Origin of the sequence: Nostoc sp., assembly GCF_041747015.1 — a bacterium.
In the GTDB taxonomy this organism is placed as follows: domain Bacteria; phylum Cyanobacteriota; class Cyanobacteriia; order Cyanobacteriales; family Nostocaceae; genus Nostoc.
The window spans coordinates 1-40,839 of sequence record NZ_JBGTFY010000029.1 but is presented as its reverse complement, the minus strand read 5'-3'; the positions used below and the strand labels follow the sequence as shown (position 1 = coordinate 40,839).

The 40,839-nt window shown below is 41.6% G+C and carries 42 protein-coding genes, 2 tRNA genes and 2 pseudogenes; 27 read left to right on the top strand and 19 right to left on the bottom strand.

Features of this window, described 5'->3' with window-relative positions; translation table 11 throughout:
- Window positions 1–307 precede the first annotated feature (307 nt).
- The 9 genes from ACEW80_RS02370 to ACEW80_RS02330 form a co-directional block, all read right to left on the bottom strand.
- The gene (locus ACEW80_RS02370; protein WP_373525056.1) at window positions 308–673 is read right to left on the bottom strand and encodes a hypothetical protein; all 366 of its coding nucleotides are present in this window, start codon (window positions 671–673) and stop codon (window positions 308–310) included.
- 496 nt (window positions 674–1,169) lie between these two features.
- Entirely contained in the window at window positions 1,170–1,763 is a 594-nt protein-coding gene (locus ACEW80_RS02365) for a hypothetical protein (protein ID WP_373525055.1), read from the bottom strand.
- Between the two features lie 2 nt (window positions 1,764–1,765).
- Window positions 1,766–1,984, bottom strand: coding sequence for a restriction endonuclease subunit S (locus tag ACEW80_RS02360; protein ID WP_373525054.1), 219 nt, complete (start codon window positions 1,982–1,984; stop codon window positions 1,766–1,768).
- 3 nt (window positions 1,985–1,987) lie between these two features.
- The gene (locus ACEW80_RS02355) at window positions 1,988–2,380 is read right to left on the bottom strand and encodes a hypothetical protein (protein WP_373525053.1); all 393 of its coding nucleotides are present in this window, start codon (window positions 2,378–2,380) and stop codon (window positions 1,988–1,990) included.
- A 709-nt stretch (window positions 2,381–3,089) separates the two neighbouring features.
- The gene (locus ACEW80_RS02350) at window positions 3,090–3,287 is read right to left on the bottom strand and encodes a hypothetical protein (RefSeq protein WP_373525052.1); all 198 of its coding nucleotides are present in this window, start codon (window positions 3,285–3,287) and stop codon (window positions 3,090–3,092) included.
- Window positions 3,288–3,314: 27 nt separating this feature from the next.
- Window positions 3,315–3,656, bottom strand: coding sequence for a class I SAM-dependent DNA methyltransferase (locus ACEW80_RS02345; protein ID WP_373525051.1), 342 nt, complete (start codon window positions 3,654–3,656; stop codon window positions 3,315–3,317).
- Window positions 3,637–3,789 (bottom strand): hypothetical protein, encoded by a 153-nt coding sequence (locus ACEW80_RS02340; protein ID WP_373525050.1) that lies wholly within the window; start codon window positions 3,787–3,789, stop codon window positions 3,637–3,639. The genes ACEW80_RS02345 and ACEW80_RS02340 overlap by 20 nt, the downstream gene beginning before the upstream one ends.
- Window positions 3,790–3,899: 110 nt before the next feature.
- Window positions 3,900–5,603, bottom strand: a complete 1,704-nt coding sequence (gene mutL / locus ACEW80_RS02335; protein WP_373525049.1) for a DNA mismatch repair endonuclease MutL — start codon at window positions 5,601–5,603, stop codon at window positions 3,900–3,902.
- A 366-nt stretch (window positions 5,604–5,969) separates the two neighbouring features.
- Window positions 5,970–7,019, bottom strand: coding sequence for an adenosine deaminase (locus ACEW80_RS02330; protein ID WP_373525048.1), 1,050 nt, complete (start codon window positions 7,017–7,019; stop codon window positions 5,970–5,972).
- A gap of 397 nt (window positions 7,020–7,416) precedes the next feature.
- Here ACEW80_RS02330 and ACEW80_RS02325 point away from each other — a divergent pair, with 397 nt between their 5' ends.
- Window positions 7,417–7,626 carry a hypothetical protein gene (locus tag ACEW80_RS02325; protein ID WP_373525047.1) on the top strand — a complete coding sequence of 70 codons (210 nt, stop codon included), beginning with the start codon at window positions 7,417–7,419 and terminating at the stop codon, window positions 7,624–7,626.
- A 238-nt stretch (window positions 7,627–7,864) separates the two neighbouring features.
- On the opposite strand, the pseudogene ACEW80_RS02320 reads toward ACEW80_RS02325, so the two are convergent.
- Window positions 7,865–8,210: pseudogene (locus ACEW80_RS02320) on the bottom strand (PAS domain S-box protein); the annotation flags it as partial.
- A 132-nt stretch (window positions 8,211–8,342) separates the two neighbouring features.
- Here ACEW80_RS02320 and ACEW80_RS02315 point away from each other — a divergent pair.
- The 6 genes from ACEW80_RS02315 to ACEW80_RS02290 all read left to right on the top strand — a co-directional run bounded on the left by ACEW80_RS02315 (window position 8,343) and on the right by ACEW80_RS02290 (window position 13,862).
- Window positions 8,343–9,686: an adenylosuccinate synthase gene (locus ACEW80_RS02315; RefSeq protein ID WP_373525046.1), complete on the top strand. Its 1,344-nt coding sequence runs from the start codon at window positions 8,343–8,345 to the stop codon at window positions 9,684–9,686.
- A gap of 76 nt (window positions 9,687–9,762) precedes the next feature.
- Window positions 9,763–10,362, top strand: coding sequence for a 50S ribosomal protein L25/general stress protein Ctc (locus ACEW80_RS02310; RefSeq protein WP_373525045.1), 600 nt, complete (start codon window positions 9,763–9,765; stop codon window positions 10,360–10,362).
- 82 nt (window positions 10,363–10,444) lie between these two features.
- Entirely contained in the window at window positions 10,445–11,974 is a 1,530-nt protein-coding gene (locus ACEW80_RS02305) for an AAA family ATPase (RefSeq protein ID WP_373525044.1), read from the top strand.
- A gap of 147 nt (window positions 11,975–12,121) precedes the next feature.
- The gene (locus tag ACEW80_RS02300; protein ID WP_373525043.1) at window positions 12,122–12,628 is read left to right on the top strand and encodes a hypothetical protein; all 507 of its coding nucleotides are present in this window, start codon (window positions 12,122–12,124) and stop codon (window positions 12,626–12,628) included.
- A gap of 110 nt (window positions 12,629–12,738) precedes the next feature.
- Entirely contained in the window at window positions 12,739–13,530 is a 792-nt protein-coding gene (locus ACEW80_RS02295; RefSeq protein ID WP_373525042.1) for a YdcF family protein, read from the top strand.
- Window positions 13,531–13,640: 110 nt separating this feature from the next.
- The gene (locus tag ACEW80_RS02290; protein WP_373525041.1) at window positions 13,641–13,862 is read left to right on the top strand and encodes a hypothetical protein; all 222 of its coding nucleotides are present in this window, start codon (window positions 13,641–13,643) and stop codon (window positions 13,860–13,862) included.
- Between the two features lie 216 nt (window positions 13,863–14,078).
- Here the strand turns inward: ACEW80_RS02290 and ACEW80_RS02285 are convergent, their stop codons facing one another.
- Together ACEW80_RS02285 and ACEW80_RS02280 are read right to left on the bottom strand one after the other, a co-directional pair.
- A complete protein-coding gene (locus ACEW80_RS02285; protein ID WP_373525040.1) occupies window positions 14,079–14,300 on the bottom strand; it encodes a ferredoxin-thioredoxin reductase variable chain in 222 nt (73 codons plus the stop codon).
- Between the two features lie 492 nt (window positions 14,301–14,792).
- Window positions 14,793–14,864, bottom strand: a tRNA-Thr gene (locus ACEW80_RS02280).
- A gap of 258 nt (window positions 14,865–15,122) precedes the next feature.
- Here ACEW80_RS02280 and argF point away from each other — a divergent pair.
- The 8 genes from argF (at window position 15,123) to ACEW80_RS02240 (ending at window position 22,792) form a co-directional block, all read left to right on the top strand.
- Window positions 15,123–16,043 carry an ornithine carbamoyltransferase gene (gene argF, locus ACEW80_RS02275; protein WP_373525039.1) on the top strand — a complete coding sequence of 307 codons (921 nt, stop codon included), beginning with the start codon at window positions 15,123–15,125 and terminating at the stop codon, window positions 16,041–16,043.
- 196 nt (window positions 16,044–16,239) lie between these two features.
- Window positions 16,240–16,845, top strand: a complete 606-nt coding sequence (gene lexA / locus ACEW80_RS02270; RefSeq protein WP_373525038.1) for a transcriptional repressor LexA — start codon at window positions 16,240–16,242, stop codon at window positions 16,843–16,845.
- Window positions 16,846–16,970: 125 nt separating this feature from the next.
- Complete coding sequence (locus tag ACEW80_RS02265; RefSeq protein WP_373525057.1) at window positions 16,971–18,485, top strand: DNA phosphorothioation system restriction enzyme; 1,515 nt, start codon at window positions 16,971–16,973, stop codon at window positions 18,483–18,485.
- A 324-nt stretch (window positions 18,486–18,809) separates the two neighbouring features.
- Entirely contained in the window at window positions 18,810–18,983 is a 174-nt protein-coding gene (locus ACEW80_RS02260; protein WP_373525037.1) for a hypothetical protein, read from the top strand.
- Complete coding sequence (locus tag ACEW80_RS02255; RefSeq protein ID WP_373525036.1) at window positions 18,980–21,052, top strand: AAA family ATPase; 2,073 nt, start codon at window positions 18,980–18,982, stop codon at window positions 21,050–21,052. The genes ACEW80_RS02260 and ACEW80_RS02255 overlap by 4 nt, the downstream gene beginning before the upstream one ends.
- A gap of 11 nt (window positions 21,053–21,063) precedes the next feature.
- Entirely contained in the window at window positions 21,064–21,633 is a 570-nt protein-coding gene (locus tag ACEW80_RS02250) for a Uma2 family endonuclease (protein ID WP_373525035.1), read from the top strand.
- Between the two features lie 41 nt (window positions 21,634–21,674).
- Window positions 21,675–22,226: a Uma2 family endonuclease gene (locus tag ACEW80_RS02245; RefSeq protein WP_373525034.1), complete on the top strand. Its 552-nt coding sequence runs from the start codon at window positions 21,675–21,677 to the stop codon at window positions 22,224–22,226.
- Between the two features lie 104 nt (window positions 22,227–22,330).
- Window positions 22,331–22,792: a DNA phosphorothioation-associated protein 4 gene (locus ACEW80_RS02240; protein WP_373525033.1), complete on the top strand. Its 462-nt coding sequence runs from the start codon at window positions 22,331–22,333 to the stop codon at window positions 22,790–22,792.
- 29 nt (window positions 22,793–22,821) lie between these two features.
- Here the strand turns inward: ACEW80_RS02240 and ACEW80_RS02235 are convergent, their stop codons facing one another.
- Both ACEW80_RS02235 and ACEW80_RS02230 read right to left on the bottom strand, forming a co-directional pair.
- Complete coding sequence (locus ACEW80_RS02235; RefSeq protein WP_373525032.1) at window positions 22,822–24,012, bottom strand: DNA sulfur modification protein DndB; 1,191 nt, start codon at window positions 24,010–24,012, stop codon at window positions 22,822–22,824.
- A gap of 90 nt (window positions 24,013–24,102) precedes the next feature.
- A complete protein-coding gene (locus ACEW80_RS02230; RefSeq protein ID WP_373525031.1) occupies window positions 24,103–25,701 on the bottom strand; it encodes a DGQHR domain-containing protein in 1,599 nt (532 codons plus the stop codon).
- 173 nt (window positions 25,702–25,874) lie between these two features.
- Here ACEW80_RS02230 and dndC point away from each other — a divergent pair, with 173 nt between their 5' ends.
- The 12 genes and pseudogenes from dndC to ACEW80_RS02170 all read left to right on the top strand — a co-directional run bounded on the left by dndC (window position 25,875) and on the right by ACEW80_RS02170 (window position 36,847).
- Window positions 25,875–27,494: a DNA phosphorothioation system sulfurtransferase DndC gene (dndC, locus tag ACEW80_RS02225; protein WP_373525030.1), complete on the top strand. Its 1,620-nt coding sequence runs from the start codon at window positions 25,875–25,877 to the stop codon at window positions 27,492–27,494.
- 88 nt (window positions 27,495–27,582) lie between these two features.
- A pseudogene (locus ACEW80_RS02220) lies at window positions 27,583–28,054 on the top strand (Uma2 family endonuclease); the annotation flags it as partial.
- Window positions 28,055–28,295: 241 nt separating this feature from the next.
- Window positions 28,296–30,284 (top strand): DNA sulfur modification protein DndD, encoded by a 1,989-nt coding sequence (gene dndD / locus ACEW80_RS02215; protein WP_373525029.1) that lies wholly within the window; start codon window positions 28,296–28,298, stop codon window positions 30,282–30,284.
- 62 nt (window positions 30,285–30,346) lie between these two features.
- A complete protein-coding gene (locus tag ACEW80_RS02210; protein ID WP_373525028.1) occupies window positions 30,347–30,601 on the top strand; it encodes a hypothetical protein in 255 nt (84 codons plus the stop codon).
- Window positions 30,598–30,945 (top strand): type II toxin-antitoxin system PemK/MazF family toxin, encoded by a 348-nt coding sequence (locus tag ACEW80_RS02205; RefSeq protein ID WP_373525027.1) that lies wholly within the window; start codon window positions 30,598–30,600, stop codon window positions 30,943–30,945. Before ACEW80_RS02210 ends, ACEW80_RS02205 begins: the two co-directional genes overlap by 4 nt.
- A 48-nt stretch (window positions 30,946–30,993) precedes the next feature.
- Window positions 30,994–31,380, top strand: coding sequence for a DNA sulfur modification protein DndE (dndE, locus tag ACEW80_RS02200; protein WP_373525026.1), 387 nt, complete (start codon window positions 30,994–30,996; stop codon window positions 31,378–31,380).
- A gap of 41 nt (window positions 31,381–31,421) precedes the next feature.
- Window positions 31,422–32,870 (top strand): DNA phosphorothioation-associated putative methyltransferase, encoded by a 1,449-nt coding sequence (locus ACEW80_RS02195; RefSeq protein ID WP_373525025.1) that lies wholly within the window; start codon window positions 31,422–31,424, stop codon window positions 32,868–32,870.
- 149 nt (window positions 32,871–33,019) lie between these two features.
- Entirely contained in the window at window positions 33,020–34,534 is a 1,515-nt protein-coding gene (locus tag ACEW80_RS02190) for an AmpG family muropeptide MFS transporter (protein WP_373525024.1), read from the top strand.
- A complete protein-coding gene (locus ACEW80_RS02185) occupies window positions 34,519–34,941 on the top strand; it encodes an ABC transporter permease (RefSeq protein ID WP_373525023.1) in 423 nt (140 codons plus the stop codon). Before ACEW80_RS02190 ends, ACEW80_RS02185 begins: the two co-directional genes overlap by 16 nt.
- A gap of 179 nt (window positions 34,942–35,120) precedes the next feature.
- The gene (locus ACEW80_RS02180) at window positions 35,121–35,312 is read left to right on the top strand and encodes a hypothetical protein (RefSeq protein WP_373525022.1); all 192 of its coding nucleotides are present in this window, start codon (window positions 35,121–35,123) and stop codon (window positions 35,310–35,312) included.
- Between the two features lie 17 nt (window positions 35,313–35,329).
- The gene (locus ACEW80_RS02175; RefSeq protein ID WP_373525021.1) at window positions 35,330–35,914 is read left to right on the top strand and encodes a GNAT family N-acetyltransferase; all 585 of its coding nucleotides are present in this window, start codon (window positions 35,330–35,332) and stop codon (window positions 35,912–35,914) included.
- Window positions 35,915–36,088: 174 nt separating this feature from the next.
- Window positions 36,089–36,847: a HEAT repeat domain-containing protein gene (locus tag ACEW80_RS02170; protein ID WP_373525020.1), complete on the top strand. Its 759-nt coding sequence runs from the start codon at window positions 36,089–36,091 to the stop codon at window positions 36,845–36,847.
- A 42-nt stretch (window positions 36,848–36,889) separates the two neighbouring features.
- Here ACEW80_RS02170 and ACEW80_RS02165 read toward each other — a convergent pair whose 3' ends face one another.
- The 5 genes from ACEW80_RS02165 to pdhA all read right to left on the bottom strand — a co-directional run.
- Complete coding sequence (locus ACEW80_RS02165) at window positions 36,890–37,312, bottom strand: phosphomannose isomerase type II C-terminal cupin domain (protein ID WP_373525019.1); 423 nt, start codon at window positions 37,310–37,312, stop codon at window positions 36,890–36,892.
- A gap of 80 nt (window positions 37,313–37,392) precedes the next feature.
- Entirely contained in the window at window positions 37,393–38,742 is a 1,350-nt protein-coding gene (locus ACEW80_RS02160) for a sorbosone dehydrogenase family protein (protein ID WP_373525018.1), read from the bottom strand.
- Between the two features lie 135 nt (window positions 38,743–38,877).
- Window positions 38,878–38,949 (bottom strand) — tRNA-Lys (locus ACEW80_RS02155).
- Window positions 38,950–39,010: 61 nt separating this feature from the next.
- The gene (locus ACEW80_RS02150; protein ID WP_373525017.1) at window positions 39,011–39,880 is read right to left on the bottom strand and encodes an aldose epimerase; all 870 of its coding nucleotides are present in this window, start codon (window positions 39,878–39,880) and stop codon (window positions 39,011–39,013) included.
- Between the two features lie 155 nt (window positions 39,881–40,035).
- The coding region (pdhA, locus tag ACEW80_RS02145) for a pyruvate dehydrogenase (acetyl-transferring) E1 component subunit alpha (protein WP_373525016.1) at window positions 40,036–40,839 on the bottom strand (804 nt) is incomplete at its 5' end.

The following is a 40,839-nucleotide window of genomic DNA, read 5'->3' as shown; positions in this document are numbered from 1 at the left end:
CGTTTGATAATTGAATTTACCTAAGAATTAAGCCCACTTTTGACAAAATTATTCTCTCGTTACAATACCTTTTCATATCCTATTTAAGTGGTCAAAGACCTTAAAGATAATGATAATCAAATCGAGGGGAGGAGGCAAGCGACGCTGGCCTCCTCCCCTCTCCCCAGACACGATTATTATTCTTATTAAGACTATTTTGGGTATTTTAACTGATTGACAAAATGCTCTTTATCTTAACCTCTCACCGATGGTAATGGGTTACTACTTTTACGCAATTACCCATTACTATTGAAAAATTATCAAAAGATTAATCTTGTGACTTACCTGTAACTTTTCTCAACAAATTCTTTACATTTTCTTCCACTGAGGTTGAACTTTGTGAATTTTCAGGACGCTTCTGCTTGTCAATATCAGCAGCTCCTTGAACCTCATTCAGTCCTTCGTTGGACTCCTTTTGAACCTTTCTCATTCCAAGTGGAGGTGCTTTAGCAGCTTCGTCAGTTTTGCGCTGAATGTCAAGCAGTTGTGTAGTAGCTTCGGTAGGGTCACTTTGGTAGCTATCGATCGCAAAAGCAGGAAAAGCACTAGATAACAATAGCAAGGCACAAGTAAAAGCCACAACCAGAAAACGTACTGGACTTAGGATAGATAGAACAGAAGCAATAATCTTCATTGGAAATCCTCGATAACAGCCTTAACAACGCAGAACTTTTATTCAAATAGCGAAGCTTATACCTTTATTTGGCAAATTGGAGCAATAAAATTACAAGCTACACTTCCGTAAGTTCTTCAAAAATGAACATTACAAAGAAATTGTTTTTGCATTTGTACATTAACTCAAGAATAGTTAATGAGCAAATACTTTTAACGAGTTCTTTGTTCAAAGCTGAACTAATTCAGTTTTACTTTGCTGATTATACAGTGTACATCAATCTGTAGAATGAAATTCCTGTTATCTATAGCTATAAAAAAAATCACTCTCTAGATGTATCGACTTAATGTAATTTTGGCAGGTTAATGGCTCTACTACTTATGTTTAGTCCTGTTAGGGAGTTTAACAAAAAAATAATCCCAAGTTAAGATGCAACCATAGCTCGACTTTAATGTAAAGAATTGATTCTTTGGGTATCTAAAATCGTCAGAGTAATTGTACATTAACTAATTATTTGTCAATTTAACAAAATATTGCCTTCGGCTTGGTTGATATCAAGGCGATGGACTGCTTGCTTGATCACAGTGTAAATCGCAAAGGTGTTTTCATCAACCTTGAGCCGTTGCCGTTCTGACTCTGCTTCTACGCATTCATTGGCAATCTCATCTAGTCTAGCTAAAGCAACGCGAGCCTCTATTTGGCGGTTTTCAAAGCTGGCGCGGATAATTTCGGCACGTTCGCCAATGGAAATCAAAAAAGGCGATCGCTGACTTTGCTCGTGTACATCTCTAAACAGTGCCTTACTCAAGTTTAGAAATTTTACTATAGATTGTTTGCCTTGCAACCAGTTTAAAGCTTCGCGGTTGCCTTCGATGGTGTTGTCAATGTTTCGCAGGCGGCGAAGAATTTCATCTATATTGTTGGAGGTGACAACGCCAGGATTTAGTTTAATTAGTTGACTGCGAAGAACATCGCCAAAGTAACGTTCTTTGAGCTTTTCCTCTCCCTTTCCTTCCCGCCGTTGTAATGCCTCTTTTGCAGTTAGGTATTCCCAGCCAATTTGATAGGCATATTTCAACATCGGTCTTTGCACGGCGGAAGTTTCGCTCATACTTAAGTCTCGGTTAAGGGTTGGGTGGAAATTTTACCTGTCATCAGTTGTTCTAGCATGGCGTGAAAGAGTTCGTCGATAAGGGTGATTTCTTTTTCTAGGGCTTGAATTTTGCGATCGCACGCTTTTAGAATATTGGCTATTTCATGCTGTTCTAAAATATAAGGTAGAGGAATTTTTAATTTTTTAACAACATATCTTCTAAAATTACAACCTCCCAACTCTCAGGAATCTCGCCTATTTCCGTCTGCTTCCGGGGTTCGTTGTGATTGCCATGAGTAAAAAGATACTGCATCAGTGCTGCTTTGTAGATACTTTTTATTAGTCGCCAAATCTCCGGGACCTCCATCAACACATCCAATAAACTCCTTAGCAGCTTCTAAAAATGAAACTTGTTTTTTGCGATCGCCAGGATCTCCACCAACGCAGCCAGCAAACTCTTTGGCTGCTTCATAGGCGGAAATAGGTTCTTTCTCTTCTTTATGTTCTAAATCCTGCTTTTTCTTCTCCTGATATTGCAAAGACTGAATAAAATCAATTACCTCGTCCAGCTTATCAGGAGGTAACTTTTTAACTTCATCAATAATTATTTGTTCTTTATCAATTGCTTGAGTCATTGCTGTATCCTCGATGAAATAAAAATGAGACTTGTAGCTGATTTAATTTTACCTAAAAGGGCGGTTAGAAACCAATACACTTGGGTTAAGGCTTTTAGCATGAGGTAAAAGAACCCCAACCTAAGCGAGGCTACGCTGTGAATTACCCCCCTTAATCCCCCCTTGTAAAGGGGGGAAATAAGAATAGATCTTGTTCCCTCCCCTTTACAAGGGGAGGGTTAGGGAGGGGTAATAACATTTGATACATCAATCATGACTTTTCAAACATCCTCTAAGGCTACGGTGTACACACAAGTATGACCAGCATAGGTTTCAACTCTTTTAGTAATTTCGTGGGGTACTTTATGGACACGCCGAAATAACAAATGAGTACCCCGAAATAACAAATGAGTACCCCGAAATAACAAATAAGTATGCCGAAATAACAAATGAGTATGCCGAAATAACAAATGGGTATGCCGAAATAACAAATGGGTATGCCGAAATAACAAATGAGTATGCCGAAATAACAAATGAGTAGGCCGAAATAACAAATGAGTAGGCGTAGCCCAACCCAGGCATCGCTATGATTGCAACAATTTAGCTTTGTCACGCCAGCTTAACGCACTGCAAATCTTAGGTGGATGTAGTTTTTCCAACTTGTGTGTACACAGTAGCCTTACTAAGGAGAGGGATTGAGGGTGAGGTTTGATCTTATATTTAATTACGCCTACCTACTACTCATTGCAGACAAACTTAAATGCTCAAGAATCAGCAAGCGTAAATAGTCTAACATCTCAAGATAAGCCTTCATGCTTTGATATTCTCCATTACTACCAAAGTAAAATTGAGCAACAGCCGGAATATCAAAAACTGCCAAGTGATTTAAGTTCTCAATTTGAGTATCAGTAAAATCCTGCAAGAACATATTCATTTTAGCGATGCCTGCGGCGGGCTACGCCAACGCAAAAGTTGTCGGGTTCAACTCTTGCCCAAATAACCGAGGTGCTTTACTCTCCTCCCCTGGATGTTTGCGGTTGAACACCAGACGCGGCTTAGTCAACAACCTTCCCGATCCACAAGTGGGGTCATAAATCTTCGTGTAGGGTTCAGGGTCAATAATTTCCGCAATCAACCAACCCACCTCTGATGGTGTCAGAAACTCCCCCGCACTTTGCCCCTGTCCTTCGGCAAACTTCCGCAGCAGATACTCATAGGCTTCCCCCAAAACATCGGCATTGGTATTCTTTAACCCCAACCGATGCCGACTGATGACTTCAATCAAGTCCTTTAACATCCCACAGCCATTGTTCCATTGCGGGAATCTCCAAGCGCTCATCAGCTTGGTTTGCTAACTCTAAAAGTGGTAAATCTCCAGAACCGTTTTGATCTGCTGGCTTTTTACTGTTTTTCCTTATTCCAGGCGGCACTTTATTTAACTCCTGCGTTAGCGATCGCGCAGCATTCCGAAGGAAAGCTCGCCGAAGACATCGCTTCTATCTTATGAAAGAGAATCCCTATTTTCCCAGTTTCTCGGCTATCAAATTCCGTGACTTTTACCAATAACCCAATTACGTCGGAAAAACCGGGCTAAAGCTGACTCTTCCAGAGACAAATAAATGGGGCGTCCGTGAGGACAGGTGCGGGGGTTGCGAGTGCGTTGCCAATCATCTAAAAGTTTCTGCATTTCTTGTAAGTTCATGGGTGTACCGTTACGAATGGCACTGCGACAGGCAACGGCTACTTGGGCTGTTTGTAAGTCACCTCCCCAACTAAGTTCTAAAATTGCTTCTGCACAGTCGTCTCGCTGCTGCAAAGGTGCGGGTAAGTTACGGACTGCCCAAAGTTGTTCGCCAAAGGGTTCTATATCTAAACCAATGCGTTGCAGTTGCAATACTTGCGCTGGCGACAATTGATAAAGAATAATTGGCGGTTCGATCGGCACAAGTTGCCAATTATCGCATAATAGCTCATACAAAACTCGCTCATGGGCAATGTGCTGTTCTACTAACCACATACCACCCGGATGTTCCGCCACAATATAGGTGTTGCTAACTTGAGCGATCGCCTTTAAGGAGTTAAGATTTGAGAGTGAGGTGTTGGGAGTCTTGTGATCTTCATTGGGATTTTGAGGATTGAAATTGTAACCGCCTTTAGCTTCTGCGGCTTTGAGTAATTTACTAACTCGTGTTGTGTGGACAGCTTCTTTGAGATTGCTAGAAGATATGCTGAGTGCTTGGTTAATTGCTTGGGTAATTTGCTCTTGCCAATAAATGATTTCGTTGAGGTAAATTTCTGTTTTTGCTGGATTGCGATTCCAGTTAATTTGATCGGGGGAAATGGCAAGATGTAAAAAACAAATTGGATAGCGATCGCGTGGTAATGTTCTATAAAATGCTGATAAAATGGTCTGCTCTAGTTCCGGTGTCTTAACCATTCGTCCATTGATTGCTACACGCACCCAATCTGGACGATGACGATGAGTGCGATCGGGTAATCCTACCACTAAGTTTAGTGCTGAGTGCTGAGTGCTGAGTGGAGAGTTTGAAGGATTGGGTATTTCGAGTTTCACTTCTTGCAAGTCACCCTGTCGCACCTGTGGTAAAATCTGCGGTAACAATTTTCCCATTGTGGCAGCTGGACAAATGGTGAACCATTGACGGTCATTTTGACAAACCTGCCAGGTGACGTGAGGATGACACAGCGCAATTTGGTGAATTGTCGCTTGCACAGCTTTCATTTGCTGTGCTGCTGTAGGTAATCCCTGGCGGCGAGATGAGCAATTACCGAAAAGATGAGAAACTGTAATAACTGTACCAGGTGCGATCGCAGTTACTTCAACTTGCACAACTTCCCCACCAGCACCATAAATTATCCGCCATCCTAATTTTCCATCCACAGGACGACTCAAAATCTCCAAATCTGCCAGAGTCGTCAAACTATGCAACGCTTCACCACGAAACCCCAAACTATTAATTTTCCACAAATCGGCACTAGAGCGAATTTTACTAGTGCTGTGAGCTGTAGCTGCTTGTTGCAAGTCCTCTAAATTCATTCCACAACCATTGTCTGCGACACGAATTCGCCATTGTTGTGGCCATAGAGAAACCACAATTCGCGTTGCACCTGCGTCTAGGGAATTTTCTACCAATTCCCGCACCACAGACGCTAAAGAGTCGATTACCTCACCAGCTGTAATGAGATATACGACTTCTGTTGGTAGAGCTTGAATAGTAGATGCCATAAATTCTAGTTTATAGCTTTTGCCAACAAGGCGAGTGGGCGAGATCAGGAAGTTGAGGAAGCGAATTTACAATAAATTTTGATTAATTGTCAAAAAAACTCAATTAAAAGACAATTTTTGATATATTACTAGTCGTTTTTGGATTGCACATTAGACTTCTAGGAAAAATCAGAATAACCGAAAAAGCAACCACAGATAAATACCAATGAATTATCTGTGTGCATCTGTCGTTTAATCTCTAAAACACTGACTCTTACAATATACCTTTTGTGGATTACAGCTTTTTTTATGGCAATAGGAAAAAGCACCGTCTGCAACATTAATTAAGATTAAATTACCTTACTTTCTGCTTACCTTTAGTAGTTGTTAATTAGTATCCCTCATTGCCAAAACTTTAGGTGGTTCAGGTTTCAGCAATCCATTCAGCAGAGATGCGGGACGTTGAGTGTAAGGCCAAGCAAAAGCATGACGGAAAGCTGCATCCTGACAAGCCTGCAACTGTTCAAAGCTAATAATGTTGTAAGTCAAAAGATTTTCATACTCAAATGGCAAACGCACATTATGCAATCCAGCATTATCAGTACAAATAGCGATATCGACCCCAGCATCAAAACAACGGTCAAAAACTACTTTGAGTTGACGTATATCCTGTAAAGTACCAGTTTTCAGGTAAGTTGTGGGGCAAACCTCTAAACATTGTCCGCGTCTAGCCACATCTGCGAGTAACTCTGGATACAGTAGGGGAATTTGGATACCGTGACCGATTCGCATGAGATAAGGTAACAGTTGGGGGTAACAACCAGCAGTGGTTTCATATAGATGTCCAGTGGTATTAACGCCCAGCGATCGCGCATAATCATATAGGTTAATCCATTCTTCGAGGCGATCGGCATAATAGCTATCACCCCCCGCTACATCTACTGCACAGACATACTGCTTATTTTGCGCCGCCAAATCAATAATCGCCTTGTTCACCTCATAGGGTAGGCGCGTGTGCATACAGAGAATTTGGCTAGTAACAATCGGATATTCTGGCTGGTGGCTGGCAAGTCCTACTACTTGGACAATTTCTGCCATCTTGTCAATTCTCTCTGATTGACTCAAATGCTCAGGTGTCCGCAAATAGGGAGTGTAGCGCAGTTCCAGATAAGCCAAATTTTCAAAAATATAAGCACCCCGCACCAAGCGATAGATAAAGTAAGGCAAAGTCTCCACAGTTTGCACACTTTCTACCAAGGTGTGTAATTCTAGATACTCATCCAGGGTGTTGCGTGGGCGAGTATAAAAATCTTCAAATTCTGAATAGTCAGCAAAGCGGGAAATCAACTCCGAAGAATGTCGCTCGAAATATCGCCATAAAACACGGGGTACAACCGAACCGCCCAGGTGTCTATGTAATTCAGCATATAAAGTCATAGTGGCATTTTTAGGTAAAAATTTCACTAATTGTAACAAAAACCTAGAAAGAAAAAATCTCTACTCGAAAAAATTTAGAGCAAAGACGTTTCCTGTCTTCTCCAGAGAAGTTAAAGCAAAGTGGAGGTTTACCACGCACGATCTGGATTTTCAAAATGAGGCTTCCAACCTAGACGCTGCGCTAAGGTCGCAACTATATCCTTAATTTTCTTAAAATCCAGCATTTAATAGAGTTTTGAGCATAAATAAACTTGACATTATCAAGATTAAATTGATAATGCTATTTTTCTTGATTTTTGTGTTATGGTAAACGAATATTGTAATTGTTTAGCAAGTAAAATATAGCAATATATTTTTCCTTTTAGCTAAACAAATTCTTGGGCGAGGTTGGTATTAAGTGAAAATTCAAGCGTTGGATGTCAAGGCTGGCGATCGCATTATTGCTTACTGCAACAACAAAATGCAAACCTGCAAGGTAAAACGCATTTTAGATCCAGGTCAAGCTAATATCACACTATCAGTATTCACATCTGAGAATTATCGCGGTTGCTCAGTTTCATCTGTAGTCCGTTTCCAGAGCAACGCCCTGGTTGATTTGGTAAGTTAAAAATCAAGTAAATATTCTATCTCGAAAATATTTCTAGCTATTGTCCGGCCTCAAGCTGGACATTATTCTTATTATAAGGTGCGATGCCTACGGCGGGCGTAGCTGCGGCACATACAAATCCGCTAATTGTGGCTAGATGATTTCCCTGAAAAAGACCGTAACGCTACACAAGTACAGGTGACAGCGAATTTTGAATAAACTAATGGTATATTCATCCGCCACCAAGAAATATCTGTTTGTTGAGGTCATGGACGATACCGCTAGCTAAAGTGCCGATACTCTCCAAACGTTGCGCGTTGCGATCGCAGAAGTTGAGCTTCCAGTTGTTTCTGCTGCGTAATTTCGGTATTCAGACTCAAAATAGGTTTGGGTTGTCCATTATCATCTCGTACCGATATCCACCGACTTTCAACGATGATTTCTTTACCTTCCCTTGTCAGTTGATGCAACTCACCCCGCCACTCACCCTTGTTAATCATACTTAAGTAAGCATCTTCTAGCTGTGGTGAAGTGTCTTCATACAAAAGTTCCCAAACATTCTTACCGACAACTTCCTCAACCTTCCAGCCGTACAAACTCTCTGCATCTATCATCGCTCGTAGACGATTTTCGTTTTGACGTAACATTGCTGGGTTATTCTAGAATAAGCTTGACATGATTCAATCAATATGTTATTACTTATAGTTTGTGGAAACTTTACCTCTTAATATAAACTCTTGGCTAACGTAATTGTCATAGGTTCCCAGTGGGGCGATGAAGGAAAAGGTAAAATAACTGACTTACTCAGCCGTTCCGCAGATGTTGTGGTACGTTATCAAGGAGGTGTCAACGCTGGACACACAATTGTAGTGAAAGGTCAGACCTTTAAGCTACACTTGATTCCTTCAGGGATTTTGTATCCAAATACCGATTGTATTATCGGCTGTGGAACTGTTATCGATCCACAGATTTTGATCGGAGAACTCGACCAATTAAAAGAATTAAATATTTCCACTGACCGCCTGCTGATATCTGAGACAGCCCACGTAACAATGCCTTATCATCGGTTGATTGATCAGGCATCCGAAGAACGGCGGGGAAGCCATAAGATCGGTACAACAGGTAGGGGTATTGGTCCGACTTATGCTGATAAATCTGAGCGTACAGGCATTCGAGTTTTAGACTTGATGGACTCTGATGGGCTACGTGAGCAGTTGGAGTGGACGATTAATTATAAAAACGTCATTTTAGAAAAGCTTTACAACTTACCGCCTCTAAATGCCCAAGAGGTGATTGAGCAGTATCTGGGGTATGCAGAACGCTTGCGACCTCACGTGGTTGATACATCGTTGAAAATATCCGATGCGATTGGGCGACGGCGCAATATATTGTTTGAAGGCGCACAAGGTACACTTCTTGACCTAGATCACGGAACTTACCCTTATGTCACTTCCTCGAACCCTGTGGCGGGGGGAGCTTGCGTTGGTACAGGGGTAGGACCGACAATGATTGACCGGGTAATTGGGGTGTCGAAAGCTTATACGACACGGGTGGGAGAGGGTCCATTTCCCACCGAACTGCATGGGGAGTTGGGGGAATTGTTGTGCGATCGCGGTGCCGAATTTGGCACAACCACCGGACGTAAACGGCGTTGCGGCTGGTTTGATGCGGTCATCGGTCGCTATGCGGTGCGGATTAACGGCATGGATTGTATGGCACTGACTAAACTGGATGTCCTCGATGAATTAGAGTCAATCCAAGTTTGTGTCGCCTATGAAATAGATGGCGATCGCAGCGAACACTTTCCCACCAGTTCCCGCAAATTTGCCAGATGTCGCCCCATCTACAAAACCTTACCAGGATGGCAAGTGTCAACAAGTCACTGCCGCACCTTGGAAGACTTGCCACAGCAAGCACTGGACTATCTAAAATTCTTAGCCGAATTGATGGAAGTCCCGATTGCGATCGTCTCACTAGGAGCTAGCCGCGATCAAACCATAATTGTAGAAGACCCCATCCACGGCCCCAAACGCGCTTTACTGCACCCTGACGGCACACCTGCTACTTTGCTAAGTGCGTAAATTAGTCATTAGTTATTGGTAAATGACTAATAACAAAGGACAACTGACAACTGAAAAATGACAAAGGACAGCTTTTATGGCTATTACAGTCGAATCTCAAAAACGTCCAGAAGGCAGCAAACCAAGAGCTTTGCGGCGTTCTGGACTGATACCTGCAAATTTGTACGGTCATAAGGGTACAGAGTCAATTTCTTTGACCATTAATGCCAAAACTGTTGAGCGCTTGCTCAAAAGGGCTTCAGTCAACAACACCTTGATTGATTTAAACATTACTGATGTACCTTGGCGCGGCAAAGCCCTACTGCGGGAACTTCAGATCCATCCAGCAAAAGGTACGCCTTATCACCTCAGCTTTTTTGCAGTTGCTGGTCATGGTGACACTACTGTAGAAGTACGGCTGCGTTTCGTCGGAAATGCTGTTGGTGTTAAACAAGATGGTGGTGTATTAGACACCGTAATCACCGAATTGCAAGTGAGTTGTGCGCCAGAAAATATCCCAGATGTAATTGAAATCGATGTCTCTAACCTGCAAATTGGAGACAGCTTGAGTATTAGTGATATACCCTTTCCTGAAGGTGTAACACCTCTAGCTGAATTGGAACGACTTGTTGTTAGCGTTTTGCCACCGCAAATCAGCAGTGAGGATGCTGAGACAGAAACTGTAACAGCTTCTTAAGCTAGATAAACTGTGTAATAATTTTTGATGATACCAGGGGGAAACTCCTGGTTTTTTTGTATTTGAACCGCAGAGGCCAGAGATGACAGAAGCGACCCTTCCAGCCTTAATTCAGCAAATGTTGCAGCCTGGATTTTATCCCCATGCGGTAACAGAACCCATTCAACTAATTCAAACCCACATTTCTTATGTGCTGTTAACTGGAGATTACGCCTATAAGCTGAAAAAACCAGTAAATTTTGGCTTTTTGGACTTTTCTACCTTAGATAAGCGGCAGCATTTTTGTCAGGAAGAGTTGCGGTTAAATCAGCGGGGAGCAGGTGAACTGTATTTGGAAGTTTTGCCTATAACTTTGGTAGGGGAGCAATACCAGTTAGGCGGAACGGTCGAGGCTGTAGAATACGTGCTGAAGATGCGCCAGTTTCCGCAAGAGTCGCTATTAAGTACACTTTTTGAACAGGGAAACTTAAATGAGACACATCTAGAAGAGTTGGGACGGGTGGTAGCTCAATACCATGCTGAAGCACAGACAAATGATTATATTCGCAGTTTTGGTGAAGTAGCAAAAGTTCGGGCTGCAATTGATGAGAATTATCAACAAACTGACAAGTATATTGGTGGCCCCCAGACGCAGGCGCAATTTGTAGAAACAAAACAATATACAGATAACTATTTTGCAGAACGTCTAGAATTATTCGCTAGCAGAATTCACAACGAGTATATTCGTGAATGTCATGGGGATTTACACCTGAGAAATATTGCCCAGTGGCACGATAAAATCTTGCTGTTCGATTGCATTGAGTTTAATGAGCCGTTTCGTTTTGTCGATGTGATGTACGATGTGGCATTCACGGTGATGGATTTAGAAGCGCGACAACGCAAAGACTTGGGTAATGCCTTTTTGAATGCCTACGTAGAGCAAACTGGAGACTGGGAAGGCTTACAGGTGCTGCCTTTGTATTTAAGTCGTCAGGCTTATGTCAGGGCAAAGGTAACTTCATTTTTGCTAGATGATCCGAGTGTACCCGCGACGGTAAAGGAAGAGGCGACAAAAACCGCCGCTGACTATTACAAACAGGCTTGGGACTACACTAAACCAAAGGTTGGACAACTGATTTTGATGTCGGGCTTATCGGGTTCTGGTAAAAGTACCACAGCAAGGCATTTAGCTCGTCAACTGGGAGCGATTCAGCTTCGTTCCGATGCGGTGCGGAAACATTTAGGGGGAATTTCCTTGTGGGAAAAGGGTGGCGATGATTTGTATACACCAGAGATGACCGAGAAAACTTACGCACGGCTGTTAGAATTGGGGATTATACTGGCCAAACAAGGTTTTCCGGTGATTTTGGATGCCAAGTATGATAAACAGCATTTACGGCAAGAAGCGATCGCTCAAACTAAGAAGCACCAACTTTCCCTTGAAATTATCCAATGCACAGCACCGCTAGAAGTTCTAGAAGAGCGTCTAAATAACCGTACTGGTGATATCGCTGATGCCACCGCTGATTTATTAGCCTCACAACTCCAACAAGCTGAACCTTTCACTGAAGAAGAACAATCCTACGTGAAGATTTTGGATACAACTCAACCACAACAGCCACAATTAAAATAATTCGTAATTCGTAATTCGTAATTTTCGATTCAATTACGAATTACGTTAGCGTAGCGGTAGCGAGTCCGCGTACTCTTGCAAAGAAGCGAGCTACGCGCAGGGTTTCGTAGAAAGCGTCGTTAGTAATTAATAGCTTTTTTTTACTCTATGGCAGACAAAAAGAACGACTTTTTTAGTATTTCTCCCAGCTTCTTTTCTCAACTGTTATTTGGAGCATTTTTAGTATTTATATTAATAATGACTGGCTCTGCACCAGCCTTGAGCATCTTCTTAGGCATTCTGGGGGGTTTCATCCTCAGCTGGATCACAAATGCAACCAATAATAGCCCCCAAGCCCCAGCTGTCGCCTCCTCTGATGGTGTTGATACAGGACTGAAATACTGGTTATTTTTCATGCTTGGCTTTGTGTATTTGGGGTATCCAGCACCCATGAGTATCTTGTTAGGTGGAATAGGCGCTTTAGCTGGAGGCTGGATTACTGCTTGGTGGGGAAGTAAGGAAGAAACTAAAACTCAGCTACAAATTGAAGAGTTAGAAGATGGCCAAGTTGAACAACCTAATGAGAGAATCAACAAACGGCAAACCAGAAGAACCGCCCGGCGTTACCGTCGCACTCCTGGAAGTAGTTTCAATTTCAGGTTTTGGGAAAAGTAATAATTTGGGCATTGGGCATTGGGCAGTGATTAATAATCAATAGTTTTTCTTCCCCTGCTTTTTTCCTAGTCCCCATGCCCAATTGCCCATGCCCTATCCCCAATCCTAATATGTTTTTATATCTCTCCAAATTACTACCACTATTTTTTTATCCACTAGGACTAGCCTGCGTGAGTTTGGTAGTAGCATTAGTGACGTTGTGGAAACGACCTCGCACTGCGGCGATCGCAATTGCTTTTGCCCTGACTTTATTGCTATTTTGTAGTAATGCTTGGATTGCGAAATCATTGGTGCGATCGTTAGAATGGCAAAATTTGCCACCCGCCCAAATGCCAGTCGCAGAAGCAATTGTGGTTTTAGGTGGCGCAACCAAATCAGCTTTTCCCCCCAGACCTACCGTTGATTTGAGTGAATCAGGCGATCGCGTAATTTATGCCGCACAACTGTATCGCCAAAAAAAAGCGCCGATAATTATTCTCAGTGGGGGTCGTATTGATTGGCGTGGTAGCGGTTCATCAGAGTCGGCTGATATGGCAACAATACTCACATCTATTGGTATTCCATCTGAGGCAATTGTTCAGGAACCTGAATCTCTGAATACTTATCAAAATGCTGTAAATGTCCGAAAAATTTTGTCATCTCGTGGCATCCGCCAGGTATTATTGGTAACTTCGGCTATGCATATGCCGCGATCGCTCAAAATTTTCCAACGTCAAGGAATTAATGCCATTCCTGCACCAACTGACTTTCTAGTTAGTCAGGGTGAACTGCAAGAACTCGGCGGCACTCCCAAAGCCGCTATACTCAATTTGTTACCTGATACCGATAACTTGCACCAATTTACTAGCGCTTTAAAAGAGTACATTGGCTCCTTAGTTTATCGCTTACGCGGTTGGCTTTAATCAAGTTAGGAGTTGTTAGAAACTTAGAAGTTAGGAGTTATGAGTTATTAATTATGAAGTGCGGTAATTGCGTGAATTTAAAACTCCTCACTCCCCAACCTTAATTATTAATGTCTAAAAATTTACCTTATATTATTCAATCTCCTCAACCCCAAATTGAGGAAGCTTTTACCGCTTACCAAACAACCCACCAGTTCTACCACGAAGTTCGCTCACGGTCAGAGTTTCAGCGTCATTGTGAATGGTATCATACAACAGCAGAACAGCACCGCCAAGAGCTTAAAAGAATGCGCGGCGAACTGAATATTTTCCAGTGGTTTCGCCGCCGATGATTTAGGAGTGCTGTTAGCGGATAGTTAAGGTTTAGCCCGTGCGATTATTACTCATTACTCATTACTCATTACTCATTACTCATTACTCATTACTCATTACTCATTACTCATTACTCATTACTCATTACTCATTACTCATTACTCAGCACTCAGCACTCAGCACTCATTACTCAGCACTCAGCACTCAGCACTCAGCACTCATTACTCAGCACTGTTTTAGATGACTTCTAATTCCTGTTCACGTAAATGGGCTTTAAACTTTTTACTAAACTGAACTAAAATCGGCAAATTAGCGCTTACAGGTCTACCTTGCCATTGAGTAGCAATACCGATCACTTCACCTTCTGTACTTTTAATGTCAAAAGCCTGACTCCGATGTTCAGGATGATGGTAAACTACTACCGAATCTTTAACGCGGACGCGATCGCCAACTTTCATAACAGTATTTACACCTAAATTTTATTTTCCACAAGTAGCTGCTACAAAATATATGATTAAATCACTTAAAATTTGATTTAATCAGCCATCTATTGACACTTTACAGGGATGGGACGGCGCATTTATAGCGACTGCCACACGTCTTATATCAAGTCCGGTTAATTACTTATGATTTAAAACTCTCCGCGTCTCCGGGTCAGTCTTAATTACAAGTGTTCATCTGGACATAATATTAGCTGCCCGTGCGTACTTTTGTAAGTTTTTTGCCGCGCCAATGTCTCTCGTCCTCACCTTCGGCTTTACCCCAAAAACGGGGAAATCAAAGGAAATAAGGCGAGATCAGATGTGCTTAGTACTTTGACAAGATATCTAACCCTTTTATCTTGACTCTAGGATGTTCCCCAGGTCAACTCTCTCACTAATTTTCGCCGATAACAGACGCGCTGTTTTAGATATTGCGTATAAAAATTTGTTTGCCAAATCTATACTCAAAGCCAGCAGCAGGATTTGAACTCGCGACCTTCCGATTACAAGTCGGATGCACTACCACTGTGCTATGCTGGCACTTTTGATGATTACTTTTAAATAGCAACCATAATTTTTTATTGTACCATAATTAATCTATTTGTCTAGCAGCGATCGCTAAAAATTATTTATGACTAAATTAGGCTAGAAAATCCGAAATTTTGGCAATATCGCTGTTTTTGGGCGCTTAGATAGTTTAGTGGGCGTTACGACTGTGATGAATCCGAAAACTGTATTTTCCTGATCCGGCTGAATTAAGAAACAGAAATATATAATTATTTTTTACAGATCACAAGCATGGCAGCGTTGATCGGACGAGATTTATTAAGTCTAGCGGATTTCAGTCCAACGGAAGTTCAAGAACTTCTAGAATTGGCAACTCAACTTAAATCACAACAGCTAAAGTTGCAGTGTAATAAAGTTTTGGGGTTGTTGTTCTCCAAAGCTTCAACTCGGACGCGGGTAAGTTTTACTGTGGCGATGTACCACCTGGGCGGACAGGTAATCGATCTTAACCCCAATGTTACTCAAGTTAGTCGCGGGGAACCTTTGCAAGATACAGCGCGGGTGTTAGATCGATATCTGGATGTTTTGGCAATTCGCACTTTTGCACAGCAGGATTTGGAAACTTTTGCTCACTATGCTAAGATTCCGGTAATTAATGCCCTTACCGATGCAGAACATCCCTGTCAGGTTTTAGCTGATTTATTGACGATTCAAGAAGGCTTTGGCACTCTGGCGGGGTTAACTTTGACATATGTGGGAGATGGGAATAATGTAGCTAATTCTCTGATGTTGGGCTGTGCTTTGGTGGGTATGAATGTTAGAATTGCTACTCCTAGCGGATATGAGCCAGATTCTAGGATTGTAGACCAAGCAAGAGCGATCGCTAATAATACAACTGAAGTCCTCCTTACTCATGATCCACAATTAGCCGCTAAAGGAGCAGCTGTACTTTATACTGATGTTTGGGCGAGTATGGGGCAAGAAGCAGAAGCAGATAACCGGATGCCAATTTTCCAGCCTTACCAAATTTCAGAGCAGCTATTGAGTCTTGCTGACCCAGAGGCAATTGTTTTACACTGTTTACCAGCCCATCGTGGTGAAGAAATTACCGAGGCAGTCATTGAAGGTTCTCAATCACGAGTTTGGGAACAAGCAGAAAATCGCTTGCACGCCCAAAAGGCTCTGCTTGCCAGCATCTTAGGGGCAGAGTAAGGGAATAGGGTATAGGTGATAGAGTGTAATTTTCCTCCTTGTAACCTGTACCCTGTTATATTCTTATTTATCAAAAGGCAAAAGAAAAGAAAATAATTTTGCTTTTGCCTTTCATATTTTTACTTTTCTCTTGTTAAGGGGAGTTTTTTGTAGTACTAATGTTCTAGAGACATTAATAATTAATTCCCGTAAATTTATGGAACGTCTAACGGAAGCTCAACAAGAACTTTACGAATGGTTGACAGAATACATCCGATCGCACCAGCATTCGCCTTCTATTCGGCAAATGATGCAAGCGATGAACTTGAAGTCACCAGCACCAATTCAAAGTCGTTTGGAACATTTACGGACTAAAGGATATATAGAATGGACTGAAGGACAAGCGCGAACGATTCGGGTTTTGCGTGCTGTGAAGCAAGGCGTACCAATTTTGGGGATGATCGCTGCTGGTGGTTTAATAGAACCGTTTACTGATGCTGTAGATCATTTAGATTTTTCTAATTTTGAGTTACCTGCCCAAACTTATGCTTTGCGCGTAGCTGGCGATAGCATGATTGAAGATTTAATTGCTGATGGCGATGTAGTATTTTTACGTCCAGTAGCAGAACCAAATCATTTGAAAAATGGTACCATCGTTGCCGCCAGAGTTGATGGATTTGGTACGACATTAAAACGTTTTTATCGTCAAGGCGATCGCGTTACCCTCAAACCAGCAAATCCTAAGTACAATCCCATTGAAGTCAGTGCTATAGAAGTGCAGGTGCAAGGTTCACTCATTGGTGTTTGGCGCGGTTACAACTGAATAAATGGGGAGTAGGGAGTAGGGAGTGGGGGACAAGGGGAATAACCAATGCCCAATGCCCAATGCCCAATGCCCAATGCCCAATGCTCAATTCTCAATGCCCAATGCCCAATGCCCAAAACATAATGTACCTGACGCAAAATTTAGTGCAGCAACTGCCCACTTTCCGCGAAAGTGACCACGGGGAGTATCCCCGTGGCGCATTTCGGTTGAAATTACCAATTGCAAGGGAAAGTAAGGGCAGTTATTACACTCCGCAACCATTACCAGGATGCCCAAGAATGCCTCTATCTCTGCAATTGCGGCAATATCAGCGAGAAGCGATCGCTAGCTGGTTTACCAACAATGGCAGAGGGACGCTGAAAATGGCTACTGGTAGTGGTAAAACAATTACCGCATTAGCGATCGCTTGCGAATTATATCAGCAGATTAATTTACAAGTTCTATTAGTGGTGTGTCCCTATCGCCATCTTGTCACCCAATGGGCGCGAGAATGCGAAAAATTTAATTTGCAACCCATTTTAGCTTTCGAGAATCTACGCACTTGGCAAAGTCAACTTTCGACGCAAATTTATAATCTGCGTTCTGGTTCTCAAAGGTTTGTCACGGTGATTACTACAAACTCCACATTAATTGGAGATGGGTTTCAGTCTCAACTCAAATATTTTCCTGCCAAAACTTTAATTATTGGGGATGAGGCGCATAATTTAGGCGCACCCAAGTTAGAAGAAAGTTTACCGCGTAGTGTGGGGTTGAGACTAGCTTTATCTGCCACACCGGAGAGGTATTTTGATGATTTTGGTACGCAATCTCTGTTTGATTATTTTGGCCCAGTTCTCCAGCCAGAGTTTACTTTGAGGGATGCGATCGCTCAAGGTGCTTTGGTACATTATCTGTATTATCCGGTGTTAGTGGAGTTAACTGAAGCAGAAAGTATTGCTTATTTAAAGTTAACTAAAAGAATTGGGCGATCGCTATTATATAGAGATCGAGAAAATGGCGGAAATTTTGAAGACAATGAAGATTTAAAGCCGTTATTGATGCAAAGAGCAAGATTAATTGGTGCGGCGGAAAACAAATTAAATGCTTTGCGGGATTTAATGGCAACTCGCCGCGAAACTACTCACACACTTTTTTATTGCAGTGATGGTTCACAAGATGCGGGACAACGTTCATCACTACGGCAACTTAAAGCTGTTGCTAAAATTTTGGGAGTAGATTTAGGGTATAAGGTAAGCACTTATACGGCTAAAACAACTTTACAAGAAAGGGAAATTTTGCGCCATCAATTTGAAAGTGGTGAGTTGCAGGGTTTAGTCGCAATTCGTTGTTTAGATGAAGGTGTTGATATTCCGGCAATTCAAACTGCGGTGATTTTATCAAGTTCTGGTAATCCCCGGCAGTTTATTCAGCGACGGGGGCGAGTTTTGCGTCCTCATCCGGCTAAGGAACGCGCCACAATATTTGACATGATTGTTTTGCCACCAGATTTAGATAGAGAAACTATAGAAGTTGAGCGCAATCTGTTGAAAAAGGAATTGCGTCGCTTTGTGGAATTTGCTGATTTGGCTGATAACGCAGGCGTTGCCAGAATGAAATTATTGGATTTACAAAAGCGATATGGGTTATTAGATATCTGATGATGAATCAGAGAATAGTTGTATTTTTTTGTAAAATTTTTCGAGTTTTGAAAAAAGAAGCATTAAGTATGAAATAATAAGATTATGACTTTGATCATAATGGGATGTAAGCTGCGTTAAAAATTTCACTTACATTCCATTATGATCAAGATGCTTTAATAATAACAGAAAACAATTAAATAATAAAGCCTTTTTCAAAGAAAACTATAAATTTGAAAAAATGGTTTTTGCAAAATTAAAGATAACGCTAACAGTGGCTTCACGGAGGTAGATATAGCACTAGAGAAAGTTAAAATGTAGAAAAAGTATATTTGAAAGCTCAATATGTCACAAGAGGCGAATATCGATGATGTCCAAGAGCCAATAACCAGCGCACCGCCGGAAGTACGGCAAATTATTGAGCGGGTATGGAAGCTGGAAAAAGGCAGGCTAGATAAGAAGATGAACAGCCATATAAATGATAATATTTTGGACATTATTAAGGAAGAGGTGCGATGAAGCTGACTTCAATCAAGCTCTGCAACTTTCGCTCCTTTTATGGTACGACACCAGAGATGCTCATCGCTGGGGGAGATGCTCAGAATACGACAATTATTCATGGCAATAATGGCTCTGGCAAAACTAGCTTGCTGAATGCCTTTACATGGGTATTGTATGATAAATTTAGTGCAGCGTTTGCATCGATAGAGCAGTTGGTAAATAAGCGTGCGATCGCAGAAACTCAAAAAGGTCAAGCTGTAGAATGTTGGGTAGAAATTGGCTGGGAACATGAAGGTAAACGCTATCGAGTCAAACGCGCCTGTCGGGGTTATAAAAACGAAGGTGATTTTGACGCTGGTAAACCTAAATTAACCATGTGGGTTGGTGCGGATGATGGGAAATGGAATATACCAATTCAGCAACCAGACGATATAATCAATCAAATTTTACCGGCTACTTTACATCAATATTTTTTCTTTGACGGCGAACGAATTGAAGAAATAGTCCGTTCTGACAAAAAAGCTGAAATTGCTGAAGCTACAAAAATCTTCTTGGGTGTGGAAGTAATTAACCGTTCTATTAGACATTTAGGAGATGCTAAAAAAGCTCTAGAAAATGAGTTAAAAGCTATTGGTGATTCTGAAACTAAACAGCTATTACGACAGCAAGAAAAGATAGAACGAGAACGTGAGCGTATTACCAAACGGCAAACGGAAATTAAAGAAGAGTTAGAATATCAACAAACTTTTAAAAAAGAGACAAGTAATCGTTTACGAGAACTGAGTGCTGCTAAGGAATTGCAAGAAAGATGGCAGGATTTAGAATCACAGAAAGCAGCAAATCAAGAAGAATATAAAAAAACGAAGGAAGCGCTGAAAAAAGTTATTTCTGCGCGGGGTTATACAGTTTTACTGTCAGAAACTACAGCCCAGTTTCGCGGAATTATCAATGATTTGAAGCAGCGCGGCGAGTTAACATCAGGAATTTCGCGGGAATTTGTGAATGATTTACTTAATTCTCAGTGCTGTATTTGTGGTGCAGAATTACACGAGGGTAATCATTCTCATACTCATGTGAGTACCTGGTTAAATAAGGCAGGCTCCTCGGCTGTGGAAGAAACTGCAATTCGGATGAGCGCTCAAGTAGATGAAATTGATAAGCAAGCGATAGGTTTTTGGGAAGAAGTTGATAGAGAACAAACTAGGATTAATCAGTTAAGGCAAAGCATATCTCAAATTGAAGGCGATTTAGACAATATTCAAGAACGGTTGCGAAAAGATGCTAATGAAGAAATTAGTAGTTTGCAAAAACGTTTAGATGAAATTGAAAGTAAAATTGATGAATTAAATCGAGAACAGGGAGCAAATCAGCAGCAAATTGCTCAACTCACAACTGAAATTGAAGGTTTAAATAAACAAATCGCCAAACAAAAGCTGAATGAAGACAAGCAAACTTTAGCACAGCGCCGAATTAACGCCACTCAAGATGCAATCGAACGGTTAACGGAAGTTAGAAATCGTCAAGAACAACAATTTCGCCTGCAATTAGAAAAGCGAGTACAAGAAATATTCACAGAGATTTCTGTAACTCCATACATTCCTAAAATTAGCGATAAATATGAACTGACATTAGTAGAAAATACCACAGGTATGGAAGCGCTAGTCGCAGCATCTACGGGGGAAAATCAAATTCTCAGTTTATCTTTTATTGCTAGCATTATTGACAAAGTAAGGGAATGGAGTGAGAAGCGAAAAATGATGATGATTCCCGATAGTAGCACTTTTCCAATTGTCATGGATTCACCTTTCGGTAGTTTGGATGAAAGTTCGCGGCGACACATTGCGAAGACAATTCCCCAATTAGCGAATCAGTTGATAGTTTTAGTTACTAAGACTCAGTGGCGGGGTGAAGTAGAAGCGGAAATGACAGACAGAATTGGTAGAGAATATGTGCTTACCTATTATTCTTCTAAGCCGGATTGCGAGCAAGATTATATCGAGTTGGGTGGCGAAAGATATCCTTTGGTGAAACAAAGTCCGAATGAGTTTGAGTATACTGAAATTATCGCGGTTGAACGTAATGTTTAGAGGATAAAGCTATGGTTGCGAGTCCAGATGGAAATTATATGTCTCCGCAAGAATACCTGGAATGGGAAGAACACCAAGAAATTAAATATGAATATATTGATGGTGAAGTTTTCGCCATGACTGGGGGTACTCTTCCCCATAATGATATTGCTTTAAACTTAGCTTCAGTGTTAAAAAGTCACCTGCGAGGAAGTGGGTGTCGTGTGAATATGGCGGATGGGAAAGTAGGTATATCTGAAAAAGGGCCTTTTCATTATCCCGATGTTGTGGTGAGTTGCGATGAACGAGATAAACAAGCTATTCAATTTCTCCAATATCCTTGTTTAATTGTTGAAGTTCTGTCCCCAAGTACGGAAGCTTACGATAGAGGTACAAAATTTACGCGGTATCGTCGCATTCAGACTTTGCAAGAATATGTCCTCATTGATGCTGAAAAAATTGCTTTAGATTGTTTTCGGTTAAATGATAGAGGACTCTGGGAGTTACATCCTTATGAGGAACGGGATGAGGTTCATTTAACTAGTGTTGATTTTCACTTTCCGATTTCTTTGGTTTATGAAGATGTTCAATTATCAATTTAAATTTCACGCAGAGGCGCAGAGGCGCGGAAAGAAGAGAAGATATGAGTATTAAAACTGAAGCAACTATTGAAGATTTGTACCAATTACCTGACAATTGTAAGGCAGAGATTGTCAATGGAAAATTGGTGCTGATGTCTCCAACTGGATTTTTACCAGGACGTGCAGGTGGTGAAATTTATGCTAATTTGCGTGATTATGAAAGACTAACAAAAAGCGGTTATGCTTTACCTGATAATGTCGGTTTTATTGTCAATCTCCCTCATCGTCGTTCTTTAAGTCCTGATGCCGCATTTTATATTGGCAAACCTACGGGTGGGAAATTCCTTAATGGTACGCCTGTGTTTGCGGCTGAGGTGAGAAGTGAAAATGATTACGGTGATAAGGCTGAAAAAGATATGGAAAGTAAGCGCCGTGATTATTTTGCGGCTGGTACTTTGGTAGTTTGGGATGTGGATGTACTCAAAGAGGAAGTTATCAGAGTATATCGCGCTAGTAATCCCGAAGAACCGCAAGTGTATGTCCGTGGTGAGGTGGCGGAAGCTGAACCCGCGTTACCAGGATGGACTATGTTGGTGGATAATTTGTTTATTTAGCGATCGCCCACATCCTATCATAAAATCATACCTCGGTAATTGCGTAAACGTGGCGATCGCTTTTGGCTGTCGGTTAAGATGGCAACAATGTAGATATTAATATCATGGCTGCAAATAGAATCAGGGTTGCTAAAGATAAGGCTGAGTTGGTGAAATCTCTAGTAGCATCAAAAGACACAACTGCGCCTTTCCAAACTTATGTAGAAGTAATGGTGTTTGCAGCAGCTTTAGGCGTTAAATATAAAAAGCGCATTCCTTTAGACGTAATTTCTAAAGATTTATCCCCACTGCGACAAGATTATTTTACTAGCAGCTTCACTTTATTAATTAATTTGTTGGCTATCACGGAAACAGAAAACATTAAGGTTATAGGTGATGATAATGTAGCTGACGAGCAACGCATTCACATTTTTGAAGAGTATGCTAATGCTGGTTTAGAGATTATACAAAATGAACTGCGTGGAGCCGTAGACTATTCAGAGCGACTTTTATTGATTCTTAGTTATGAGAGAACTAATACAGAGCAACAAGATGAGGAATTTGATCTAACCAAATTCCTCTCTTAATTTTTAAGTAGTGCTTAAAAGCAAAAACGTTACATCCACCCCAGTGTAATTTTTACTGTTTTAACTGCATCTGTTACTGCACTAACAGTAGCAGATATTCTATATGGCTTGTCTGGATTTTTAGGTTGGGCATCTATTCTAATTACGTTATCCTTCCAAAGTTGGTTTTCTCTTGACCAATCTAGGTGTGCTAGTTGTGACATTTTTTCTTCATTAAAATAATTATTTTCTGGCTCATATATGTAATGTAATAAACGCCCTAAAACTTCCAACCCAACGCTTATACCTAGAATACAGTCTTCTTTAAATGCAGTTACTTCATCTTCTGTTATTTCTTCAACAGTTGTATCAGCAATATACTCAGTGTTACTGCATTCTGAGAAAAATTTATTAAGATAAATAACCAAAGCATCAGATGATTGATAAACATCATAATCTCGAAGCTGATTACTTGGATCGTTAGTAAAAACGCAACTTACAAACCTAGCTATAAAATTAGTTGTGTAAATCAGCTTTTGTTTAGTTGAAGGGCTTGATTTGATCTTCTCGGTTTTACCCTGAAACATTGGTACTCGTTTTATTAATTCTTTAGTAATGCCAACTCGACCAGAAAATTCACCAAATGATAATAATAATGATTTATCTAGTTGTTTTGTTTGAGCCATGTCTCGGAAATCTGCCTGACACTGTTGAAATTCACTCTCTAAAACTAGAGTAATTGCAAAATCATCATCACTGATTAAGTGGCTTTCAGGACTTTCTATCAATTCGTGAATTGCACGTTTACGATGTTGTCCATCCGTTATATCTAACTTGACTCCACGACGAATTACAACTAGACAAATTCCTCTACCCAATTCAATAATTGTTATGTCTTTTGGAGCTACATTAGCAGTCAGAGTTCCTACAATCCAAGGTTTTTCTTTTCGAGAACGGTCAACAATATATTTTTTAATTTCATCAGCATGACCTTTAACTTCTGGGCGATTTTTACCAGAATCAGGATCATTCCCAGTAGATGGTTTAGCTTGGAGAAGACCAGAAAAGTCACTCGCAGGGACATTAATTTGCAGCATAGTGCGCTTTCCCTGCTTAAAAATAAGTCCTGGATAGCAGCGATCGCGGTGATATTGTGAGAAAAATGGCTCGATAAAGCCGCTAAACTTAGCTCTTATCTCTGGCGAAACACTATTGTTAGTATCTCCATTTGTTTGAGTCATATACATACCTACAAGAGTTAGGAAAATCGCTTATATGCTACATTGTAGCTAGTATAATCCGCATAATACAAGACTTCCTAACGCTGCTTGCTATAAAATATGTGGAAGCCCTACCTCTTTGAGTTCAACAAGCTTGCCATCAAAACCTATAGTTTTATCTTCCATAGTCCTAGCATCCGCTAAAGCTTTGCGAAGTTCAGCACGTTCCATCTGTTCCTGAATTCCACCCAGGATATAAACCAATAACTTCGTCGCCAAATCTCGTCCAGAAACCTGCACCCGCTTTTTATTTGGGTCATACAAAACCCCATACCAGAGAGATTGAGGATATTCCATACCACTAAACCCGCCTTGCTGGTCAAACTTCCGCAACTTCTTAAAAATATCTGCTAGGGAAAAACCTTTTTTAAATACCAAAATTCCCAAAGCTTGCGCTAATGCAACTTGAGCAACTGGACGGAAAAGCATATTTCCTTCACCTCCATCTTTCTCAAAGCTGAAACGCCGTAAAGTTGGTGTATCCTCGTGTTCTAAAATCTTATAACTGGAAAGACTAGCTAAAGAATCAAATAGCTTGCTAAATTCCTGAATTCCCTGCTCAAGTTCTTCATCCTCTGGACGCATGGGAATTAGACCTTTCTCCAAGGGTTTCCAGTGGGGGAACTTTTGAGCCAAATATCGCTCAGACATATCTTGCAGAGCTTGCAAGGTCGTTAAAACTGTAGAATTGGAAGCCACTGTTGCACTATTCCAATTAACACGAGGATTGCGCTCTTGTCGTTGTTCTAATAGTGGATGTGTAACTGCAATTTTTCTAGCAACAATCGCAAAACCATCATCTTCATTCAACTGTGTCAGTTGCCCTTTAGTCAAGGGTGCAGCCATCAGGTTGACATGAACAAAAATTGACCTTACCCTCCGCCTAGCCTGGGTGCGAGTTTCCCCAGGCGCTACTGCACAGATGAACTCAATACCAATTTTTTCCTTGGGTAAATTTTGCAAGTAAGCAAGGTCTACTTGGTACTTTTCTATCAAATCATTGACTGTAATAAAACTGTCATCAACACCTTTATCTTTTTTATAGCGCTGGAGTTTCCGAGTTTTAATTAATTCCATCAACCCCTGAACCCCCATTAATCGGTGTTGACCATCTAGTGCATAAATGGTGACATCATCCTCAGAAATATTTAGCAGACCTACCTTACCGTTTTTATCTAGGGGTATAAAATCAGTCGTAGACTTTGTGGCGCGTCCTTCGTTATCCCACTCAGCAGCTTTGGGATTATCCACCCACGGTTGATTAATCACCACCAGCACCGGCGGAAACTTATGATTGTGTCTAGCTGCTAAATACTGGACTAGCGGTGCTTGACGTGACCAATCAAGGGGACGCTGCTGAATTTCATCAATACTATCCGCGTCAATCTCGACATTATCAGTCTCTGGATTATACTTTTTCTGAAACAGAGGTAAGCCAGAGGCAAAGTGAACCCGACCTGCAAACCATTCCAATGTAACAGAGCTAACATAAGCCTCAGTACCACCCATCTCGGTTTTTTGAACGAGAATCTGATCTTTTCTCCCTAAAAAGTTCTCCAGGAGTAAAGCTAGTACCTGTTTTTCCTTGTTTTCTCGTTCCAGGTACTCTCTAGCGATGTCAGCAGTTGGGTCAGATGTACTATCTTTCATGTTAAATTTTAAAAACAGAATCGTATTATGTAGTTTAATTATCCAAAAAAGTGGATATTAGTAGTAAAGTTTTTAAAAACTATTTTTTCAACCCACGAAGGTGGGTTTTGTCTGTGTAGACGCGAATTCTATTCGCCCAGATATTACGCCAGTGTTTCCAGAGAGAAGGAGAAATGACTACAGCACAACAACCAGAAAAGACAGTTCAACAAACACGTACTGTAGCAGAGTTAGTGGAAGATATCAAAGCTCTCACCACTGAAATTCAAGAATTGTATTGTTTGGATCAGATACCTTGGGTTTTAGGCGTGTCTTGGGGAAAAGACTCTAGTACAGTATTGCAGCTCGTGTGGAATGCGATCGCTGCTCTTCCTCCAGAAAAAAGAACTAAAACAGTCTATGTAATTACAACCGATACTCAGGTAGAAAATCCTGTAGTGTCTGCTTGGGTTCGCAAATCCTTGCAGAATCTCAAGGTAGCTGCAAAAGAACAGGGGATGCCGATTGATCCACATTTACTACAACCAGTAATTCAAGACACATTTTGGGTAAATCTTATTGGTAAGGGATATCCAGCACCTCGTAACCAGTTTCGATGGTGTACACCACGCTTAAAAATTAATCCTGCTAATCAATTCATCCGTGAAATAGTTAGAGCTAACGGTGAAACAATTCTTGTATTGGGTACTCGCAAAGCAGAAAGCTCAAAACGTGCTGCCACAATGAAAAAGCACCAAGTTGATCGAGTACGCGATCGCCTAAGTCCTAATGCCAGCCTACCCAACTCCTTAATCTATACCCCTATTGAAGATTGGAGTAATAACGATGTCTGGATATACCTGAATCAGTGGGATAATCCTTGGGGACAAAGCAATAAAGAATTATTCACTATGTATCGAGGTGCAACAGCCGATAATGAATGTCCACTAGTTGTTGATACTTCTACTCCTAGCTGTGGTGATTCCCGATTTGGCTGCTGGGTTTGTACACTAGTGAATAAGGATAAATCAATGGAGGCAATGATCCAAAATGATGAAGAAAAAGAATGGATGCAGCCATTATTAGATATCCGTAATGAACTAGATATTAAAGATGATCGAGACAGACGAGATTTTAGAAGAATTTGGGGTGAAGTCCAACTTTTTGAGCGTAACAAAGATGGAGAAATATCTGTTGAACCAATACCTGGACCTTACACCAAATATTGGCGAGAACATTGGCTCAGACGATTATTAGAAGCGCAAACAAAAACCCGTCGGACAGCGCCAGAAAATATGCGCGATATCACCTTAATTACTCTCGAAGAAATGAGCGAAATCCGCCGCATTTGGCTAGAAGACAAACACGAATTTGATGATAGCTTACCCCGGATTTATCAAGAAGTGACAGGCGAAGAATTTCAAGACCCCCGTCCTGGTGCTGACTATAGCCTACTAGGTCGTGATGAATGGATAGTATTAGAAGAAATCTGTGAAGGTGACGCGATGCACTTGGAACTAATGGCGAAATTGTTAGACACAGAACGCCAGTATCGTAAAAAGACTCGTCGTGTGGGAATATACGATACCCTAGAAAAATGTTTTAATACGAGTTCCCGTTCTCCAGAAGATGCGATTAAAAATGCTCGTTTGAAACGCGAATTAAGCGAAGCAGTTAGTCAAGGTGATGTTGCAAAAGTCAAGCAGATGACTTTGGGCGATGTTGCAGCAATCAATGAGGTAGATGAAGGTGAAAGTGATGAACAGGTAACTTGGGCAAGTATGAAATTTAAAAAGGAAAATTTAGAAGAATAGAAGACGGCAGTCAACAAACTACTTAAAGAACACTTGACAAAGTTTGGTTATCTTAAAACAAGTGAGGTTCTATGATTCAAGCCATACACGACAAAAACTTCCATACTTCATTCCAAAAACTGTATTAGTCAAGCCATTTGAAGGTGAATCAGCTTATTCACCAGACATATTAATAATCAATCGACCAAATTTAGTGAATGAGCCTTTATGGAAAAAAGAATCAACTGTATCTCAAGCTGCATCTATTCCATTGGTTATTGAAGTTGTTAGTACTAATTGGCGGGATGATTACTACAAAAAATTAGCTGATTATGTTCGCGTAGCGTCTCGAAGAGAAGCTATAGGTATTCCCGAATATTGGATTATAGATTACGCGGCTTATGGCGCTAGGAAGTTTATTGGCAATCCTAAACTGCCTACTATATCCATTTATCTATTAATCGATGGTGAGTACCAAGTGACTCAATTTAGAGGCAATACCCAATATTGTCTCGTCTACTTTCCCAGAATTTAATTTAACCGCCGAACAGATTTTTCAAGCTGGAGGTGTGCAAATCTAGCCACGCTTACCAACACCGAGACAGATGCGATAGCGAAGCGCTGAGGCGAAGCCATCGCATTTCTTAGCAGTTAGTGATGGTATTATTTATATTTTATAGATAATATTTTTTCTCAATGCGTCAGACAAAATCATCTAATTAATTTTATCTGATTCCTTTCATCACAAACTTTCTGCTTCTGCGATAGCGAAGCGCTGAGGCGTAGCCATCGCCATCGAACTCATGTTAATCTTAAAAACTAATGATATTTCTTGAACTCGTTCTACAAAACTTTGGCCCCTACAGTGGGAAACAAGTAATCAATCTTAACCCAAAAATTGATGAGGAAAACTCACACCCAATTATCCTTTTAGGTGGGATGAATGGCGGTGGAAAAACTACCCTTATGGATGCCATTCGTCTCGCCCTTTACGGCCCCCGCGCCCAATGTTCCACCCGTGGTAATTTAAGTTATAACGATTTTCTCAATCAATGTGTTAACAGCAAAACAGATCCAGTTGCAGACACCCGGATTGAATTACTTTTTGAACATCTTGAAAACGATAAACCAATAAAATACCGTGTTGTGCGTAGTTGGACAAAAAATCCTAAAGATGGTAAAGATACATTAGGTATTTTAGGCGACAGTGATACATGGCCTGATGCTTTAGTTAATATCTGGGATGAATATATTGAAAATCTCCTGCCATTAGGCATTTCTAACTTATTTCTCTTCGACGGTGAACAGGTTAAAGAACTCGCAGAACAGGAAACACCACCACCAGTTGTAGTAGACGCAATTCGCGGACTTTTAGGACTAGAGTTAGCAGATAGGTTAGCAGTTGATTTAGATATCTTAGTTAACCGTAAACTTAAAGAAGTTGGTAATAGTAAAGATTTAGCAAACCTAGAGGAAATTGAAACTAGGTTAACCCAACAGCAAGAAGATTATCAAACAACAGGAGAAAAAGTAGAAACTCTCAAAAATCAGGTAGAAGAGTTAGAACAAAAGCAGCAAGAAGCCTTTGATAAATTTATTTCTGAAGGTGGGAAGATTGCAGCCGAACGCAATCAACTAGAACTACAGCAAAATACAAAAACTGCGGAAATTGAACAAGTACGTCAGTCAATGTGTGAATTGGCGGCTGATGTTTTACCTCTGGCATTAATTTCCAATTTGCTTAGTCAGGTACAAACACAGGGAGAAAAAGAATTTCGCCATCAACAGGTACAAATTTCTAAAGATTTGTTAATTGAGCGAGATCAGCGCTTACTCACTTGGCTAAATAAAGTGGAAATTTCCCCGATACAAGTTGAAAAAATCCAATCTTTTCTAGTCCAAGATGTAGATAATTTATATGCAAAGACTATCCAGATAGAAGCACCTTGGCTATTAGCTGATGATGAAACTTTAAGTCAACTAGATAATCTCATCTATCATTTACAAAATTCTCAACTTTCCGCAACAGAGAAATTAGCTATTCTCAAAAATAAAGAAGAAGAAATTCATACTCTCGAAAGACAAGTGCAAACAGCAGCAGCACCGGAAGATTATACAAAGCTGCGTCAAGCACTAGAAGCGGCACAAAATCAAGTTTTTGAAGCTAAGGCTAATTACGAAACAATCCGCCGTCGGTTAGCTGAATTAGAAACTATTATTGCTAAGTCAAAAAAAGAATTAAGTGAATATACAGTAGAAAATATTAAACATAAAAATAACGAACATATTATTACGTCAGCAGGGAAAGTTCAAAATACACTTAAGATATTCCGTGAAAAATTAACTCTGCGAAAACTCAATAAATTAGAGGAAGAAGTTAAAAATTGCTTCCTTTATCTCCTCCATAAATCAGATTTAGTGCATAGGATCACTATTGATACCAATACTTTCAGCCTTTTACTTTACGATTTAAGTGGTAAACCTGTCCCGAAACATCGCCTCTCTGCTGGCGAAAAACAACTACTTGCGATCGCATTCCTCTGGGGTTTAGCCAAAGTCTCTGGACACCGCCTACCAGTAGCCATCGATACGCCACTAGGTAGACTGGATTCCTCTCACCGCAGCAACTTAGTTGAACGTTACTTTCCATCCGCTAGCCATCAAGTAATTCTGCTATCTACCGATACTGAGATTGGCAAGAAAGAAGTCGAAACACTGCGAGAAAACGAAGCGATCGCCCGCGAATACCTCCTAAAATACGACTCCACCACCCGCCAAACAACGGTGATAGAAAATCAATATTTCTGGTAGTAGATATCGTTTAAAAAAGATATTTACAATATATATAAAGACCTTTGGAAAGTAGATAAGCAATGATGAACTCACCACATTTACTAAAAATAGAGCGTGACCTACGTGCTTTGTCATTAGAAGAACTAGAGTGGCTCTTAGAACTTATGACAATACAAGTGCAAGAAAGGAAGCAAATATCAAATAAATTTACTAATGTGAAATATATGAAGGAACAACTAGCTGAAATGGCTAGCGATTTAGAGATACAGGCAGAAATTGTCTCTATCAATAATGAATTTGGTGTAACAGAAATGGATGGTTTAGAAAAGTTGTGAGCATTGAGAGAGGACAAATTTATTTTATCAATCTTAATCCAGTACAGGGACGAGAACAGGCAGGAACACGACTAGTTTTAGTGTTATCTATAAACGCTATCAATGAATCAGCCTTGGTTGTGACTGTAATTGTAGCTACGAAAGGAACAAATATTAAGCGCGACTATCCAAGCAATATACGAGTATCTCCAAGTGACAGTGGATTGATAGTAGAAACAGTGTTTTTATGTTTTCAAATTCGTTCTTTAGATCAAAATCGCTTTCCTGCTGACCCAGTTGGCAAAATTTCTGACTCTAAGATGCTTGAAGTTGAAACTGCGGTTCGCTACTGTTTGGGTTTATAAGTGAAAACTACTTCAATTTTTAGTAAAACTCGTTATTGACGAATTATTATGGAATCCCCAATCGAAAGAATAAAACTATCCCAAACAGCCAAAGACCAACTTACCAAACTCAGACGCAGCACTAAAATCGACCAATGGAATATCCTATGTCGTTGGGCATTTTGTCGCTCCCTTGCAGAACCAACAACACCCTCGCCCGTCCCAATTCCCCAAGATAGCAACGTCGAAATGACTTGGCGCGTCTTTGGTGGCGAAATGTCCGATATTCTCCTCCTCGCCCTCAAGCAACGCTGTCACAATGACGGCAATCTCACCGATAAAGAAACCCTTGCCACCCAATTCCGCTTACATTTGCATCGCGGTATTGGCTACTTAGCAGGTGATCCAAATATCAAGAAAATTGAAGATTTAATTGAACTGGCCATTAAACCTTGAAAGAATATTAGTTACTGGTGTCTTAATTACGAATTATTCTTATGCCGGAAGCACTAGAAATCGAGCGTCACAGAGCTGCGATCGCTCGCACTGATTTATCTCGCCCTGTACGATTGGCAATAGAATGGGCAATTTTGAATCAAGACACTACTTTTTTTGACTATGGTTGCGGCTACGGTGGCGATGTGCAGCGAGTCGGCAACTTAGGCTACACCAGTACAGGCTGGGACCCTTATTACCATCCTGATGTACCACGCACCGCCGCCGATGTAGTCAACTTGGGCTATGTTCTCAACGTCATTGAAGATTCAGAAGAACGCCGTCAAAGCCTTCGCCAAGCCTGGGAACTCACTGGAAAAGTTTTAATTGTCGCGGCTCAAATACTGATTAACGCTCCCAGCAAAACCCAACTTGCTTACAACGATGGCATTGTAACGCGCCGCAATACTTTTCAGAAATATTACGAACAAGAAGAACTCAAAACTTATATTGATGAAGTGCTAAACGTAGATGCGGTACCGATCGCGCTGGGCGTCTACTTTATTTTTCGAGATGAATCCGAAAAACAAAGTTTCAAAGCTATCCGCTTCTTTTCTACCACCTCTACGCCCAGAGTTCGCATCCCCATCAAGCGGTTTGAAGACTATCAAGAACAGCTGCAACCACTCATGGCTTTTTTTACCAAGCGTGGCAGATTGCCTGCCAAAGGCGAATTAGAAAATGAACCGGAATTACTGAGCGAATTTGGGAACTTTCGCCGTGCCTTTGGTGTAGTTTTGCAAGCTACCGACGAAGCCGAATGGGATGCGATCGCTTACCGTCGTTCCCTAGATATCCAAGTTTATCTCGCCCTGACCCATTTTGATAAACGCCCGGCATGGCAAAGGCTAGCAGCCCAAATGCGTCACGATATCAAAGCCTTTTTTAGTAGCTACGAAGAAGCTTGTCAAGTAGCCGACCAAAAACTTTTCAGCTTGGGTAAACCTGGGGTGATTCAAACTGCTTGCGAAAAAAGCAAAATTGGTAAACATACACGCGGTGCCCTTTACGTCCATGTTTCGGCACTTGCTGCACTTGACCCCGTGCTACGAATTTGTGAAGGTTGCGCTAGCCGTACCATTGGGCGTGTAGATGAAGCCACATTAATCAAATATCACACTGAGAAGCCGCAAATATCCTATCTGTGTTACCCTAACTTCGACAACGATCCACACCCAGCGTTAAAAGCTAGTATAAATATTGACTTAAAAACCTTAGTCGTCACTCACCGAGACTATGCAAATAGGGAAAATCCGCCAATTTTGCACCGTAAGGAAACATTTGTTACCAGCACATACTCACGCTATGAAGAATTTGCTAAACTCACCCAACAAGAAGATCAATTAGGATTGCTTAACCAAAAAAGCGATATTGGCACTCGTGAAGGTTGGGAAAAATGCCTTGCTGCACACAGAGTAGAAATCAGAGGGCATCAGGTTTATCCGATTTAAGAAAGTTAAGAAACTGCGTACTAGTAATCTGTCAAGTTTAAATTGATGGGTAAGTAAGTTCGTAGTAAGGACTTTAGTCCTTATTTTCTAAGCACTAAAGTGCTGACTATCAACCCTCAAAGTACAAGGTGAGAAGGAATGTTTAAACGATGAGAGAAATGCAAGCACTGCGACAAGCTGTTCAAAGTCGTAAGATGGGTGCTTTGTTATTGCTAGGTTTTGCATCTGGGTTGCCGTTGTTTTTAACAAGTAGAACGTTGCAGGTTTGGATGCAAGATGCCAAGGTTGATATCGGGAAAATAACTTTATTTGGTCTACTGGCTTTACCTTATTCCCTGAAATTCTTATGGTCACCTTTATTAGATAGATTTATACCACCAGTCTTGGGAGGACGGCGGGGTTGGCTAGTTATCACACAACTGGGATTAGCATTAGCGATCGCACTTCTGGCATTACAACAGCCTGCCCAAAATGACCAAGTACTACAAGTGCTGGCAATCAACTGTCTAATCATCACTTTTTTGAGTGCCACCCAAGACATTGCCGGTGATGCCTACCGCACGGACATTTTAAACCCAATAGAATCCAAAACAGGTGCATCAGTTTGGGTTCTAGGCTATCGCCTAGCGCTGTTTATTACCAGTTCCTTAGCTTTGGTTTTAGCAGATTATATCCCTTGGAATAGTGTCTACTTACTCATGGCAGCTTTAATGGCAGGGAGTATACTTACAACTTTATGGGCACCACAGGAAACAAAAATACGCGACAACATCCAAAAAACTCCGCCCCTATCTTTTAAAGATGTCATTTTTCTGCTATTTATAACTGTGTTGGTAGCTGGATTAATCGGAGGTGTATTTGTCGGCGTTATTGCCCTACCTGTATTTTATTGGCTGTTAGCAACTTTGATATTAGGCTGGATAGTCGCATCTTTATTATTACCGACAGAGTTATTAGGTGAGGTAAGAGAAAATATTCCGCCCCAAAATTTACAAGAAGCAATTTTTCTGCCATTCAAGGAATTTTTTCATCGATTTGGGCTGACTCAAGCTAGCGTCATCCTAGTTTTTATCGTCCTCTATAAGCTCGGTGATTCCTTGGTGGGAATTACGGCGAATCTATTTCTGCGGGAAATCAGCTTTACCAAAACTGAAATTGGGGCAATTCAAGCTGGAATGGGCTTTCTAGCGACGACAGTCGGCGTATTAGCTGGCGGCGTGATTATGACTAGAATCAACCTCAATCGCAGCCTATGGATATTTGGCATACTGCAATTATTTAGTAACTTGGGTTATTATGCGTTAGCGGTTGCTGGCAAAAATTATTCGCTTTTGGTGTTGGCAGTGAACATCGAAAACTTCAGTGCTGGATTAGTCACAGTTGCTACAGTGGCATTTTTAATGAACCTTTGTAACCACCGCTTTACAACTACTCAGTTCGCTTTATTCTCTAGCTTAATGGCTATTAGTAGAGATGTTCTTTCAGCTCCCGCCGGAGATTGGGCTAAGTCCACAGGCTGGCCTTCATTTTTCTTGTTAACCCTAGTAGCAGCCTTACCTGGATTGCTACTTTTACCCTTAGTTGCCCCCTGGAACCCTCAGCCAGTGGCACTATCTAGACCAGGACTTGAGGACGAAGAAGAGGATATATGGGGAATCAAGTAGTAATCGCTGTCGGCACATTCATCCTCTTACTCACCGGTTTATTACTTGGCTATGTTCTCTCGCAGTTAGTTTTGGGATTTCTCGCATTTAACCTCCTAACTTTTTTTGGAACACTCAGCCTAATTTTAATTTTTGGTACTCTTTATTACGTTTTATTTTGGCAATTGCGGAGACAGCAGTCTCGACCATCGACTATAGATGAAGGGATACCAAACCAGGTAGACGAGGGTCGATCTGATGGCTATCTCAAAAACAGGATAATCGCTAAGTTGTCTGGTAATACCGCTGCTGCCGAGCTGCGAATTGAACAGGCAAGGGAGACTTATCCTGGGAAGACAGAGAATTGGTATTGCGAAAAAGTGCTTGAGGACTTGGAGCTTGAGGACTTGAAGCGTGACGATCGCTAATAATCTGCAGAAGCAGGGGGCGGAGAGTCGGGAGCAGGGGATAAGGAAGACAAAAGAGAATTTTTCCAATGCCCCATTCTCCATTCCTGTACACAGAAAATCGCTAAAATCAATCAAGAATACTTCACAAATATTCAGTTAAATTCTCATAAAAGTTCCGAGGTTCTTGCAATCTAAATATGGCTATACTTCGTCAGTACATCGCTCCGCTGCTTGCGGTATTGGTATTTCTCTTTGCCCTAGTGGCAGTCAGCGCCCGCATCTTTTTACCCGCCGATATGGCAGCACCCGCACCAATTGAAGAGGTAGAGATAAGTTCTCAACCTACTCCACTGAATCTACCACCAGCAGCACATAACTTAGCTAGCTAAATCAATAAACATCAGACGTGTCTGATCAACTACTACCTGGGTATATTATTCGCCGTGGCTCCACTTTGGATCGATCGCTGCTGCTTAAATTCATGCAGCGAACTTACCAGGATCTCTTTCCCAATGAAAATTTTTCTCACCTAGAGCAAACAGTCAATCAATACTTCTCTAGCGATACCCCCTTGTGGTGGGTAGAAGAAGAGAGGAAGCAGGGGAGCAGGGGAGCAGGGAGCAGGGAGCAGGGAGCAGAGGGGAAAGAGGTAATTTTTAATTCTCCCCCATGCCCAATACCCAATGCCCAATGCCTAATGCCCCATACGCAATACCCCATCGCTTGTCTTTGGGTAGGTAATGCAATAGATCAAGTACAGGGTAATCGTCATGCTCACATCTTTATCCTGTATGTTGCCCCAGAACATCGGCGGCGAGGTATTGGTACAGCCTTGATGCAATATGTGGAAAATTGGGCTATTCAAAGAGGCGATCGCCAGATTGGACTGCAAGTGTTTCAATCAAACAAACCCGCATTAAATCTTTACGATCAATTAGGTTATCAAACCCAATCCCTATGGATGGTAAAATTCCTGAATGCAGAAAAATAAACTAGAGGATAGCGGTAACATACTTTAGCGTCTGATTTATAGCGATTCTCGTTTAGATAAAACTCAACGAGGGAAAAGGGAAAGTGTATAACAACGTAACTAATACTTATAAAGCTTTAACTTATCGGTGTAGGGGATTATATGTTGATCCCAAAAAGCGATTGAAATGAAATTATGTATGACGAAGATGATCTAAGCCTACTCGATATTGAGGAGGAGCTAAAAAGCCCCTTAGATAAAATAGAGCCGCTAACTGCCGAATCAGAAGTGGCAAAGCCTGAGCCAGAAGTGATGCTAGCCCTGCTGGAAAACCCTCAGCCCCGGCAACGAATGTTAGCAGCGCGGACTTTTTGTGATCTGGAATATGCGCCTGCTACCCCCCATCTAATTCGCCTGTTAAGTGATACCTGTCCCTTAGTTCGGGTGAGTGCAGCCTATGCTGTAGGACGGAATCCTAGTTCAGAGGCAGTGAGTCCGTTAATTGCTCAACTAAACAATGATTGGAATGGCTATGTGCGTAAAGGTGTTGTTTGGGCTTTAGGAAACTGTCGCGATCTCCGTTCATTAGCACCCCTAGCAAACGCCTTAAGAACTGACATTTCCGCAGTCCGTTTATGGGCTGCTAGCGCCCTAGTGCAGATGGCAGAAGTGGGTTATGAAGCAGTTATAGGGGCAATACCACCATTAATTGAAGCCTTAGTCCAAGATCCCGTAGCAGCAGTAAGGAGTAACAGTGCTTGGGCAATTGGTCAACTGTGCCGTGAACTACCTTCTAATGTAGTTTATGCCACAGCGATCGATGCCCTAATTCAAGCCTTTGCTGAAGACCAAGATTTAGGAGTACGAGAAGACGCTAAAGCCTCACTTTTAGGAGTGGGTGATCCCCGTGGCTTGCAGCTGATTGAAACATTGGAACAAGAAGGGTGGTTTTGATTGGGCATTGGGCATTGGGCATTGGTTATTCTCCTTGTCTTCCTACTCCCTACTCCCTAACTCAGTTTCAGCTACAGACTTGACCAAATTTAGCTCATAGGGACGTTCCGTATCATCTTCGCCCAAATATTCACCATTTTGAATTTCCAAAATAATTAGCGGAATATGTCCAGGATTTTCTACTTTATGTAATGTTGCTGCGGGAACATAAGTTGATTCATTTCGATTCAATAATATTTCCTGTTCTCCACAAGTAACCTTCGCTACACCGGAAACTACAACCCAATGTTCATTGCGGTGATAATGGACTTGTGGTTTAATGCCGTGTCTGGGCTTGATTTCAACACGACTAATTCTATAGGTTTCTCCCTCTTCAATTACCTCCACCTCACCCCAGTAGCGTGTACCCGCATGGGGAGAAGATATATTGATATTTGACTGAGTATTATTTTCATTCTGAGTCATAACTAATTTCTCAACTAGATAAAAGGATTGGAGATTGCGGGTAAGGGGCAACAGGAATTGGGAAAACTCTTCCTCAGTCCCTAACTCTTAGTCCCTGTATACTGAATCCGATAAATCCGATTATTGGCTTCTTCTGTTACTAAAAGACTACCATCTGGTAACACAAGTAAACCTACAGGTCGTCCCCAAGTGGTTGGTACAGAAGGATTTAGTAAAAATCCTGTGAGAAAGTCTTCGTAGTAGCCAAGCGATCGCCCTTTACCATCGAAGGGAACAAATACAATTTTATAACCAGTGGCGCGATCGCGATTCCAAGAACCACGAAAAGCAGCAAAAGCACCGTTCTGGTATCTTTCTGGAAACGTTTTACCATCATAAAACTGCAAACCCAATGCTGCTGAGTGCGCCTGAAACAGCACATCTGGCCTTTGGGTACGGGCTGCTAAGTCGGGGCGTTTACTTTTCCCATCCGTCGTTTGACGAGGATCGAGGTTATTTGGTGTTAGATAAGCATAAGGCCAACCGTAGAATTTACCTTGTTGAACACGTGTCAGGTAGTCTGGCACCAATTCATCACCGATTCCATCCCGTTCATTGACAGTGGCATAAAGTTCCTTAGTTATAGGGTGAAAGTCTAAACCAACAGGGTTACGCAAACCAGAAGCAAAAGTCTGCTGCTTGGAACCATCTAAATTCATCACCTGTACCGAAGCCCGTGGTAAAGGTTCTTCATCCACATTGCTTCCTGAACCAACTGAAACATATAACTTATTGCCATCGGGCGAGACAACAACATTGCGCGTCCAATGGTTGTTATAACCTTGAGCGGGCAAGTTGGCGATTTTTTTCCCCTGATCTGTAATCTGGTTTTGACCTTTAGTATAGGGAAAACGCACCACAGCATCTGTATTCCCCAGAAAAAAGAAATTACCTTTAAAAGCCATACCAAAGGGTCTATTGAGTCCGTTGTCCCTACTAGCAAAGGTTTCTTTAACATCGGCTGTGCCATCGCCGTTGCTATCACGTAACAGACGAATGCGGTTTTGCCCAGTTTCAGTTACTAATACATCACCACTGGGGGTTAAAGCTAGCCAACGCGGGGCATCTAGACCTTCGGCAAAGACATTAACTGTAAAGCCTGATGGTACGCGCAAGATCGGCTTTTGCGGAATGGGCACAACATCAGGTCGCTTAGAGGCACTTTCTGTTGCAAAGGGTGCTGGTAAATTCTTCAGATTGATCCGAATCGGTGTAGGTGAAAGTGCTTCAGTGCGGACAATATTTTTTGCCTGTGTGGGATTCTGTGCCAGTTGGGCAGAAGGTACAGACGCTTGTGGAGTGGAATTATCTGAGAAGGCGCGAGTCTGGTTACAGGCTGCTGCCAGGGTCAGTAAAAAAACTGGCAGCAAGAAACGCGCAGGTACTTTCATGGCGGTAGACACTATACACAATTTTACTAATCGTAGACTTGGGACTTCATAATTGTCGCCAGTCTAAAGTTCAATTTTTTTGGATAGTCAACCTACTAACCCAAGTTGCGGTTGTTCAAATACAAAAGGTCTATATGGGTCGCCCGGGATTCGAACCCGGAACTAATCGGTTAAAAGCCGAGTACTCTACCGTTGAGTTAGCGACCCTTTCGTTGCTTTTTGCAACTTTGCCATCATAGCACAGACATCTGTAGATTTGTAAAGCATTTTAGAAAAAATCCGCCCTTAACCTGACAGATGCTGAGTAACTAGCTCCTGGTTCTAACACAGTCAGATTTTCACCAGTGTTGAGGGAGTTGCGGGTGGCGCTCCAAGGCTCTAGACAGTAGAATTCTTTGCCTTTCACCGTCCAAAATACTAGCCAGGTGGAAAAATCATCATAGTCTAAGTGAAGCTCTAACTTGCGGCTGTTATCGATTACACTAGCAGACCGACTAGTTAGCTGTCCAAAGACAAAATCAATTTCATCTTGGTTAAAGTCAAAATTGCCGTCAAAGGATTGAGTTTTCTTAGTTTTATTGTCCTGATATTGCCCAGACGGAATGTTAACCTTTAGCTGACTTTTATCACCACACAAAAAATAGGGATGGAAACCAGCCGAAAATGGCATTGGTGTCGATGACAAGTTTTTGTATTCCTGACGAACTTCTAAGGTATTACCTTGGAGTTCGTAAGTAAAAGCCAGTTGAAAATCAAAAGGATAAACTGCCTTTGTTTGCTCGTTGCTATTTAGAACAACAGTCAGACTAGCTTTATCTTCAGTCTTTGACTCCGTTGCTTCCCAAGGCAATTCACGGGCAAAGCCGTGTTGTTTGAGAATATACTGTTGCCCGTTGTAGGTGTAAACATTATCCGGTAAGTTACCGCAAATGGGAAACAAAATCGGATTCCCACCTCTAACGCTCAAATCAGGATGAGTAAAGCGTTCAGTGTCTAAGTAGAAAATTTCCTGCCCTTGTATGCGCCAACGGGTAATGATCCCACCACGTTCTGGCACAACTTCCAGTTGGGAACCAGCGGTTTCATCTGAAAGAATGTAAGTTTTGTATTGTTGCTGTTGAACTGCAATGGTAAACACAAATTTAATCCTGAGTAAGGTGGAGTGCCCAGTAGGGAGTGCTGAGTGCTGAGTCCTGAGTAGAAGAAAACAATACTCAGCACTATAGTAAAGTGGAGTGCTGAGTCCTAAGTAGAAAAAATACTCAGCACTCAGCACTCATAACTCAGCACTCTTTATTCGTCTTCTGCAAACACGAAACGATATAACTCGCTAGGGTCTGGTTCGGGGCTGCTTTCGGCGAACTTAACTGCTTCGTCAATCACATCTTGAATTTTACGATCAATTGCTTTAAGTTCTTCCTGCTCCACCAGATTTTGCTCTAGCAAATAAGCTGCCAACTTCTTAATTGGGTCACGGGCAAACCAAAATTCTTTCTCAGCTTTGCTTCGCATTTCATCAGGGTCTGCCAAAGAGTGACCCCGGAAGCGGTAGGTAAGTGCCTCAATTAATGTTGGCCCCTCACCAGCACGGGCACGAGCTACAGCTTCTTGAGCTACGGCTCGCACCGCCAGGACATCCATGCCATCTACTTCCACACCCACCATGTTAAATACACTGGCTTTTTTATAAATCTCTGGCTGGGAAGTCGCTCGCTCGTGCGACATACCAATGGCCCACTTATTATTTTCGACTACAAAAAGAAGTGGCAGTTTCCATAGGGCTGCCATATTTAGCGTCTCGAAAAACTGACCGTTGTTAGCGGCACCGTCGCCAAAAAAGCAAGCTGTCACTTGGTCAGCATTTTGATCTCCCAGAACTTCGCGGCGGTATTTGCTTTGAAAAGCCGCTCCAGCTGCCACAGGAATTCCCTCAGCCACAAAAGCATAGCCACCCAGTAAGCGATGTTTGGCAGAAAACATATGCATAGAACCACCGCGCCCTTTACTGCAACCTGTGGCTTTGCCAAACAATTCTGCCATTACCTCTTTTGCTGGTACTCCCGCACTCAGAGCATGAACGTGGTCGCGGTAGGTACT

Excerpts from the sequence above, each read along its gene's own strand:
- lexA (WP_373525038.1), top strand. The coding sequence starts at position 16,240 with ATGGAACGTCTAACGGAAGCTCAACAAGAACTTTACGAATGGTTGACA.
- ACEW80_RS02240 (WP_373525033.1), top strand. The coding sequence starts at position 22,331 with ATGGCTGCAAATAGAATCAGGGTTGCTAAAGATAAGGCTGAGTTGGTG.
- dndE (WP_373525026.1), top strand. The coding sequence starts at position 30,994 with ATGGAATCCCCAATCGAAAGAATAAAACTATCCCAAACAGCCAAAGAC.
- ACEW80_RS02210 (WP_373525028.1), top strand. The coding sequence starts at position 30,347 with ATGATGAACTCACCACATTTACTAAAAATAGAGCGTGACCTACGTGCT.
- ACEW80_RS02235 (WP_373525032.1), bottom strand. The coding sequence starts at position 24,012 with ATGACTCAAACAAATGGAGATACTAACAATAGTGTTTCGCCAGAGATA.
- ACEW80_RS02255 (WP_373525036.1), top strand. The coding sequence starts at position 18,980 with ATGAAGCTGACTTCAATCAAGCTCTGCAACTTTCGCTCCTTTTATGGT.
- ACEW80_RS02310 (WP_373525045.1), top strand. The coding sequence starts at position 9,763 with ATGGCTATTACAGTCGAATCTCAAAAACGTCCAGAAGGCAGCAAACCA.
- ACEW80_RS02190 (WP_373525024.1), top strand. The coding sequence starts at position 33,020 with ATGAGAGAAATGCAAGCACTGCGACAAGCTGTTCAAAGTCGTAAGATG.
- ACEW80_RS02350 (WP_373525052.1), bottom strand. The coding sequence starts at position 3,287 with ATGTTCTTGCAGGATTTTACTGATACTCAAATTGAGAACTTAAATCAC.
- ACEW80_RS02345 (WP_373525051.1), bottom strand. The coding sequence starts at position 3,656 with ATGTTAAAGGACTTGATTGAAGTCATCAGTCGGCATCGGTTGGGGTTA.
- ACEW80_RS02330 (WP_373525048.1), bottom strand. The coding sequence starts at position 7,019 with ATGACTTTATATGCTGAATTACATAGACACCTGGGCGGTTCGGTTGTA.
- ACEW80_RS02250 (WP_373525035.1), top strand. The coding sequence starts at position 21,064 with ATGGTTGCGAGTCCAGATGGAAATTATATGTCTCCGCAAGAATACCTG.
- ACEW80_RS02245 (WP_373525034.1), top strand. The coding sequence starts at position 21,675 with ATGAGTATTAAAACTGAAGCAACTATTGAAGATTTGTACCAATTACCT.
- dndC (WP_373525030.1), top strand. The coding sequence starts at position 25,875 with ATGACTACAGCACAACAACCAGAAAAGACAGTTCAACAAACACGTACT.
- ACEW80_RS02260 (WP_373525037.1), top strand. The coding sequence starts at position 18,810 with ATGTCACAAGAGGCGAATATCGATGATGTCCAAGAGCCAATAACCAGC.
- ACEW80_RS02230 (WP_373525031.1), bottom strand. The coding sequence starts at position 25,701 with ATGAAAGATAGTACATCTGACCCAACTGCTGACATCGCTAGAGAGTAC.
- ACEW80_RS02305 (WP_373525044.1), top strand. The coding sequence starts at position 10,445 with ATGACAGAAGCGACCCTTCCAGCCTTAATTCAGCAAATGTTGCAGCCT.
- ACEW80_RS02170 (WP_373525020.1), top strand. The coding sequence starts at position 36,089 with ATGTATGACGAAGATGATCTAAGCCTACTCGATATTGAGGAGGAGCTA.
- ACEW80_RS02160 (WP_373525018.1), bottom strand. The coding sequence starts at position 38,742 with ATGAAAGTACCTGCGCGTTTCTTGCTGCCAGTTTTTTTACTGACCCTG.
- ACEW80_RS02185 (WP_373525023.1), top strand. The coding sequence starts at position 34,519 with ATGGGGAATCAAGTAGTAATCGCTGTCGGCACATTCATCCTCTTACTC.
- dndD (WP_373525029.1), top strand. The coding sequence starts at position 28,296 with ATGATATTTCTTGAACTCGTTCTACAAAACTTTGGCCCCTACAGTGGG.
- ACEW80_RS02295 (WP_373525042.1), top strand. The coding sequence starts at position 12,739 with ATGTTTTTATATCTCTCCAAATTACTACCACTATTTTTTTATCCACTA.
- argF (WP_373525039.1), top strand. The coding sequence starts at position 15,123 with ATGGCAGCGTTGATCGGACGAGATTTATTAAGTCTAGCGGATTTCAGT.
- ACEW80_RS02355 (WP_373525053.1), bottom strand. The coding sequence starts at position 2,380 with ATGACTCAAGCAATTGATAAAGAACAAATAATTATTGATGAAGTTAAA.
- mutL (WP_373525049.1), bottom strand. The coding sequence starts at position 5,603 with ATGGCATCTACTATTCAAGCTCTACCAACAGAAGTCGTATATCTCATT.
- ACEW80_RS02365 (WP_373525055.1), bottom strand. The coding sequence starts at position 1,763 with ATGAGCGAAACTTCCGCCGTGCAAAGACCGATGTTGAAATATGCCTAT.
- ACEW80_RS02165 (WP_373525019.1), bottom strand. The coding sequence starts at position 37,312 with ATGACTCAGAATGAAAATAATACTCAGTCAAATATCAATATATCTTCT.
- ACEW80_RS02290 (WP_373525041.1), top strand. The coding sequence starts at position 13,641 with ATGTCTAAAAATTTACCTTATATTATTCAATCTCCTCAACCCCAAATT.
- ACEW80_RS02265 (WP_373525057.1), top strand. The coding sequence starts at position 16,971 with ATGTACCTGACGCAAAATTTAGTGCAGCAACTGCCCACTTTCCGCGAA.
- ACEW80_RS02370 (WP_373525056.1), bottom strand. The coding sequence starts at position 673 with ATGAAGATTATTGCTTCTGTTCTATCTATCCTAAGTCCAGTACGTTTT.
- ACEW80_RS02180 (WP_373525022.1), top strand. The coding sequence starts at position 35,121 with ATGGCTATACTTCGTCAGTACATCGCTCCGCTGCTTGCGGTATTGGTA.
- ACEW80_RS02285 (WP_373525040.1), bottom strand. The coding sequence starts at position 14,300 with ATGAAAGTTGGCGATCGCGTCCGCGTTAAAGATTCGGTAGTAGTTTAC.
- ACEW80_RS02195 (WP_373525025.1), top strand. The coding sequence starts at position 31,422 with ATGCCGGAAGCACTAGAAATCGAGCGTCACAGAGCTGCGATCGCTCGC.
- ACEW80_RS02300 (WP_373525043.1), top strand. The coding sequence starts at position 12,122 with ATGGCAGACAAAAAGAACGACTTTTTTAGTATTTCTCCCAGCTTCTTT.